Annotated in this window: 48 protein-coding genes, 2 rRNA genes and 1 riboswitch (2 of these 51 running past the window's edge); of the genes, 32 read left to right on the top strand and 18 right to left on the bottom strand. The window is 55.0% G+C overall.

What is annotated here, in order from left to right; translation table 11 throughout:
- The 6 genes from CRO19_RS07515 to aceK all read left to right on the top strand — a co-directional run.
- Positions 1 to 874, top strand: a 23S ribosomal RNA gene (locus CRO19_RS07515); it begins 2,032 nt to the left of the window's first position.
- A gap of 102 nt (positions 875 to 976) precedes the next feature.
- Positions 977 to 1,092 (top strand): 5S ribosomal RNA (rrf, locus tag CRO19_RS07510).
- 297 nt (positions 1,093 to 1,389) lie between these two features.
- Complete coding sequence (gene metA, locus CRO19_RS07505) at positions 1,390 to 2,319, top strand: homoserine O-acetyltransferase MetA (RefSeq protein WP_097095292.1); 930 nt, start codon at positions 1,390 to 1,392, stop codon at positions 2,317 to 2,319.
- A gap of 263 nt (positions 2,320 to 2,582) precedes the next feature.
- The gene (aceB, locus tag CRO19_RS07500) at positions 2,583 to 4,181 is read left to right on the top strand and encodes a malate synthase A (protein ID WP_097095291.1); all 1,599 of its coding nucleotides are present in this window, start codon (positions 2,583 to 2,585) and stop codon (positions 4,179 to 4,181) included.
- A 16-nt stretch (positions 4,182 to 4,197) separates the two neighbouring features.
- A complete protein-coding gene (gene aceA, locus CRO19_RS07495; protein ID WP_097095290.1) occupies positions 4,198 to 5,499 on the top strand; it encodes an isocitrate lyase in 1,302 nt (433 codons plus the stop codon).
- Between the two features lie 65 nt (positions 5,500 to 5,564).
- Positions 5,565 to 7,298: a bifunctional isocitrate dehydrogenase kinase/phosphatase gene (gene aceK / locus CRO19_RS07490; RefSeq protein WP_097095289.1), complete on the top strand. Its 1,734-nt coding sequence runs from the start codon at positions 5,565 to 5,567 to the stop codon at positions 7,296 to 7,298.
- Here the strand turns inward: aceK and iclR are convergent.
- Positions 7,295 to 8,128 carry a glyoxylate bypass operon transcriptional repressor IclR gene (iclR, locus tag CRO19_RS07485; protein WP_097095288.1) on the bottom strand — a complete coding sequence of 278 codons (834 nt, stop codon included), beginning with the start codon at positions 8,126 to 8,128 and terminating at the stop codon, positions 7,295 to 7,297. The genes aceK and iclR overlap by 4 nt on opposite strands.
- Between iclR and CRO19_RS07480 the strand changes: the two genes are divergently transcribed.
- Both CRO19_RS07480 and metH read left to right on the top strand, forming a co-directional pair.
- Complete coding sequence (locus CRO19_RS07480; RefSeq protein WP_097095287.1) at positions 8,127 to 8,330, top strand: hypothetical protein; 204 nt, start codon at positions 8,127 to 8,129, stop codon at positions 8,328 to 8,330. The genes iclR and CRO19_RS07480 overlap by 2 nt on opposite strands.
- A 14-nt stretch (positions 8,331 to 8,344) precedes the next feature.
- Positions 8,345 to 12,010, top strand: a complete 3,666-nt coding sequence (metH, locus tag CRO19_RS07475) for a methionine synthase (protein WP_370659813.1) — start codon at positions 8,345 to 8,347, stop codon at positions 12,008 to 12,010.
- 127 nt (positions 12,011 to 12,137) lie between these two features.
- Here metH and CRO19_RS07470 read toward each other — a convergent pair whose 3' ends face one another.
- The 5 genes from CRO19_RS07470 to CRO19_RS07450 form a co-directional block, all read right to left on the bottom strand.
- Positions 12,138 to 14,228: a YjbH domain-containing protein gene (locus CRO19_RS07470; protein ID WP_097095285.1), complete on the bottom strand. Its 2,091-nt coding sequence runs from the start codon at positions 14,226 to 14,228 to the stop codon at positions 12,138 to 12,140.
- On the bottom strand, positions 14,228 to 14,965 hold the full coding sequence (locus tag CRO19_RS07465) for a capsule biosynthesis GfcC D2 domain-containing protein (protein WP_097095284.1): 738 nt from the start codon (positions 14,963 to 14,965) through the stop codon (positions 14,228 to 14,230). Before CRO19_RS07465 ends, CRO19_RS07470 begins: the two co-directional genes overlap by 1 nt.
- Positions 14,962 to 15,609 (bottom strand): YjbF family lipoprotein, encoded by a 648-nt coding sequence (locus CRO19_RS07460; protein WP_097095283.1) that lies wholly within the window; start codon positions 15,607 to 15,609, stop codon positions 14,962 to 14,964. The genes CRO19_RS07465 and CRO19_RS07460 overlap by 4 nt, the downstream gene beginning before the upstream one ends.
- 73 nt (positions 15,610 to 15,682) lie before the next feature.
- Positions 15,683 to 15,931 carry an exopolysaccharide production protein YjbE gene (gene yjbE, locus CRO19_RS07455; protein WP_097095282.1) on the bottom strand — a complete coding sequence of 83 codons (249 nt, stop codon included), beginning with the start codon at positions 15,929 to 15,931 and terminating at the stop codon, positions 15,683 to 15,685.
- A gap of 584 nt (positions 15,932 to 16,515) precedes the next feature.
- On the bottom strand, positions 16,516 to 17,646 hold the full coding sequence (locus CRO19_RS07450) for an ABC transporter substrate-binding protein (RefSeq protein WP_097095281.1): 1,131 nt from the start codon (positions 17,644 to 17,646) through the stop codon (positions 16,516 to 16,518).
- Between the two features lie 205 nt (positions 17,647 to 17,851).
- Between CRO19_RS07450 and CRO19_RS07445 the strand changes: the two genes are divergently transcribed.
- On the top strand, positions 17,852 to 19,999 hold the full coding sequence (locus CRO19_RS07445) for a TonB-dependent receptor family protein (protein ID WP_097095280.1): 2,148 nt from the start codon (positions 17,852 to 17,854) through the stop codon (positions 19,997 to 19,999).
- Between the two features lie 70 nt (positions 20,000 to 20,069).
- Here the strand turns inward: CRO19_RS07445 and pgi are convergent, their stop codons facing one another.
- A complete protein-coding gene (gene pgi / locus CRO19_RS07440) occupies positions 20,070 to 21,716 on the bottom strand; it encodes a glucose-6-phosphate isomerase (protein ID WP_097095279.1) in 1,647 nt (548 codons plus the stop codon).
- Between the two features lie 89 nt (positions 21,717 to 21,805).
- Here pgi and CRO19_RS25815 point away from each other — a divergent pair, with 89 nt between their 5' ends.
- The 4 genes from CRO19_RS25815 to panS all read left to right on the top strand — a co-directional run bounded on the left by CRO19_RS25815 (position 21,806) and on the right by panS (position 25,932).
- A complete protein-coding gene (locus CRO19_RS25815; protein WP_141400223.1) occupies positions 21,806 to 22,030 on the top strand; it encodes a hypothetical protein in 225 nt (74 codons plus the stop codon).
- Positions 22,031 to 22,215: 185 nt separating this feature from the next.
- A riboswitch (Lysine riboswitch) is annotated at positions 22,216 to 22,410 on the top strand.
- A 111-nt stretch (positions 22,411 to 22,521) separates the two neighbouring features.
- Positions 22,522 to 23,877: a lysine-sensitive aspartokinase 3 gene (gene lysC, locus CRO19_RS07435; RefSeq protein WP_097095278.1), complete on the top strand. Its 1,356-nt coding sequence runs from the start codon at positions 22,522 to 22,524 to the stop codon at positions 23,875 to 23,877.
- A 264-nt stretch (positions 23,878 to 24,141) separates the two neighbouring features.
- Positions 24,142 to 24,834 (top strand): aquaporin Z, encoded by a 693-nt coding sequence (aqpZ, locus tag CRO19_RS07430; protein ID WP_097095277.1) that lies wholly within the window; start codon positions 24,142 to 24,144, stop codon positions 24,832 to 24,834.
- 174 nt (positions 24,835 to 25,008) lie between these two features.
- Complete coding sequence (panS, locus tag CRO19_RS07425; protein ID WP_097095276.1) at positions 25,009 to 25,932, top strand: ketopantoate/pantoate/pantothenate transporter PanS; 924 nt, start codon at positions 25,009 to 25,011, stop codon at positions 25,930 to 25,932.
- A 45-nt stretch (positions 25,933 to 25,977) separates the two neighbouring features.
- On the opposite strand, the gene CRO19_RS07420 is transcribed toward panS, so the two are convergent.
- From CRO19_RS07420 to CRO19_RS07410, 3 genes are all read right to left on the bottom strand, one after another.
- Positions 25,978 to 26,412 (bottom strand): hypothetical protein, encoded by a 435-nt coding sequence (locus CRO19_RS07420; protein ID WP_097095275.1) that lies wholly within the window; start codon positions 26,410 to 26,412, stop codon positions 25,978 to 25,980.
- An 8-nt stretch (positions 26,413 to 26,420) separates the two neighbouring features.
- A complete protein-coding gene (locus tag CRO19_RS07415; protein WP_097095274.1) occupies positions 26,421 to 26,993 on the bottom strand; it encodes a hypothetical protein in 573 nt (190 codons plus the stop codon).
- Between the two features lie 311 nt (positions 26,994 to 27,304).
- A complete protein-coding gene (locus CRO19_RS07410) occupies positions 27,305 to 27,898 on the bottom strand; it encodes a YhgN family NAAT transporter (RefSeq protein WP_097095273.1) in 594 nt (197 codons plus the stop codon).
- Between the two features lie 221 nt (positions 27,899 to 28,119).
- On the opposite strand from CRO19_RS07410, the gene asd reads away from it, so the two are divergent.
- The 6 genes from asd to glgP all read left to right on the top strand — a co-directional run bounded on the left by asd (position 28,120) and on the right by glgP (position 39,020).
- A complete protein-coding gene (asd, locus tag CRO19_RS07405) occupies positions 28,120 to 29,229 on the top strand; it encodes an aspartate-semialdehyde dehydrogenase (protein WP_097095272.1) in 1,110 nt (369 codons plus the stop codon).
- Positions 29,230 to 29,585: 356 nt separating this feature from the next.
- The gene (gene glgB, locus CRO19_RS07400; protein ID WP_097095271.1) at positions 29,586 to 31,772 is read left to right on the top strand and encodes a 1,4-alpha-glucan branching enzyme; all 2,187 of its coding nucleotides are present in this window, start codon (positions 29,586 to 29,588) and stop codon (positions 31,770 to 31,772) included.
- On the top strand, positions 31,772 to 33,751 hold the full coding sequence (glgX, locus tag CRO19_RS07395; RefSeq protein ID WP_097095270.1) for a glycogen debranching protein GlgX: 1,980 nt from the start codon (positions 31,772 to 31,774) through the stop codon (positions 33,749 to 33,751). Before glgB ends, glgX begins: the two co-directional genes overlap by 1 nt.
- 10 nt (positions 33,752 to 33,761) lie before the next feature.
- A complete protein-coding gene (gene glgC / locus CRO19_RS07390) occupies positions 33,762 to 35,054 on the top strand; it encodes a glucose-1-phosphate adenylyltransferase (RefSeq protein ID WP_097095269.1) in 1,293 nt (430 codons plus the stop codon).
- 63 nt (positions 35,055 to 35,117) lie between these two features.
- Positions 35,118 to 36,551 (top strand): glycogen synthase GlgA, encoded by a 1,434-nt coding sequence (gene glgA / locus CRO19_RS07385; protein ID WP_097095268.1) that lies wholly within the window; start codon positions 35,118 to 35,120, stop codon positions 36,549 to 36,551.
- Between the two features lie 21 nt (positions 36,552 to 36,572).
- Entirely contained in the window at positions 36,573 to 39,020 is a 2,448-nt protein-coding gene (gene glgP / locus CRO19_RS07380) for a glycogen phosphorylase (protein WP_097095267.1), read from the top strand.
- A gap of 157 nt (positions 39,021 to 39,177) precedes the next feature.
- Here the strand turns inward: glgP and CRO19_RS07375 are convergent, their stop codons facing one another.
- On the bottom strand, positions 39,178 to 39,735 hold the full coding sequence (locus tag CRO19_RS07375; protein WP_097095266.1) for a DcrB family lipoprotein: 558 nt from the start codon (positions 39,733 to 39,735) through the stop codon (positions 39,178 to 39,180).
- Positions 39,736 to 39,851: 116 nt separating this feature from the next.
- Positions 39,852 to 40,517, bottom strand: coding sequence for a 7-cyano-7-deazaguanine/7-aminomethyl-7-deazaguanine transporter (locus tag CRO19_RS07370; protein WP_097095265.1), 666 nt, complete (start codon positions 40,515 to 40,517; stop codon positions 39,852 to 39,854).
- A gap of 306 nt (positions 40,518 to 40,823) precedes the next feature.
- Between CRO19_RS07370 and tusA the strand changes: the two genes are divergently transcribed.
- Entirely contained in the window at positions 40,824 to 41,069 is a 246-nt protein-coding gene (tusA, locus tag CRO19_RS07360; protein WP_007891299.1) for a sulfurtransferase TusA, read from the top strand.
- On the opposite strand, the gene CRO19_RS07355 is transcribed toward tusA, so the two are convergent.
- Both CRO19_RS07355 and CRO19_RS07350 read right to left on the bottom strand, forming a co-directional pair.
- Positions 41,066 to 43,342, bottom strand: a complete 2,277-nt coding sequence (locus tag CRO19_RS07355) for a zinc/cadmium/mercury/lead-transporting ATPase (RefSeq protein ID WP_097095264.1) — start codon at positions 43,340 to 43,342, stop codon at positions 41,066 to 41,068. The genes tusA and CRO19_RS07355 overlap by 4 nt on opposite strands.
- A gap of 93 nt (positions 43,343 to 43,435) precedes the next feature.
- Positions 43,436 to 44,065 carry a lysoplasmalogenase gene (locus CRO19_RS07350; RefSeq protein ID WP_097095263.1) on the bottom strand — a complete coding sequence of 210 codons (630 nt, stop codon included), beginning with the start codon at positions 44,063 to 44,065 and terminating at the stop codon, positions 43,436 to 43,438.
- A 164-nt stretch (positions 44,066 to 44,229) separates the two neighbouring features.
- On the opposite strand from CRO19_RS07350, the gene CRO19_RS07345 reads away from it, so the two are divergent.
- Complete coding sequence (locus tag CRO19_RS07345; RefSeq protein WP_097095262.1) at positions 44,230 to 44,586, top strand: DUF2500 domain-containing protein; 357 nt, start codon at positions 44,230 to 44,232, stop codon at positions 44,584 to 44,586.
- A gap of 39 nt (positions 44,587 to 44,625) precedes the next feature.
- Here the strand turns inward: CRO19_RS07345 and CRO19_RS07340 are convergent, their stop codons facing one another.
- Positions 44,626 to 44,895, bottom strand: coding sequence for a DUF1145 family protein (locus CRO19_RS07340; protein WP_097095261.1), 270 nt, complete (start codon positions 44,893 to 44,895; stop codon positions 44,626 to 44,628).
- Positions 44,885 to 45,481 carry a 16S rRNA (guanine(966)-N(2))-methyltransferase gene (rsmD, locus tag CRO19_RS07335; RefSeq protein WP_097095260.1) on the bottom strand — a complete coding sequence of 199 codons (597 nt, stop codon included), beginning with the start codon at positions 45,479 to 45,481 and terminating at the stop codon, positions 44,885 to 44,887. Before rsmD ends, CRO19_RS07340 begins: the two co-directional genes overlap by 11 nt.
- Before the next feature lie 230 nt (positions 45,482 to 45,711).
- Between rsmD and ftsY the strand changes: the two genes are divergently transcribed.
- The 4 genes from ftsY (at position 45,712) to rpoH (ending at position 49,874) form a co-directional block, all read left to right on the top strand.
- On the top strand, positions 45,712 to 47,130 hold the full coding sequence (gene ftsY, locus CRO19_RS07330) for a signal recognition particle-docking protein FtsY (RefSeq protein WP_097095259.1): 1,419 nt from the start codon (positions 45,712 to 45,714) through the stop codon (positions 47,128 to 47,130).
- A 5-nt stretch (positions 47,131 to 47,135) separates the two neighbouring features.
- Entirely contained in the window at positions 47,136 to 47,804 is a 669-nt protein-coding gene (ftsE, locus tag CRO19_RS07325; RefSeq protein ID WP_097095258.1) for a cell division ATP-binding protein FtsE, read from the top strand.
- Complete coding sequence (gene ftsX, locus CRO19_RS07320; protein ID WP_097095257.1) at positions 47,794 to 48,777, top strand: permease-like cell division protein FtsX; 984 nt, start codon at positions 47,794 to 47,796, stop codon at positions 48,775 to 48,777. The genes ftsE and ftsX overlap by 11 nt, the downstream gene beginning before the upstream one ends.
- Positions 48,778 to 49,016: 239 nt before the next feature.
- Positions 49,017 to 49,874, top strand: a complete 858-nt coding sequence (rpoH, locus tag CRO19_RS07315; RefSeq protein WP_064737937.1) for an RNA polymerase sigma factor RpoH — start codon at positions 49,017 to 49,019, stop codon at positions 49,872 to 49,874.
- A gap of 173 nt (positions 49,875 to 50,047) precedes the next feature.
- Here rpoH and panM read toward each other — a convergent pair whose 3' ends face one another.
- Together panM and CRO19_RS26080 are read right to left on the bottom strand one after the other, a co-directional pair.
- Entirely contained in the window at positions 50,048 to 50,434 is a 387-nt protein-coding gene (gene panM, locus CRO19_RS07310) for an aspartate 1-decarboxylase autocleavage activator PanM (protein WP_097095256.1), read from the bottom strand.
- Between the two features lie 61 nt (positions 50,435 to 50,495).
- Positions 50,496 to 50,645, bottom strand: a complete 150-nt coding sequence (locus tag CRO19_RS26080; protein ID WP_176519137.1) for a hypothetical protein — start codon at positions 50,643 to 50,645, stop codon at positions 50,496 to 50,498.
- A gap of 192 nt (positions 50,646 to 50,837) precedes the next feature.
- On the opposite strand from CRO19_RS26080, the gene CRO19_RS07305 reads away from it, so the two are divergent.
- From CRO19_RS07305 to ugpA, 7 genes are all read left to right on the top strand, one after another.
- A complete protein-coding gene (locus CRO19_RS07305) occupies positions 50,838 to 51,965 on the top strand; it encodes a branched-chain amino acid ABC transporter substrate-binding protein (RefSeq protein ID WP_061718403.1) in 1,128 nt (375 codons plus the stop codon).
- 66 nt (positions 51,966 to 52,031) lie between these two features.
- On the top strand, positions 52,032 to 52,958 hold the full coding sequence (gene livH / locus CRO19_RS07300; protein ID WP_097095255.1) for a high-affinity branched-chain amino acid ABC transporter permease LivH: 927 nt from the start codon (positions 52,032 to 52,034) through the stop codon (positions 52,956 to 52,958).
- Positions 52,955 to 54,226 carry a high-affinity branched-chain amino acid ABC transporter permease LivM gene (locus CRO19_RS07295; RefSeq protein WP_097095254.1) on the top strand — a complete coding sequence of 424 codons (1,272 nt, stop codon included), beginning with the start codon at positions 52,955 to 52,957 and terminating at the stop codon, positions 54,224 to 54,226. Before livH ends, CRO19_RS07295 begins: the two co-directional genes overlap by 4 nt.
- Complete coding sequence (livG, locus tag CRO19_RS07290; RefSeq protein WP_097095253.1) at positions 54,223 to 54,990, top strand: high-affinity branched-chain amino acid ABC transporter ATP-binding protein LivG; 768 nt, start codon at positions 54,223 to 54,225, stop codon at positions 54,988 to 54,990. The genes CRO19_RS07295 and livG overlap by 4 nt, the downstream gene beginning before the upstream one ends.
- A 1-nt stretch (position 54,991) precedes the next feature.
- Entirely contained in the window at positions 54,992 to 55,705 is a 714-nt protein-coding gene (gene livF, locus CRO19_RS07285; protein WP_097095252.1) for a high-affinity branched-chain amino acid ABC transporter ATP-binding protein LivF, read from the top strand.
- 201 nt (positions 55,706 to 55,906) lie between these two features.
- Positions 55,907 to 57,223 (top strand): sn-glycerol-3-phosphate ABC transporter substrate-binding protein UgpB, encoded by a 1,317-nt coding sequence (ugpB, locus tag CRO19_RS07280; protein WP_097095251.1) that lies wholly within the window; start codon positions 55,907 to 55,909, stop codon positions 57,221 to 57,223.
- Between the two features lie 64 nt (positions 57,224 to 57,287).
- On the top strand, positions 57,288 to 57,671 hold the start of the coding sequence (ugpA, locus tag CRO19_RS07275) for a sn-glycerol-3-phosphate ABC transporter permease UgpA (protein ID WP_049851264.1). 504 nt of this gene lie beyond the right edge of the window; only the first 384 of its 888 coding nucleotides appear in the window; its start codon is at positions 57,288 to 57,290; its stop codon lies off the right edge, out of view.

The raw sequence follows: 57,671 nt of genomic DNA, 5'->3' as shown, positions 1-57,671 counted from the left end.
AGATGCAGTGTACCCGCGGCAAGACGGAAAGACCCCGTGAACCTTTACTATAGCTTGACACTGAACATTGAGCCTTGATGTGTAGGATAGGTGGGAGGCTTTGAAGCGTGGACGCCAGTCTGCGTGGAGCCAACCTTGAAATACCACCCTTTAATGTTTGATGTTCTAACGTAGGCCCGTAATCCGGGCTGCGGACAGTGTCTGGTGGGTAGTTTGACTGGGGCGGTCTCCTCCCAAAGAGTAACGGAGGAGCACGAAGGTTGGCTAATCCTGGTCGGACATCAGGAGGTTAGTGCAATGGCATAAGCCAGCTTGACTGCGAGAGTGACGGCTCGAGCAGGTGCGAAAGCAGGTCATAGTGATCCGGTGGTTCTGAATGGAAGGGCCATCGCTCAACGGATAAAAGGTACTCCGGGGATAACAGGCTGATACCGCCCAAGAGTTCATATCGACGGCGGTGTTTGGCACCTCGATGTCGGCTCATCACATCCTGGGGCTGAAGTAGGTCCCAAGGGTACGGCTGTTCGCCGTTTAAAGTGGTACGCGAGCTGGGTTTAGAACGTCGTGAGACAGTTCGGTCCCTATCTGCCGTGGGCGCTGGAGAATTGAGGGGGGTTGCTCCTAGTACGAGAGGACCGGAGTGAACGCACCACTGGTGTTCGGGTTGTCATGCCAATGGCACTGCCCGGTAGCTAAGTGCGGAAAAGATAAGTGCTGAAAGCATCTAAGCACGAAACTTGCCCCGAGATGAGTTCTCCCTGACTCCTTGAGAGTCCTGAAGGGACGTTGAAGACTACGACGTTGATAGGCCGGGTGTGTAAGCGCAGCGATGCGTTGAGCTAACCGGTACTAATGACCCGTGAGGCTTAACCTTACAACGCCAGAGGCGTTTTGGTGAGAGAGACCAGAGATTTTCAGCTTGTTTATGGATTGGTTTGCGGTGCCTGACAGGGCTTCGTGAACGAAACAGAATTTGCCTGGCGGCTTTAGCGCGGTGGTCCCACCTGACCCCATGCCGAACTCAGAAGTGAAACGCCGTAGCGCCGATGGTAGTGTGGGGTCTCCCCATGCGAGAGTAGGGAACTGCCAGGCATCAAATAAGTGAAGAAGCCCTGAACTAACGTTCAGGGCTTTTTTACGTCTTAAGAAATGTAGCGCTGTGCTTTTATTTTATGCAATAAAGTGCCTATATCAGTTATCAACCGCTTCAACATCATCAATAACCTCTGACAAATTCGTCGATCTCCCACGCCTGATTTCAAACTCCACCTAAAGCTGAAACATTTTCATAAACCGCATGAAGACTCGACATTTACGACATATCAGGCTAATGTCGGGCATCTGGATGTCTAAACGTTTATACGGTTGTAAGTAAGAGGTGAGCAGGCTATGCCAATCAGGATTCCCGACGAATTACCGGCAGTGAATTTTTTGCGTGATGAAAACGTCTTTGTCATGACGTCGTCGCGCGCCAGTGTTCAGGAGATCCGTCCGCTAAAAGTGCTGATCCTCAACCTAATGCCTAAGAAGATCGAAACGGAAAATCAGTTCCTGCGCCTGCTCTCAAACTCGCCGCTGCAGATTGACGTACAGCTGCTGCGCATTGATAGCCGTGAGTCGCGCAACACGCCAACCGAGCATCTGAACAACTTTTACTGCAACTTTGAAGATATTCAAAACGATAACTTTGATGGACTGATTGTCACCGGTGCGCCGCTGGGATTGGTTGATTTTAATGATGTGGCCTACTGGCCGCAGATTCAGCGCGTGCTGCACTGGGCCAACGAGCACGTCACATCAACACTGTTTGTCTGTTGGGCGGTACAGGCGGCGCTGAACATTTTGTATGGCATTCCTAAGCAGACGCGGCAAAACAAATTGTCAGGCGTCTACGAGCACCAAATCCTGCATCCACACGCGCTGCTAACCCGTGGCTTTGACGATAACTTCCTCGCGCCACATTCACGCTATGCCGATTTCCCTAGCCAGCTAATTCGTGATTACACCGATCTCGAACTGTTTGCCGAGTCGGAGGCAACGGGCGCGTATTTGATGGCGAGTAAAGATAAGCGTTTAGCCTTTGTCACCGGCCATCCTGAGTACGACGCTTTGACGCTATCAGGCGAATATCATCGCGATTACGATGCGGGTCTGCAGCCGGAGGTGCCGTTTAACTACTTCCCACAGAACAATCCAGAATTGCCGCCGCGAGCGACCTGGCGTAGCCATGGCAATCTGCTGTTCTCGAATTGGCTCAACTACTACGTTTATCAGATTACACCGTTCGATCTGCGACATATGAATCCAACACTCGAATAAGTCTCTCCCTCGTTTGATCCTGCCGTGACAGCCGCAAACTGTTGCGGCTTTTTTTTGCTTTCATTCTTTAGTGGAAATCATTGCCTTTAATTCGAGAGATTAAATTACATAAATATCATATTGATGTATGTAATTTGTAATAATAATGGAAATAGTTTTTGAAAATAAAATTAAAACCATTATGCTCTGATCTTGCAGGTTAAAAAACACCCTACATCCGGATCCGATCGCCAGACGATGGATCAACTCAGGAGGCAGCCCGCATGACAGACTCGGTTATCAGCAATACGCTAACCTTTAGCCAGCCCTTTACCCACGCGGAAAAGCAGCTGCTTACCCCGGAAGCGATCGACTTCATTCATTCACTGGTGGTGCGTTTTGCACCGGAACGCGAACGACTGCTGAAAGCACGCCGGCAACGTCAGCAGCGCTATGATCAAGGTGAGTTACCTGGATTCGATGCGGAAACCGCTTCCATTCGTGAAAATGAGTGGCAAGTTCGTCCCATTCCCCAGCTGCTGCAGGATCGCCGCGTAGAGATCACCGGTCCGCCGGATCGCAAAATGGTGATCAACGCGCTCAATGCGAACGTCAAAGTCTTCATGGCTGACTTTGAAGATTCACTGGCACCGACGTGGCAAAAGTTAGTGGAAGGACAGCTCACGCTGCGCGATGCGGTTAATGGCTCGCTGAGTTTCACCAGCGAGGCCGGTAAGATCTATCAACTGCGTGCCAACCCGGCACTGCTGATGTGCCGCGTGCGTGGCCTGCATCTGGATGAAAAGCATGTAGAGTGGCGCGATCGGGCCATTCCGGGTGGATTGTTCGACTTTGCGCTCTACTTTTTCCACAACGTTGAAGCGTTGCTGGAGAAGGGCCACGCACCGTGGTTTTATTTGCCGAAAACCGAGCATGCGGCTGAAGTAGCATGGTGGCGTGAGATCTTCCGCTTTAGTGAAGATCGCTTTGATCTACCGCGCGGAACGATCAAAGCCACGGTGTTGATCGAAACGTTGCCTGCGGTATTCCAGATGGATGAGATCCTATGGGAACTGCGCGATCACGCGGTCGGCCTGAACTGCGGTCGCTGGGATTATATCTTCAGCTACATCAAAACATTGGGCCAACATCCCGATCGTATCCTGCCGGATCGTCAGCAAATCAGCATGGACCAGCCGTTCCTTGATGCCTATTCCCGCCTGCTGATCAAAACCTGCCATCGCCGCGGCGCGCTGGCAATGGGCGGCATGTCGGCGCTGATTCCGAGCAAAGATGCAGAGCGCAATTTATGGGTGACGCAAAAAGTACAGGAGGATAAAACGCGCGAAGCGGGCAACGGCCACGATGGTACATGGGTCGCCCATCCCGGCCTGGCTGATATCGCGATGGAGGCGTTTGATCGGCGGTTGGGCCACCAACCTAATCAACTGCATATCACGCGTGCACAAGATGCGCCGATCACCGCCGAACGTCTGCTGGCGCCGTGTCGCGGTAAACGTACGGAAGCGGGCATGCGCGCTAACATCCGCGTGGCGCTGCAATATCTTGAAGCCTGGATCAGCGGCAACGGCTGCGTACCGATTGATGGCTTGATGGAAGATGCCGCCACTGCAGAAATTGCGCGCACCTCTATCTGGCAATGGATTCATCACAGACAAATTCTCAACGATGGCCAGCCAGTAACAGTCGCGCTGTTCGAACGGCTGCTGGATGAAGAGTTAGCCGCGCTGCAGCACACCCTTGGCACCGAACGTTTTAGCAACGGACGTTTCGATGATGCTGCTGCGTTGATGGCAAAAATCACTACCGATGATGAACTGGTTTCTTTCCTCACTCTGCCGGGCTATCGCCTGCTGCCCTGAACCTGGAGATATGGCTATGAATCGTACGCAACAGATCAAACAACTGGAATCGAGCTGGAACGAGGCGCGCTGGGAAGGGATCACACGACCATACAGTGCGGAAGATGTCATCAACCTGCGCGGTTCGGTCAATCCGGCCTGCACGCTGGCAGAGCGCGGCGCGACCAAACTGTGGTCGCTGCTCAACGGCGAATCCAGCAAAGGTTATATCAACAGCCTCGGCGCGTTGACCGGTGGCCAGGCGGTGCAGCAGGCGAAAGCCGGTATTGAGGCGATTTACCTCTCCGGCTGGCAGGTGGCAGCCGATGCCAACCTTGCTGGACAGATGTATCCCGATCAGTCGCTGTATCCGGTGAATTCGGTGCCCAATGTGGTGGAGCGCATCAATCAAAGTTTCCAGCGTGCCGATCAGATTCAGTGGGCCAGCGGCGTGTCGCCAGAAGATAGCGATTTTATTGATTACTTCCTGCCGATTGTGGCCGATGCAGAAGCGGGATTTGGCGGCGTACTCAACGCGTTCGAGTTGATGAAATCGATGATTCAGGCCGGTGCAGGTGCGGTACATTTTGAAGATCAGCTGGCGGCGGTGAAGAAGTGCGGGCACATGGGCGGTAAAGTGCTAGTGCCGACGCAGGAAGCCATCCAAAAGCTGGTGGCGGCGCGTCTGGCGGCGGATGTAATGAACGTGCCGACAGTATTGATCGCGCGCACCGATGCCGATGCGGCCGATCTGATTACCTCCGACTGCGACCCGCGCGATGCGGCGTTCATCACCGGCGAGCGCACCGCCGAAGGCTTTTTCCGCACGCACGCCGGCATTGAACAGGCGATCAGTCGCGGGCTCTCCTATGCGCCGTATGCCGATGTGCTGTGGTGCGAAACCTCAACGCCCGATCTTGAGCTGGCACAGCGCTTTGCCGATGCGATTCACGCGCAGTATCCCGGCAAGCTGCTGGCCTATAACTGCTCGCCGTCGTTTAACTGGAAGAAAAATCTCGACGATCGCACCATCGCGCGTTTCCAGCAGGCATTGAGCGACATGGGCTATCGCTTCCAGTTCATCACGCTGGCTGGCATTCACAGCATGTGGTTCAACATGTTCGACCTCGCCCACGCCTATGCGCAGGGCGAAGGTATGCGGCATTACGTGGAAAAAGTGCAGCAGCCGGAGTTTGCGGCACGCGATAAAGGCTATACCTTCTCGTCACATCAGCAGGAAGTCGGCACCGGCTATTTCGATCGCATCACCAATGTGATTCAGGGCGGGCAATCCTCGGTAACCGCACTAACCGGTTCCACTGAAGCCTCGCAGTTCTAAACCCACACCGATACTGCCATTGTAGGGTCGCCATTAATGGCGACCGTTTTCCTGGAGCGTTGCCGATGACACCGAGAGAATCGCTGATCGCCCACACCATCCTGCAAGGTTTTGATGCGCAGTATGGTCGCTTTCTGGATATCACAGCCGGCGCACAGCAGCGCTTCGAGCAGGCCGACTGGCTCGCGGTGCAGCAGGCAATGAAAGCGCGTATCCATCTCTACGATCACCACGTTGGCCTGGTTACCCATCAGCTGCGCATTCTCAATGACACCTCTGAATGGGATGAAGCCTTTTGGCTGCGCGTTAAAAGCCATTACGAAACCCTGTTGCCTGGCTATCCGCGCCATGAAATTGCCGAAAGCTTTTTTAACTCGGTCTATTGTCGATTGCAGGGACACAGACACCTTTCGCCCGAGCGGCTATTTATCTTCCCGTCGCAGCCTTACGCGCCGGCTCCGGTTGCGCAGCGCCCGCTGTCGCGCCTCTATCGCCCGCAGCAAAATTGGCAGGAAACGCTGCGTCAGGTGTTAAATGACATGCCGCTGCGCCTGACGTGGCAGGATCAGACGCGTGATATCGGCTGGATTGTCCGTCATCTGCATGAACAGTTTGGCGCCGCGCAGTTGGCAACGGCAACGCTGGATGTCGCCTGCGAGCTGTTTTACCGCAACAAAACCGCGTGGATTGTGGCGCGGCTGCAGCTGAGTGATGGCATGGTGCCCTGCTTGCTGCCGATCCAGCGTGATGATGCTGGACGCTTGTGGATCGATACCTGTCTCACGGATAGCGATGATGCCAGCATCGTGTTTGGCTTCGCGCGCGCTTACTTCATGGTGTACGCGCCGGTGCCGGCAGCGCTGGTGGCGTGGCTACAACCGATTCTGCCAGGCAAAACCGTCGCTGAGCGCTACATGGCGATTGGCTGTCAGAAGCACGGGAAAACCGAATGTTATCGTGAATATCTGCACTATCTGGCACACAGCCAGGAGGATTTCACCATCGCGCCCGGCATTCGCGGCATGGTGATGATGGTGTTCACGCTTCCCGGTTTTGATCGGGTGTTCAAAGTGATCAAAGACCGCTTCGCGCCACAAAAAGAGGTTACCGATGCGCAGGTGCGCGACTGCTACCGCATGGTTAAAGAGCACGATCGCGTCGGACGCATGGCGGATACGCAGGAGTTCGAACACTTTGCGTTACCGCGCGCGCGTATTCCCGCCGAGCTGATGGCGGAGTTTGAACGCGATATTCCTGAAAAGCTGGAAGTGCGCGACGACGTGGTAATCATCCGCCATTTATGGCTGGAACGGCGCATGGAGCCGCTCAATTTGTGGCTGGCGCAGGCCACGCCGGAGCAGCGGCAGCACGCGATTGGCGAGTACGGCGATGCGATTCGCCAGCTGGCGGCGGCGAATATTTTCCCCGGCGACATGCTGTTCAAAAACTTTGGTATGACGCGCCATGGTCGCGTGGTGTTTTACGACTACGACGAAATCCGTCCGATGAGCGAACTGGTATTCCGCGATGTGCCGCAGGCACGTTATGAAGAGGATGAGCTACAGGCCGAGCCCTGGTATAGCGTTGGGCCGGATGATGTGTTCCCGGAAACCTTCCGCTATGCGCTGTGCAGCGAACCGGCGACCGGTAAATTGCTGCTGGCGCTGCATCCCCAGCTGTTTGATCCCAACTGGTGGCGTGCGCTGCAAGTGCGCATCCGCGCAGGGCATATTGAAGAGGTGATTGCCTGGCGCGCCAGCCAGCGTTTCAGCGCGCGCTATGCTTCGGTGGCCGCTTAGCGGCCAGAATAGGTTTGCGTCACCTGTTTGGCGGCGCGAATCACCAGCGCACCCAGTTCGGTAATGCGGTCGTCGGTCATACGCGCAATCGGGCCGGAAATGGAAATCGCGGCGAACGGTTCGCCGTGCTCGTCATAAATCGGCGCGGCGACACAGCGCAGACCCAGCGCGTGCTCCTCATCATCATGCGAAAAGCCCATTTTGCGAATCAGCGCCAGATTTTCTTTCAGGCTGTGCGGCGACATCAGCGTCTTCGGCGTGTAGTGATGCAATCCTTTTTGGTGCAGCAGCGACGTGACTTGCTCATCACTCAGATGCGCCAAAAAGGCTTTACCGGCACCGGATGCATGCATCGGCAGCTTGCCGCCGATCGGCGCCGACATACGCATTAGCTGCGTGCACTGCACCTGATCGATAATCACCGCCTGATAATCACTAAGATCCAGCACCGCCAGATTCACCGTCTCGCCGGCATCTTCCATCAGCTTGCGTAATACTGGATGCACAATCGCCAGCAGATTGCGGCTCTGCAGAAAGCTGCTGCCGACCACAAAGGCATGTGAAGCGATGGTCCATAACCCTAAGTCGCCTACCTGATGGACAAAACCCTGTTGCTGCATGGTGGTGAGCAGGCGATGCGTGGTCGAATTCGGTAAGCCAGCCTGCTGGGCCAGCTCCGTGAGCGCTACGCTGCCGTGGGATTCGGCAATCAGCTCCAGCAGGCGCAGGCCGCGCGTCAGTGACTGAACCTGCCCGCCTACAGGCGCGCTGGTGGTGGTGGTTGTAGCACGAGGTTTCTTGCCGCGTTTCACGGGCGCAGGGGTTGCCATGACTTCTCCACAATCGCATCAATTATGGAAACCATTTTCGTTTTTAATGGTACGAATGCAAACGTTCGCTTTCTGGTCGGATCTGTTAGGCATCCTGGCTGAAAATGTCTCATCTGACCTGACTTTTGCTCACCTTAAAGATATGCCAGTATGTCTGGCTGGCATTGTTGCCAACGCAATGACGTGGACGGGGCAAGAGTGAGCAATAAAACAGACATGCTGCAGCAGCAGCTGGCGCAACGCATCATGATTCTGGACGGTGGCATGGGCACCATGATCCAGAGTTATAAACTGAGCGAGCAGGATTTTCGTGGCAGCCGCTTTGCCGACTGGCCATCCGATTTGAAGGGCAACAACGATCTGTTGGTGCTCACCAAACCGCAGGTGATCCGCGAAATTCATGATGCGTACCTCGCTGCGGGCGCGGATATTCTGGAAACCAACACCTTTAACTCCACCACCATTGCGATGGCGGACTATGCGATGGAAGCGCTGTCGGCGGAGATCAACTTCGAAGCCGCTAAACTGGCGCGAGCCTGCGCGGATGCATGGACGGCGAAAACGCCGCATCGCCCGCGCTACGTGGCGGGCGTATTGGGCCCGACCAACCGCACCTGTTCTATCTCGCCGGATGTTAACGATCCCGCCTATCGTAACGTCACCTTTAATCAGCTGGTGGATGCCTATCGTGAATCGACTCATGCGCTGATTGCCGGCGGTTCCGATCTCATCATGATCGAAACGGTGTTCGATACGCTGAATGCCAAAGCGGCCATCTATGCGGTGCAGGCCGAAATGGAAGCGATGGGCGTGACGCTGCCGCTGATGATCTCCGGCACAATCACCGATGCCTCCGGTCGTACGCTCTCCGGCCAAACTACCGAAGGTTTCTATAACTCGCTGCGCCACGCCGAGCCGCTGTCATTTGGCCTTAACTGTGCACTCGGCCCGGACGAACTGCGTCAATATGTCGCAGAGTTGTCGCGCATAGCCGAAGGTTACGTCACCGCGCACCCGAATGCCGGTTTGCCCAATGCCTTTGGTGAATACGATCTTGATGCCGCCATCATGGCTGAGCAGATTGGTGAGTGGGCACGCGCCGGATTCCTCAACATTATCGGCGGCTGCTGTGGCACCACGCCGGAGCATATCGCGGCGATGGCGGCAGCAGTAGAAGGCGTTGCGCCGCGCCGGCTGCCGGAGATTCCGGTGGCTTGCCGCTTAGCCGGGCTGGAACCGCTCAACATTCACGCCGATTCACTGTTCGTCAACGTTGGCGAACGTACCAACGTCACCGGCTCGGCTAAGTTCAAGCGGCTGATCAAAGAAGAGAAATATAACGAAGCACTGGATGTGGCGCGCCAGCAGGTGGAGAACGGTGCGCAAATCATTGATATCAACATGGATGAAGGCATGCTGGATGCGGAAGCGGCCATGGTGCGCTTCCTCAACCTGATCGCCGGTGAGCCGGATATCGCGCGCGTGCCGATCATGATCGACTCCTCAAAATGGGAGGTGATCGAGAAAGGCCTGCAGTGCATTCAGGGCAAAGGCATCGTTAACTCCATCTCGATGAAAGAGGGCGTTGAACCTTTCATTGAGCACGCACGCAAAGTGCGTCGCTACGGCGCGGCGATGGTGGTGATGGCGTTTGATGAAATCGGCCAGGCGGATACGCGCGCGCGCAAAATCGAAATCTGTCGCCGCGCCTACAAGATCCTCACCGAAGAGGTCGGTTTCCCGCCAGAAGACATCATTTTCGATCCGAATATTTTTGCCGTTGCCACCGGTATTGAAGAGCACAACAACTACGCGATGGACTTTATTGGCGCCTGTGAAGACATTAAGCGCGAGCTGCCACACGCGATGATCTCCGGCGGCGTCTCCAACGTATCGTTCTCGTTCCGCGGTAACGAACCGGTGCGTGAAGCGATCCACGCGGTGTTCCTCTATTACGCCATCCGCAACGGCATGGACATGGGCATCGTCAACGCCGGGCAGCTGGCGATTTATGACGATCTGCCAGCCGAACTACGCGATGCGGTGGAAGACGTGATCCTCAACCGCCGAGATGAGGGTACCGAGCGCCTGCTGGAGCTGGCGGAGAAGTATCGCGGCAATAAAGGCGACGGTGAGCAGGAGAAACAGCAGGCCGAATGGCGCAGCTGGGACGTGGTAAAACGTCTGGAATACTCGCTGGTGAAAGGCATCACCGAGTTTATCGAGCTGGATACCGAGGAGGCGCGTCAGGCATCCGAACGCCCGATTCAGGTGATTGAAGGACCGCTGATGTCCGGCATGAACGTGGTCGGCGACCTATTCGGCGAGGGTAAAATGTTTCTGCCGCAGGTGGTGAAATCGGCGCGCGTAATGAAGCAAGCAGTGGCCTATCTCGAACCCTATATTCAGGCCAGCAAAGAGGCCGGACGCAGCAACGGCAAGATCGTACTGGCGACGGTGAAGGGCGACGTGCACGACATCGGCAAAAACATCGTCGGCGTCGTACTGCAGTGTAATAACTACGAAATTATCGACCTTGGCGTAATGGTGCCGAGTGACAAAATCCTCAAAACCGCGCTTGCTGAGAACGCCGATATTATCGGGCTTTCCGGCCTGATTACGCCGTCGCTGGATGAAATGGTCAACGTGGCGAAAGAGATGGAGCGCCAGGGATTCACCATCCCGCTACTGATTGGCGGCGCGACCACCTCGAAGGCGCATACCGCGGTGAAGATTGAGCAGAATTACAGCGGTCCAACGGTGTATGTGCAAAACGCCTCGCGCACCGTGGGCGTGGTGTCATCGCTGCTCTCCGACACGCTGAAAGAGGATTTTGTGGCGCGCACGCGCAAAGAGTACGACACGGTGCGCATTCAGCACGGACGTAAAAAGCCGCGCACGCCGCCGGTGAGTCTGCAAACCGCGCGCGATAATGATTATTCCATCGATTGGGAGAGCTACACGCCGCCGGTGCCGCATCGCCTCGGTGTGAGCACGGTGCAAGCCAGCATCGAAACGCTGCGTAATTACATCGACTGGACGCCGTTCTTTATGACCTGGTCGCTGGCAGGGAAATATCCGCGCATTCTGGAAGATGAGGTGGTGGGTGAAGAGGCCAAACGGCTGTTTGCCGATGCGAATGCCATGCTCGATATGCTGAGCGCCAGCGGCACGCTCAATCCACGCGGCGTGGTCGGCATCTTCCCGGCTAACCGCGTCGGCGATGATATTGAGATCTATCGCAATGAGAACCGTGATGAGGTGCTGTGCGTGAGCCACCATCTGCGTCAGCAGACGGAGAAAACCGACTTTGCTAACTATTGTCTGGCCGACTTCGTGGCGCCGAAATCCAGCGGTAAAGCCGATTATCTCGGTGCGTTTGCCGTTACCGCAGGCATAGAAGAGGATGCGCTGGCCGAGGCGTATGACAAGCAGCACGATGATTACAACAAAATCATGGTGAAAGCGGTGTCGGATCGTCTGGCGGAAGCCTTTGCCGAGTATCTGCACGAGCGGGTGCGTAAGGTGATTTGGGGCTTTGCCGCCCATGAGAATCTCAGCAACGAAGAGCTGATTCGCGAGAATTATCAGGGCATTCGTCCCGCGCCGGGTTATCCCGCTTGTCCGGAACATACCGAAAAAGCGCCCATTTGGCAGCTGCTGGAGGTGGAAGCCAATACCGGCATGAAACTCACCGAATCCTTCGCCATGTGGCCCGGTGCGGCGGTTTCCGGCTGGTACTTCAGCCATCCTGACAGTAAATATTTCGCCGTGGCGCAGATTCAACGCGACCAGGTGGAAGATTACGCGGCGCGTAAAGGGATGAGCGTGAGCGAGGTTGAGCGCTGGCTGGCGCCGAATCTGGGTTATGACGCGGATTAATTCATTTAGGAGATCGCCATCAATGGCGGCCCTTCGTAGGGTCGCCATTAATGGCGACCGTGAACGGGGCGCGTAATAAAAAAAGGTCGGCATAAATGCCGACCCTACAATTAATGAAAATAATCAATCAGTTAAACCGCGCATCGCGATCTGACGTCAGATCGTACAGCTGGTACTTACGGCCCAGCATCTGGCCGCCATCGCGCGTCAGCGGTACCCAATTCACCTGTGCACGGCCACGGGTTGGCGTCACGGTAAACAGATCCATCGGCACCGAAATGTAGAAGCCTTTGGTAAAGTCGCCTTCACCATACGCTTCTGCCGACACGTTGGTTTTGGTGGCGTAGAAGCCAACCATCACGCCGCTGTCGAAGCGCTTCGACACATCCAGCGTCACACCTTTATCTTTTGCCAGATATTGCCCGACGCTGGCTTTCACCAAGACATCCTGCATAAACCATGGACGCCAGTAGGTGGTGAAGTGTCCGGTTGGCGCTTTGTAATCGGTGAACTGCATCATGTTGTCCCAATCACGCTGCTTCACGTAGTTGGCATCAACCCCGAATGCCCAGTTGCTATCAATCGGACGATACAACACTTCGCCACCGACGCCGCCGTACATGGTTTCCAGATAACCGCCGTAAACCTGGCCATAGAAACCATTGCCGAGCGAATGCATGTAGTTGGCTTGCAGATCGTTGACGTAAACGTTGTTCTCAACGTAATCGCGAATATGGGTGCGCACGCGCGGCAGCGTGGAATCCGCAGGCGCGCCGTTGTAGTTAAATTTGTTGTAGTTATTCGCGACGTTGCCGAACAGGCTGCCGCCCACCAGCAGGTGATCGGTGAGCCAGTAATCGGCGTTGGCCATCACGCCAACCTGATACATATAGAAGCTTTCCGGTCCGCCCACCGACTGATTCAGCACCGGCGACAAACTGTAGTTCAGGCGCTCTTTGCGGATAAAGAAGCCTTGCTCAGTGGTGCCGGGATCGACCGGATTATCACGCGTCTGCTGCAGCGGCTGCTCGTGTCCCAGCGGATAACCGGCCAGCTCGTTGTGCAGGCTGGCGACGTTGGTGCGCGTGCTGACCTGCGGCATATTGAAGCGCGACTCGGTGACATCGATGGTATCGATACCGGCTGGCAGGTTATTCATGATGATGCGATTGGCGCGATCGACGCCTTCGCGCGTGTCGCGATATTTGGTTTGTTCGCCGGAAACGTACAGCGTGCTGCCTTTGGTCTGAATATGCGGGCCGTTCAGCCCAGCGTTGTACTTCAGATCCGTCAGCTGATTCGCCACCACCGTTGGTTGCAGCAGGTCGCCCTGCGGCTGCGGGTTGTAGGCCGGTTTCTCGCTATCAATGTGCGACTGATGCAGATCGTTGAAGTTGGTGCGCAGGGTAAAGCCGAACATAAAGGTGTTGCCGCGCTCGTAGCTGGCGTTGATGTCGGCCCAATCGGTGATGCGATAAATCGCGCCGACGTTAACCTTGCTGCGCTGATCCAGACGGCCAGCAAAATCATCCTGATAGTTGTTGCCTTCGTATTCCACTTTGAGGCGCAGCGGCTGCCACGGCGTCTGATACTCCACGCCGCCGAACAGCGCCGACGGGCCATGGAACATCTGCGAACCATTAATCGAACCCGCTTCGCCACCGCCGGTGCGGCTACAGAAACTGTCGCTGTAGGAACAGAACGGATTTTTGATGGTGCCGCTGTTGCCGAGATAGCCCCAGCCCAGGCCTAAGGTGAAATCAAACGGGCCCCACGCTTTGCTGGCGACCAGATATTCGCTGTCGAATAAACCGGTGCCGCCTAAATCGCGCGAGCCAACCGCCACTTCGGGCAGCCAGTAGCTCTCCTGCCACAGCCGGAGCTTCACATCGAAGGCTTTGTCTTTATAGCTTTGGTTACCGCTGAAACCCTCTACCGCACTGTAGCGGCGCGTCCGCACGTCGGTATAACGCACGGTGGTTTCCAGCCACGGGAACAGCTGCAGTGAGGCCGAATAGTAACGATATTGATCGTTATCGCGGAAGTTAACGCTAAATTCACCCTCTTTCGCCATACGCGCCGTTGGCGTTTGCATCAGGCCCACGCCGCCGAAATCCGATTGCGAAGGACCGACCGGTTCAGGCCAGGTTTCCGCATGCACCTGGCAGGCAGCGGCAACGGAAGCAGCCAACAGGCTGAGAAGTAATTGTTTTTTCATCAGTCTGGTATCCGGTGAGTCAGAACGGAAAGCATGCGCGTATTCAAATCGCTTTGGCCCCAGGGCAGGCTCCATGAGGTGAAACCGAGCCAGATAATAGTGCCGGGCTCCACTTCAACGTGGCGATGATTCCAGTAAGCGATAGGCACTTGCTGCGTGCTGCCGGACGGCGCAATCACCGTGGCAAAACTGCGCTCCGCGCCGGACAGGCGTTCGTGACCGTCAAGATAATCACGCACCTCACGGCCGGGCTGCCAGCTCTCTTTACCGGGATTGCTCAGCGCACCGAGCACCAGCACCTGCGTGGGCTGCGCCAGCGTGTACAGGTCATAGCTGCCCTGCAGCGTGCGGTTAGCCTGCGGACGCAGGCGCACTTCATCGGGATCGAGCGAAGTGAACTGGCGGCCAGTGACTTTTACGTCATTGAGCTGGCGGATGACTGCGCCAATAGTGGCGGCCAGCGACTCACCGCTGTCGGCTTGCCAGGCGCGCAGATCGGCCAGCAGCTGTTGCTGCTGTTGTTGAGCCACGGCGGTTGCGCCGCGTTCGGCAATCACCGTACCCGGCCACCAACTGCGCAGTGCAGGATTTGTCAGTAATTGAGAGAGGTCTTGCGCATCATCGATTTGCAGTGCGTTTTTACCCTGCACATCGTGCACGGTGACGTGAGCCGCGGCCAGCGCATGGCCAGCCGTTAGCAGCATCAACGCTGCCAGCATTGGAGTTATTTTTTTCATGATTTCGCCGGCTTCAGAATAGTGGTTTCAACAGGGAAGGCGTCGGCGGCCAGCATCTGATTGGCCTGCAGCACTGTGCCGTCGCGGTTATCGATCCAGAAGGTGTTCTGCCACTCCGCGCCCACGCTTTCCATGCGCACGGTTTCATGCCAGACGCGGCAGGGCACGCGCTCACCGGCTATGTCCAGAACGGTATCGTCACCGCGCTGGAAGGTGGAGGTGGCCGTTGCGGCACGGACTTTTTCCTGTTCGCGCCACTGCACCACGCGCGTCCAGCCAGCACCGTTTTGCAGGTGCAGCGCATCGGCAAGCGGATCCTGCGCCAGATTACTGACATCCGTAAGGTTGCTCGGTAATCCCAGGGTTTTCACCAAACGACCGTGCTGCATCACCAGCATGGCTTTATCCTGAGTCACCCATTTCTGCTGACCGTTTTCGTTGTAACCCAGCACCACGAAGATACGTGGGCCATCATTAATGCGGGCATAAAGGCTGGCGTAGGGCAGGTTATTGACCTGTTCGTCAGTGACCGTGACATCATCCGGCCCCTTTACGGCCAGCATTACGGTTTGTTCGAGGCCTTTTTGCGTTTGCGTGCAGGCCTGCAATAACAGGCAAAGTAGTAGCAAAGAGAGTCGGCGCACTGTGTATCCCTGTCTAAATAAGCCAAACAAAAAATAACCACACGACTGTGTGGTTATGTTTAAAGGTGCTACATCAACGAGTGGTGCTCGTTGTGGTGGTTGTTGTTGTACCGGTATTTGCGCCGTCACCGCCGCCAGAAGCAGCAATGCCGAGGCCCACTAACGCACCGAGCGCGCCGATACCCACAGCGGTAGACGCACCGGCAGAGATTGCTCCCGCCTGCGCGCCCGCTGCAGCACCAGCTTCTTCCGGTGCGGCAATCGCAGAGGAAGAGACGGCAACGTAAAGTAAGGCTGCACCGGCAACCATCAGTTTTTTCATAACAACGTTTCCTGCATTTATATAAATGAATGAATGTAGGATGTACCCAGATTTCGGGCGCGTTCAGTATAGGGCAACAAATTACCAGAGTTCAGTCTGAGTAAAAGAGGGTAACAAACAGTGATGTTTCTGGTGATAAATACGGCGAATTGGCGTTAGATGCTTTTTTTAAATGCACTTTTTTGCAGGCGTGGAATAATTAATGGGTTGTGCGAAGTGAGGCAGGATTTTTCACTTTTGCATTAACTATTGGTACGGAATAGGAATAATCAGATTTTCCTGAAGCAGGATAAATAAAAATCATAAATCAATCATACGGATAGATTTAAATTCTCGGTAAATAGATCCATTTTTTAGTGAGCGCCATTCGGAATTATCTTGAAAAGATCCGATTATCCTTAGGTCACTTTAAGAATAATCTAACTGTGACGTGATGGGTAAATAACGGCGTTGTCAGCGGTATTAGGGAGTTAAACGTCATAGTGAAGGGAATATTGCCGGGGTCATGGCTTTGCTGCGGTGAAATTCATCCCAACAAGCAGGGATGAATTAATCTATCTGTGGATCTGATGTGGCAGGAAATATCAAGGCGTCGCCGTTAGCCAAAATAACCCGGAATAAGGCATTTTAAGGAAGTCGTGATGAACCGTCTCCAGATCTGCCTGAGGGTTGAGGTCGGTGAATAGCTGCGGATGCAGGAATTTCGCCATGGCTTCTACTGCCAGGATATTGAGCGGACTGTCATAGAACTGATGATAAATTACCATCACATCGCGCTGTTTCACCGCCTTCAGCACGTTGAGACCGTTGCGATTCAGCAAATGATCAAGGCGTTGCTGAGCGAGCTTAAGGTCAGCGGTATAACCGAGCGGCACGCCGATACTCTGTTTATAGTTATCGCTCCAGTCTGCGCCGGTCATCAGGTATTTGCCCGGTTGGCTGGTAATCAGCTGCTCAAGGCCGATGGTGCCATTTTTGCCCGAGAACAGATCGCTGCCCACATTCTTCCCGCCCGCCGTTTCAATAAATTCGCCAAAGCTGCCTTTGCCATAGGTGAAACAACACTCGTCGCCGGTCATGCCCGCATGACGCTCAATAAACACCAGCGGACGCTGTTGGGCGGTGAGGGATGCTGTGCGATCGCGGATCAGGCTCAGACGCTGTTGGTAAAACTGACTCCAGGCTTCCGCATGCTGTTCATCGCCCAGCACTTTGCCCAGCAGGCGAATGCTCGGCACGCTGTTGCTTAATGGGCGCAGGCGAAAATCGATGAACACCACCGGAACGCCAATCTTCTCCAGCTGATCCAATACACGACTCTGCTTCAGCTTCTCCAGCACCCCGAAATCAAAAATGATCAGATCAGGACGCATCTGCACCGTGCGTTCAACGCTGAAATCACTCAGGTAAGCATTCTCCAGCATCGGCAGCTTGCTCAGCTGCGGAAAGCGTTGCAGGTAGAGCGCATAGAGATCCGGCGCTTTGGTTTTAAGCGTGTTATCCCAGGCAATCAAATTTTTGAAGGGATCGTCAGGATGCACGATTTGCAGCGCCTGTAGCGCCCGGGCATCAGCCAATATCACGCGCTGCGCCGGATGCGCTAGCGTCACCTGGCGGCCGGCAATGTCTGTGACAGTAATGGGATCGGCCGCGACGCATGCTGCAGCAGTAAGCAGCAGGCTCGCCAGCAGCGCGCGAATGAGGGGGAATCGCATGGTCAATCAACCTGTAAAAGTGGAACGGAAACTGGGCTGTTAACCCTTTCATATCAAGGTTACAGCCATAAAAAGCGTGCCGCATAAACAAAAGAGCGTTTACGCATCAACTTGCCTTACTTTATAATTGATAATGGTTATTATTCATATTCTTGTTTCTTTTTTAAAACAAAAACAGTTGTCTTATTGGGGATTGATTTAATAAATGTTAAAGGGTTATCACTATTCGCTGCTTGCGAGCGCCATCGCCTTCGCATTACCCACCCATGCTGCAGAAACATCAACTTCTACAACCGCCGATCGTACCGACAACTTAACCGTGGTGGGCAACTGGCTCGACAATGCTGATCCAGACAGCGTGGTGCTTGACCATCCCGGCGCGCGAACCATTGTTTCCAGTCAGCAGGTGAAAGAGAAAGGGGCTGAAACGGTTTCCGAAGCTCTGCGCGGCATTCCCGGCGTGCAGGTCCAGGAAAACAACGGTACGGGCGGCAGTGACGTGTCGCTGAACGTCGGCGTACGTGGTTTGACCTCACGCCTCTCTCCGCGCTCCACCATTATGATGGATGGCGTGCCTCTGGCCGTTGCACCGTACGGCCAACCGCAGCTGTCGATGGCGCCTCTGTCGATGGGCAATATTCAGTCGATTGACGTGATTCGCGGTGGCACCGCGGTACGCTACGGGCCGCAAAACGTGGGCGGGGTGATTAACTTCGTCTCCAAAGAGATCCCGAAAACCTTCGGCGGCGGCGTCAGCACGCAGACCGAAGGCGCAGAACATGGCGGATTGAAAACGCTTACCAGTGCTTCCATCGGCGGTACCGCCGATAACGGTTTCGGCGCGGAGTTGCTCTACTCCGGACTGCACGGCCAGGGCTATCGCGCCAACAATGACAATACCGATATCGATGATTTCATGCTGAAGACTCGCTATGACTTCACGGATAAAGATCAGCTAACTGCCAACTTCCACTACTACAACGCGTCAGCGGGGATGCCGGGTGGTTTAACGGCAGCGCAGTACAAGGCCAATCCGTTCCAGTCGGTGCGTCGCTACGATCAATTTGAAGGCCGCCGTCAGGATATGTCATTCAAATATCGCCATCAGGAAGAGGATAGCCAGCTTGAAGTGCTGACTTACTTCACCAAAAGTTTCCGTACCAGTGATATTCAAAGCGGCATTGGCACCGGTGTGAATCTGGGTAAAAGTCGTCTGGCTGCCGCACCGCGCCATTATACGACCTGGGCGATAGAGCCGAGTTATTCCCGGATGTTCCGCATCTGGGATATGGCGCATGAAGTCACGGTAGGTTACCGCTATCTAAATGAAACCTCTGATGAAAAGGGCTATCGCTCAGGGTGGTACGATCCGGACACCACCTTTTCTGCGCCGGATGCTAAAGAAAATTATTACCAGCATTCGTCAGGCGGTTCTGAAGCTCATGCGGTATATATCGATGACGCGGTAAACGTCGGCAACTGGACAATCACGCCGGGTGTGCGTTACGAAAATATCAAAACTCACGTCTCAGATGGTTTTGCCAATATTGACCGCAACAAGTCATACAGCGAACCTCTGCCGTCGCTGAATGTGATGTATCACCTGAGTGATTCATGGAAACTGTTCGCCAACGCCAATACCTCCTTTGGTAGCCTGCAATACTTCCAGCTGACGCGCGGTGGCAGTGGCGGCCAGCCTGCACCCGGTCTTGAGCCGGAAAAAGCCTATACCTATGAAGTGGGAACGCGTTACGACGATACCGTGGTGAAAGCTGAGCTGACGGCGTTCTACATCGATTTCAACAACCAGCTGCAGTACATCAACAATACCATTGGCTGGACCACGCTGGGTGCCACGCGGCATGAAGGGATTGAGCTGGCGCTGAACTACGATTTGAGCGAGTGGGCACCCGCGCTGGAAGGGATGAGCCTCTACACCACCTACACGTACACCAAAGCCACGGCGCAGAAAGGGGAGTTTGCCGGTAAAGATCTGCCGTTTTACTCGCGCCAGGTATTTACCGTGGGTTCCCGTTATCAGACCGGAAATTGGGTATGGAACTTAGACGGTTTCGCCCAGTCTGGCCAGCGTTCGCCGGGTTCTGCGGACGCCGGCAATGGATACATTACCGAAGAGACGCCTGATGGTCAGTATGGTGATATTCCGGGCTGGATGGTGTGGAACGCGCGCGGCGAGTATGACTTCGGCCCAGCGTGGTCAAATCTGACGCTGGGGGCCGGGGTGAAAAACCTGTTTGACCAGCGCTACTTCACCCGATCCACCGATAACAACTACGGCAAGTATGTGGGTGAACCGCGTACATACTTCGTGCAGGCGTCGGTAAAGTTCTAATTCAGCACATAAAAAAGCCGTCATCCTGCGATGACGGCTTGTTACTGGCGATGGGGTTGCCCCGATGAACTTAACGCCAGGATTTGTAACGGTTGATCAGGCCATTGGTCGAGCTGTCGTGGCTACTGATTTTCGCGTCATTCTCCAGCTCTGGCAGAATGCGGTTTGCCAGCTGTTTACCCAACTCAACGCCCCATTGGTCAAAGGTGAAGATGTTGAGAATCGCGCCCTGGGTGAAGATCTTGTGCTCGTACAGCGCGATCAGCGCTCCGAGGCTAAACGGCGTAATTTCACGCAGCAGGATGGAGTTGGTTGGACGGTTGCCCTGGAACACCTTGAACGGCACGATGTGCGCCACGGATTCGGCCGATTTACCGGCATCGGTGTACTCTTTCTCTACCACATCACGCGACTTACCAAACGCCAGCGCTTCGGTCTGCGCGAAGAAGTTCGATAGCAGTTTTGGATGATGATCGGCCAACACGTTGTGGCTCAGCGCCGGGGCAATGAAGTCGCACGGAATCAGTTTGGTGCCCTGATGAATCAGCTGGTAAAACGCATGCTGACCGTTAGTGCCCGGCTCGCCCCAGATGATTGGACCCGTCTGGTAATCCACTGGATTGCCTTCACGATCGACGTATTTACCGTTGGACTCCATGTTGCCCTGCTGGAAGTAGGCAGCAAAGCGGTGCATGTATTGGTCGTACGGCAGAATGGCTTCGGTTTCTGCACCGAAGAAGTTGTTGTACCAGATACCAATCAGCGCCAGCAGCACCGGCAGGTTCTGCTCGGCAGGCGTGTTGGCGAAGTGTTTGTCCATGGCATGCGCGCCGCTCAGCAGCTGCTCGAAGTTCTCGAAGCCAATAGACAGAATGATCGACAGACCGATGGCTGACCACAGTGAATAGCGGCCACCTACCCAATCCCAGAACTCGAACATGTTGTCGGTATCAATACCGAACTCACCGACCGCTTTGCCATTGGTCGACAGCGCGGCAAAGTGCTTCGCCACGTGCTGTTGGTCGCCTGCGGTTTTCAGGAACCAGTCACGCGCGCTGTGGGCGTTGGTCATGGTTTCCTGGGTGGTGAAGGTTTTGGAGGCGACGAGGAACAGCGTGGTTTCCGGGCTGAGATCTTTCAACGTTTCGGCGATGTGTGTGCCATCGACGTTGGAAACAAAGTGCATGTTGAGGTGATTTTTGTACGGACGCAGCGCTTCGGTCACCATGAAGGGGCCGAGGTCGGAACCACCGATACCAATGTTAACCACGTCGGTGATCGCTTTACCGGTATAGCCTTTCCATTCGCCGCTGATGATGCGCTCCGAGAAGCCTTTCATCTTCGCCAGCACCGCGTTGACTTCCGGCATCACGTCTTTGCCATCGACCACAATCGGCGTGTTGCTGCGGTTACGCAGCGCTACGTGCAGTACCGCGCGCTCTTCGGTGCGGTTGATCTTCTCGCCAGAGAACATCGATTTAATGGCGCCTGCCAGATCGGTCTCTTTAGCCAGCGCCTGTAATTTTTCGAGGGTTTCCTCGGTGATGCGGTTTTTTGAGAAATCCACCAGCATCTGGTCATCGAAAGTGGCAGAGAATTTCGCAAAACGATCGGCATCTTGCGCAAACAGGTCGGCAATTTGCACCGATTTCATCTGTTCAAAATGCTGCTGCAGCGCTTTCCAGGCTGCGGTTTGTGTCGGATTGATATTTTTCATGGCAACACTCTAGTTGAAATAAGAACCGTCATTCCATCCGGGGCATCCTGCTGGCCCGGCATCCTTAGCATTCTTGCACGGGGTTGAGTATGACCACAGTTACCACCGAAGGGAAAAAATTTGTGACCGTGGCCGCAGTGTTTCAGGTAAATCCGGCGGCGATTGTCAGCGGAACGCCAGGAAATTTCCCTGTGCCGCATCAGCAAAAAGCCGCGTTTGTTGCATTCGGACTCTACTTTAGGTCGGTGTCGGTCATCACGTTTGTTCAACGATGCGTTTACCGAAGTGTAAAGGTGAGCAAATCTTCAACCTGAAATAAACCTAGCCAAAATAATGCGAGTTTCAGGAAGGCGGCAAGTGTATTCATCTCAAGAGCTTACTGAAGTAAATGACTGAGATGAAGAGACGCAGCCAACGCACCTGAAACTTGACGTATGAAGGGTATGGACAGCAGAACAATTAATCAGTACTTTATGCGCGCTACTTACACCTCCGGGTGTAAGCCAGAAGAGGCGCGTCGCCCAGGCAGTGTGTTTGAGGATCCGTATCCGCAGATAACACATCAGGGGGTGTGACGCCGAGGTGGGGCAACACGCGGGGTGTTGCACTGTCGGCTGCAGGGGCTGAATCCTCTGGGTTGTCACCAGAATCGTCCACAGTCGGACGCTTCGCAAGGTGAAGCGCTTCTGGGTGACTTGTCTTCTGATCTTGTCTGCCCAATTCTGCTCTTCTCTTGTGCCTAGGCTGCTACTATGTCTTCCGCCCCAAAAACGGAAGAAAGATAACCTGACACGGGGTTCGTTACATGTCTCAACATCTGATCGTGGCTAAATTTGGCGGCACCAGCGTTGCCGATTTTGATGCTATGAACCGCAGCGCGGATGTCGTGCTGTCAAATGCCAATACTCGCTTAGTGGTGCTCTCTGCTTCCGCTGGCGTCACCAACCTGCTGGTTTCTCTTGCTGAAGGCCAGGAACAAGCGCAGCGCGCGTACCTGCTGGATGAAATCCGCCGTATTCAGTACGCCATCATCGATCGCCTGCAGTCACCGGATGTGATTCGCGACGAAATCGATCGCATGCTGGAAAATATCACCATGCTATCTGAGGCCACGTCGCTGGCGACTTCGCACGCGCTGACCGATGAGCTGGTCAGCCACGGTGAGCTGATGTCGACGCTGCTGTTCGTGGAGATCCTGCGCGAGCGTCAGGTAAACAGCGAATGGTTCGACGTGCGTAAAGTGATGCGCACCAGCGACCGTTTTGGCCGCGCGGAACCGGAAGTGGCTACGGTGAAAGAGCTGGCGGCGGCGCAGCTGCAGCCACGTATTGCTGAAGCGCTGGTGGTGACACAAGGCTTTATCGGCAGCGAAATTAAAGGCCGTACCACCACGCTGGGCCGTGGCGGTAGCGACTACACCGCCGCGCTGTTAGGCGAAGCGCTGCAGGCGGCGCGTATCGATATCTGGACTGACGTTGCGGGCATCTACACCACCGATCCTCGCGTGGTGCCAACGGCAAAACGTATCGAAGAAATTACCTTCGAAGAAGCCGCTGAAATGGCGATTTTTGGCGCCAAAGTGCTGCATCCTGCCACGCTGCTGCCAGCAGTGCGCAGCGATATCCCGGTGTTTGTCGGTTCGAGCAAAGATCCGGCCGCCGGCGGTACGCGCGTGTGCAACGAAACCAAAAATCCACCGCTGTTCCGGGCACTGGCGCTGCGTCGTAAGCAAACGCTGGTGACGCTGCATAGCCTGAATATGCTGCATGCCCACGGCTTCCTCGCCGAAGTGTTCAACATCCTGGCGCGCCACAGCATCTCTGTCGATCTGGTTACTACCTCCGAAGTGAGCGTGGCGCTAACGCTGGATAGCACCGGCTCCACCACCACCGGTGACAGCTTGCTGACGCAGGCGCTGCTGACTGAACTCTCTTCGCTGTGTCGTGTGGAAGTGGAAGAGAATCTGGCGCTGGTGGCGATCATCGGCAATAACCTATCGAAAGCCTGTGGCGTGGGCAAAGAGGTCTTCGGCGCTCTGGAGCCGTTTAATTTACGCATGATTTGCTACGGTGCCAGCAGCTACAACCTGTGCTTCCTGGTGCCAACGCCAGATGCAGAAGAGGTGGTACGCGCACTGCATAAGAATCTTTTTGGTTCCTAAGGCAAATTTTTAGCGGTAAAAATCAAGCCGGACATGGTCCGGCTTTTTTATTGGTAAATTTTTTTAAACAATAATTTAAGCCTAGCGGTAGCGTCGCTTTCGAGCCAGACATTTCTGAAAAATCCCGGATAAGCGCCTGAGACCCTTCTTGTTTTCACTGGAATTGCCTAAAAATCACACTAATCTCTCATTCAGCGGTTGTGCTTTAATCGCCTGAAACGATAATCCCGCCGCGAAAACATTAAATTATTTGAGGGAATAGATATGAAAAGGCTCGTGGCAGAAAGTCTCGGCACATTTGTGTTGGTTTTGGGTGGTTGTGGTAGCGCGGTGTTGGCTGCAGCGTTTCCAGAACTGGGCATTGGTTTTGCGGGTGTCGCACTGGCGTTTGGTTTAACGGTTTTGGTGATGGCGTTTGCCGTTGGCCATATCTCAGGTGGCCATTTTAACCCGGCGGTGACGATTGGTTTAACCGCTGGCGGACGTTTTCCAGCGGCTCAGGTAGTGCCTTATATTATTGCACAATTGGTCGGCGCGATTGCGGCGGCAGGCGTGTTGTATCTGATCGCCAGTGGTAAAGCGGGTTTCGATGCGGCTGCTAGCGGCTTCGCGTCCAACGGTTACGGTGAACACTCACCGGGTGGCTTTAGCCTGCAGGCGGGCATGATCAGCGAGTTGGTTCTGACGGCAGTGTTCCTGGTTGTGATCATGGGGGCGACCGATAAATATGCTCCGGCAGGTTTTGCGCCAATTGCTATCGGTCTGGCGTTAACGCTGATCCATCTGGTGAGCATCCCTGTCACCAACACCTCCGTCAATCCGGCGCGCAGTACCGGTGTTGCCATCTTCCAGGGGGGTTGGGCATTGGAGCAGCTGTGGATGTTCTGGGTGTTACCGATTATTGGTGCCGCGATTGGTGGTGTGATCTACCGCTTTTTGCTGGAAAAAGCAGAGTAATTTCGCCGTATTCCACGGATCGGCAGCAGCCGATCCGCATTTGTCCCCGCAGGCGTCTTCCCGCCTTACGTCATGATAATGAAATGTTATGATCCTGCCTCCGTCGCTGTGGTCGTTCCCTGCGCGACATTTCATCTGTGGCAATAATAAAATAATTCCTAAGGAAGTCTGGTTATGCTCGGCAAACTTACTCGCCTGTTCCCGCTCTGGGCCGTGCTGCTCTCGGTTGCGGCTTATTATTCACCTTCCACCTTTCTTGGCATTGGTCCGTGGGTCACCTATCTACTGATGCTGATTATGTTCGGCATGGGCGTAACGCTCAATATTGATGATTTCAAACGCGTGCTGGTACGCCCGGCGCCGGTGATTGCCGGGACTTTCCTGCACTACCTGGTGATGCCGCTGGCCGCGTGGGGACTGGCGAAACTGTTCCAGATGCCACCCGATCTGGCGGCAGGCATGATTCTGGTCGGTAGCGTGGCGAGCGGCACCGCATCTAACGTGATGATCTATCTGGCCAAGGGGGATGTGGCACTGTCGGTGACCATCTCGTCGGTGTCGGCGCTGGTTGGCGTATTCGCTACGCCGCTGCTGACGCGCCTCTATGTCGATACGCACATTCAGGTGGATGTCGTCGGCATGCTGCTTAGCATTGTGAAAATCGTGGTGATCCCTATCAGCCTTGGCTTGATTATCCACCACTCGATGAATAGCGTGGTGCGCCGCGTAGAGCCTTATCTGCCGGCATTTTCCATGGTGTGTATTCTGCTTATTATCAGTGCGGTAGTGGCAGGCAGCCAAAGCTTTATCGGTTCGGTCGGCTTAATGGTGATTGCGGCGGTGATTCTGCACAACGCGATTGGTCTGCTAGGCGGTTACTGGGGCGGCAAACTGTTCGGCTTCGATGAATCGACCTGCCGCACGCTGGCGCTGGAAGTGGGTATGCAAAACTCCGGTCTGGCGGCGACGCTGGGCAAACTCTACTTCTCACCGCTGGCAGCACTGCCGGGCGCGCTGTTCTCGGTGTGGCACAACCTTTCCGGTTCGCTGCTGGCCGGTTACTGGTCAGGTAAGCCGGTAGATAAGAAAAAGCCGTGATTAAATTTTATGGGGTGCCATAGCCGCACCCCTGTGCTTTACCATTTAATCAGCCATTCTTTTTCGGATTGTGATAAATAAAGCAAAAGATAAGGCGCTGGATATGATGTAAATTAACATGATATCCATGCTTTCAATGCTTACTAATTTAGATTGGGTGACTAGCTCAGCAGATTTTTTCCATGCAATCAGCCATCCTGTAATTAATAAAGTGAATGTGTTTGTTATCTGAAACGCAATCTGAAATATACATTCTTTATAAGTGCTGAATTTAACTACTCTATTGAATAAACGAAATGCTGCGCTTTGATAAAACAAACAGAATAATGCAGCATAGAGTGGTGCAGTGAAGATAACGCTAATGTCAGATGTTATGCCATCGAATCCGATAAGGTAAAAATCCAGAATTTGATGACAAGAATAGAAACCATAAAGCAAAGCAAGTGCAGCAAATACTAATGGTAAGCAGAAAGCTCTCATCTTTACCTCTATGAAGTAATATCACGCATCACGGCGGAAAGTTGATGAATGGGGTCTAGTAATTTCAGCTGACCACTATTTGAATCATATCTAGCTGCAGCCATCGGATCATCCTTTCCGCCGTTAGCCATAACAAATTGCGCATCCGAACGGCCATAAAGTTTGATGTCAGGGATGGGGTCTTGACCAAAAGCCAGAATTCTTTGCGTTGGGATGGGGTGATCGCTGGTCAAAAAAGTAGAAACGCTTTTAATATTCAAACCCGGGTAGACGAGAGGCGTTGTTCTAAATTCCGAACCTGCATAATCCAAAGCAAAGCGGGTTTCGTTGTCTTTAGAGTTTTGTTGCTCAAGCTCTGAACCTGCGAAAATTTTCAAATGATCCCATAATGAAGCATTTGCAGGTGTGATTCTTTCTCCGTCAAGAAAAAGGTCTTGCTTGCGGTAGAGTTGGTAAACAACTTTATATATCTGAACCAGTTCAGAACCAATTCCATGCCAGTTTGGCACGTCACGATTATAAATCCTTTCAATGATGATAAATATTCCTGTCGCTTTGTAAGAATCGATATTATTTAACATGGCATCCTCCTGGTGTTCAGAAAATATACCCATTTTTTTGAAAGAAGTGTGATGCCTTGATGAGAGAGTACAACTTTAAGTAACTACTTATAGTTACATCCTACAATTCTTAAGCCAATATTCGAAATTAAACGCTGATATTCATATCGTAATGCTTGTCAGTTAAGAGCCTCCCAATAACCCAGCGCACACATTGTAGCGGCGCAATTCATTGCGCGATAAATCGCGCCGCTACAGAATGTGCAGTGATTCAATGCGGCGCCTAACTGAGCGGCATGATGATATTCATATCGTGCTTCTCCTGAAGATAATTACAACTTCAGGTAAGTACGAATCCCATCAAGAAACATCTGCGTTGCCAGCATAATCAATATTAATCCCATCAGGCGTTCCAGCGCGTTAACCCCTTTATCGCCGAGCAGGCGTAAAAATAGCCCCGACATCAGCAAAATCACCACCGTCACGCCCCATGCAATCAGCAGCGCGCCGACCAGATGCGTCATCTGATTGGGATACTGATGCGATAACAACATCAGTGTCGCCAGCAGCGACGGGCCGGCCACCAGCGGAATCGCCAACGGCACCAGGAACGGCTCTTCACCGGCAGGCAAGCCGCTGGTGCTGCTTTCGCCGGAAGGGAAAATCATGCGGATGGCGATCAGGAACAGGATGATGCCGCCGGAAATCGACACGGTTTCGGTGCGCAGATTGAGAAACGCCAGAATGCGCTCACCGGCGAACAGAAACAGCAGCATCAGAATCAGCGCGATCAGCATTTCGCGCATCAGCACCACCCGGCGGCGCTTGGGTTCGAGGTGCTTTAATACCGACATAAAGATCGGCAGGTTGCCCAGCGGGTCCATAATCAACAGCAGCAATATGGTCGCGGATATCATTTCAGTCATGTCAGGTAAACCATCCTATCGATTTGGCCGGGGGCCATTATTAGTTGTACTGCTGAAAAAGTTAGCGCAATCGAATTAATTCACTTGCCAGAAGTGCTGCATTTTGTAGAGTTGACGGTCATAGGTAAACCTGATTATTACGCAGACGGGCGCGATCGTTCGGCCGGTCTTTTCCTCGCACCACATAGGGCCTCTCCAGAAGCGCCCGAGACGGACAGAAAATGAAGAATGTAGGTTTTATTGGTTGGCGTGGCATGGTCGGCTCAGTGCTGATGTCACGCATGAGCGAAGAACGCGATTTTGACGTCATCAATCCGGTCTTCTTCTCCACGTCACAGCTTGGTCAGGCGGCACCGGCGTTCGGCACTAAGTCGACCGGTGCGCTGCAGGATGCTTTCGATATCGAGGCGCTGAAGGCGCTGGATATCATTATCACCTGCCAGGGCGGCGATTACACCAGTGAAGTCTACCCGAAGCTGCGTGAAAGCGGCTGGCAGGGCTACTGGATTGATGCGGCTTCCACGCTGCGCATGAAGGATGACGCCATCATCATTCTCGATCCGGTGAACCACAATGTGATTCGTCAAGGCCTTGATAACGGCATTAAAACCTTCGTCGGCGGCAACTGCACCGTGAGTCTGATGCTGATGTCACTCGGCGGACTGTTTGCCAACGATCTGGTGGAGTGGGCATCGGTTGCGACTTATCAGGCGGCGTCCGGTGGCGGTGCGCGTCATATGCGTGAACTGCTGACCCAAATGGGCATGCTGCATGATCACGTGGCGAAATCACTGCAGGATCCGGCTTCCGCGATTCTGGATATCGAGCGTAGCGTTACTGATTTCACGCGTTCTGGTACCTTGCCAACCGACAACTTTGGCGTACCGCTGGCGGGCAGCCTGATTCCATGGATCGACAAACAGCTGGACAACGGCCAGAGTCGCGAAGAGTGGAAAGGCCAGGCGGAAACCAACAAAATCCTGCGCACCAGCAGTATGATTCCGGTTGATGGCCTGTGCGTGCGCGTTGGTGCGCTGCGCTGCCACAGCCAGGCATTTACCCTGAAGCTGAAAAAAGACCTGCCGCTGAGTGAAATAGAACAGCTGCTGGCTTCGCATAACGAGTGGGTCAAAGTGGTGCCAAACGATCGCGAAATCACCATGCGCGAACTGACGCCTGCCGCCGTTACCGGCACGTTGACCACGCCGGTTGGCCGCCTGCGTAAACTGAATATGGGGCCTGAATACCTTTCTGCCTTCACCGTGGGCGATCAGTTACTGTGGGGCGCGGCTGAACCGCTGCGTCGCATGCTGCGTCTGCTGATTGACTAAGCGCAGCGGCAAACCAGACAGGCCGGGGTTTCCCGGCTTTTTTTTGACCTTCAGGCTGCAAAAATTCATGCAAATTGCGCCAGACAAGTGATCCGCTTCCCCTTTTTGCTCGCCCGACAACAATTTTTCGCATTCCTCCCTGGCTTCTGCCAGCCCCAAGCTATGATTTAACAGAGATGTGCCGGTTGTTAACTGTTTTCGTTTTTTGAACTGAATGGTTTGTTGTACACGGTGATGATCTTTCCCACGGACGGTTGTGTCCTCGCAGTGTACCTATGGCTCAATGAAAAGCAGCGCACCCCAGTCGATAATTCTGCCGACTCGGGTCGCCTGCGCAAAATCATAGGAAGAAAGTCATGTCAGAGCTTCCCGATCGCCAGGCGATCAATGCCCTTTTTGCCGGGAATTACGCCGATCCCTTCTCGTTACTGGGGATGCACCAAACTACCGAAGGCCTTGAAGTGCGTGCGCTGCTGCCTGATGCCTCCGATGTGTGGGTGATTGAAACCAACACCGGACGTAAGTGCGCCCAACTTAAATGTCTCGACTCACGTGGCTTCTTCTGTGGCGTGATCCCGCGCCGTAAAAATCTGTTTGGCTACCAGCTGGCGGTGAATTGGCACGGTCAGCAAAACCTGATTGATGATGCTTATCGCTTTGGTCCGCTGCTGCAGGAGATGGATGCGTGGCTGCTTGGCGAAGGTACGCACCTGCGCCCTTACGAAACCCTGGGCGCGCACGGCACCACTATCGATGGCGTGCACGGTACGCGCTTCGCCGTCTGGGCACCTAACGCACGTCGGGTATCAGTCGTGGGTGAGTTCAACTTCTGGGACGGCCGCCGTCACCCGATGCGCTTCCGCCGGGAACTGGGCGTGTGGGAGCTGTTCGTCCCTGGCGCGGTAAACGGCCAGCTGTATAAGTTTGAGATTATTGATAATTCAGGCCAGCTGCGTATCAAAGCCGACCCTTTTGCCTTCGAAGCACAGATGCGCCCACAAACGGCTTCGATGATCTGTGGCCTGCCGCCGAAAACCGAGATGCAACCGCAGCGCAAAGCGGCGAATGCCTTTGATCAGCCGATTTCGATTTATGAAGTCCATCTGGGCTCGTGGCGGCGTCATACCGACGATAACTTCTGGTTAAGTTACAAAGAGCTGGCTGAACAGCTGATTCCCTACGTCAAAGAGATGGGTTTCACTCATATTGAACTGATGCCGATTAACGAACATCCGTTCGACGGCAGCTGGGGCTATCAGCCGTTGGGAATGTACGCGCCAACGCGCCGCTTCGGTACGCGTGATGAGTTCCGCCACTTCATTGCCGCTGCACACGATGCAGGGATTAATGTCCTGCTCGATTGGGTGCCGGGCCACTTCCCGAGTGATGATTTTGGTTTAGCAAAATTCGATGGCACTGAACTCTACGAGCACAGCGATCCGCGCGAAGGCTTTCATCAGGACTGGAATACGCTGATCTACAACTTTGGGCGACGCGAAGTCAGCAACTATTTATCTGGCAACGCCTTGTACTGGATGGAACGCTTCGGCATTGACGGACTGCGCGTGGATGCGGTGGCCTCGATGATTTACCGCGACTACAGTCGCGCCGAAGGTGAGTGGGTACCGAACCAGTTTGGTGGACGGGAAAACCTCGAAGCGATCTCTTTCCTGCGCCACACCAATCGCACGCTAGGCCGCGCCGCACCAGGCAGCGTGACGGTAGCGGAAGAGTCCACCGATTATCCCGGCGTCACGCGTCCCTCGGAAGACGGCGGGCTTGGCTTCTGGTTCAAATGGAACCTTGGCTGGATGCACGACACCCTGGACTACATGAAGCTCGATCCGGTGCATCGCCGCTACCATCACCACCTGATGACCTTCGGCATGCTTTACAACTACACCGAAAACTTTGTGCTGCCGCTATCGCATGACGAAGTGGTGCACGGTAAACGCTCTATCCTCGATCGCATGCCGGGCGACGCCTGGCAAAAGTTCGCTAATCTGCGCGCTTATTACGGTTGGATGTGGGGTTTCCCCGGCAAGAAGCTGCAATTTATGGGCAACGAGTTTGCGCAAGGCCGTGAATGGAACCACGACACCAGCCTTGACTGGCACCTGCTGGAGGGGGAAGACAACTGGCACAACGGCGTACAGCGGCTGGTGCGCGACCTCAACCATACCTATCGTCACTATGCGCCGCTGCATCAGCTTGATTTTGATGGACAAGGGTTTGAGTGGCTGGTGGTAGACGATCACGAGAATTCGGTCTTTGCCTTTGCGCGTCGCGATCGCGACGGCAATGAGATCATCGTCATCAGTAACTTCACCCCCGTGGTGCGTCATCACTACCGTTTTGGCGTCAATCAGCGTGGCGGCTGGCGTGAAGTGATGAATACCGACCAGCACGATTATCACGGCAGCGACACGCGTAACCACGGCGTGGTGCATACCGATGAGATTGACAGCCACGGTCGACCGCAGTCGTTGAGCCTGACCGTGCCGCCGCTGGCAACCCTCTGGCTGGTGCGGGAGAGCGACTGATGCTGGAGCAGGGGCAGCCGAAACCGTTAGGTGCACATTACGATGGGCACGGCGTCAATTTCACGCTGTTTTCCCAGCACGCTGAGCGCGTCGAGCTGTGCCTGTTTGACGCACACGGCGCTGAGCGACGTTTTCCGCTGCCCGCGCGCAGCGGTGATATCTGGCACGGCTATTTTCCCGCGCTCAAGCCCGGCCAGCGTTATGGTTATCGGGTTCACGGTCCGTGGGCACCGCAGCAGGGACATCGCTTCAATCCTGCCAAGCTGCTGGTTGATCCCTGCGCCAAAGCGGTAGTAGGAGATGTGGCGGACGAGGCGTGTGTTTATGGCGGTGAACGTGAGCCGGATCCGCTGGATAACGCCGCCGTTGCCCCTAAATCATTAGTGATTGCCGAGGATTTTAATTGGGAGAGTGACCAGCCACCGCGCACGCCGTGGGGTAATACGGTGATTTATGAAGCGCACGTGCGTGGCTTGACGCAGCAGCATCCGGAAATTCCGGAAAGGCTGCGTGGGACTTATGCGGCGCTAGGTCATCCTGCTATGGTGAACTACCTGCGCCATCTTGGCGTTACCGCGCTGGAACTGCTGCCGATTGCCCAGTTCACCAGCGAGCCGCGCCTGCGCCGTTTGGGTTTGAGCAACTATTGGGGCTACAACCCCTTCGCTTTATGGGCGGTAGATGCGCGCTACGCGTCGGGTGAAAACGGCTTATCACCGCTGCAGGAGTTTCAGCAGGCGGTAAAAGCGCTGCATGCCGCGGGCATCGAAGTGATTCTGGATGTGGTGTTCAACCACACCGCCGAACTGGAAGAGATCGGACCGACGATTTCCCAGCGCGGCGTGGATAACGCCAGCTATTACTGGCTTGATGGCAACGGTGAGTATCAAAACTGGACCGGCTGCGGCAACACGCTGAATCTCAGCCATCCGCAGGTAATGGCATGGGTGCTGGAAGCGCTACGCTATTGGGTGCGCAACTGCCATATCGATGGTTTTCGTTTTGATCTCGCCAGCGTATTAGGCCGTACGCCGGAATTTCGTCAGGATGCACCGCTGTTCGCCGCCATCAAAGCGTGTCCGCTGCTCTCGCAGGTGAAGCTGATTGCCGAGCCGTGGGATATTGGCCCTGGCGGTTACCAGGTGGGTAATTTCCCACCAGACTTTGCCGAATGGAATGATCATTTTCGCGACGCGGCGCGTCGTTACTGGCTGCAAGGTGAGCTGAATAACGGAGATTTTGCCCGCCGTTTTGCCGCATCCAGCGACGTTTTCCAGCGTGAGGCGCGCCTGCCGCACGCCAGCATCAATCTTATTACCGCCCACGACGGCTTCACGCTGCGCGACGTGGTGAGCTTCAACAACAAACACAATCAGGCCAACGGCGAAGATAATCGCGACGGCAGCAGCAATAACTTCAGCCATAACCACGGCAAAGAGGGGCTGCAGGTCAGTTTCGATATTGTCGAGCGGCGGCGGCGCAGCGTGCATGGCTTGCTGACGACGCTGCTACTGGCACAGGGCACGCCGATGTTGCTGGCGGGCGATGAACGCGGTCACAGCCAGCATGGCAACAACAATGCCTATTGTCAGGACAATCCGCTGACCTGGCTCAACTGGCAACAGGATGATTTTGGACTGGTCGACTTCACTGCTGCATTAATCCATCTGCGCCAGCGCATTCCTGCGCTGACCGAGGATGGCTGGTGGCAGGAGGGCGATGGCAACGTGCAGTGGTTCAACGCCAGCGGCAAACCACTGGAAACAGAGCAGTGGGAACAGGGGACGCACAGAATGCAGATCCTGCTCTCCTGCCGCTGGTTAATAACAATAAACGCCACGGAATCGGTGAATGATATCGCCTTACCAGACGGAGAGTGGCGTGCCATTCCTCCTTTCGCCGGGGAAGATAACCCCATCCTGACAACTGTCTGGCACGGTCCCGCACACGGTGTGTGCGTGTTCCAAAAGCAATCATAAGGAGTCAGACATGGTGAAATTAGATAGAACAGATCATCTGATGCTGGCGCGCCAGCTCCCTACACAAACGGTTGCCTTGATCCTTGCTGGCGGGCGCGGTACGCGCCTGAAAGATCTCACCGCGAAACGCGCCAAACCTGCCGTGCACTTCGGTGGCAAGTTCCGCATCATCGACTTTGCGCTGTCCAACTGCATCAACTCGGGCATTCGGCGCATCGGCGTGATCACCCAATATCAGTCACATACTTTGGTGCAGCATATCCAACGTGGCTGGTCCCTGTTCAACGAAGAGATGAACGAATTTGTCGATCTGCTGCCCGCCCAGCAGCGTGCCGCTACCGAACACTGGTACCGCGGTACCGCCGATGCGGTGACGCAAAATCTCGACATCATTCGTCGCTATAACGCGCAATACATCGTGATTCTCGCCGGGGATCACATCTACAAGATGGACTACTCGCGCATGCTGCTCGATCACGTCGATCGCGGTGCCAAATGCACTATCGCGTGCTTACCGGTGCCGTTGGCCGAAGCCACGGCGTTTGGTGTGATGGCGGTTGATGCCGAAAACAACGTGATCGATTTTGTTGAAAAGCCGCCAAAACCGCCGTCAATGCCGGGGGATGACACCCGAGCGCTGGCGAGCATGGGCATTTACGTATTCAACGCCGATTACCTTTATCAGCTGCTAGAAGAAGACCTGCAGGTAGCCGATTCCAGTCACGACTTTGGTAAAGATCTGCTGCCAAAAATTGTCGCCAGCGGCGAAGCTTACGCGCACTCCTTTACGCTTTCTTGCGTGCAGATTGACGAAAAGGCCGAGCCGTACTGGCGCGACGTCGGCACGCTGGAAGCCTACTGGCGCGCCAACCTCGATTTAGCCTCGGTGACGCCTGAGCTGGATATGTACGACCATAGTTGGCCGATTCGCACCCATATGGAGCCGCTACCACCGGCGAAATTTGTGCAGGATCGTTCCGGCAGCCACGGCATGACGATGAACTCGCTGGTTTCGGGCGGCTGCATCATTTCTGGCTCGGTGGTGGTGAATTCCGTGCTGTTCCCACGCATTCGCGTGAACTCGTTTTGCAATATTGATTCCGCAGTGCTGCTGCCCGATGTGGTGGTTGGCCGATCGTGTCGTCTGCGCCGCTGCGTGATTGATCGCGCCTGCGAGCTGCCAGAAGGCATGGTCATTGGCGAAAACCCCGATGAAGACAGCCGTCGTTTTTACCGTTCAGAAGAGGGCATCGTACTGGTGACGCGCGCCATGCTGGCCAAATTAGCCAGAGCGGGTCAGTAGATGACGAAAGATTATAGAGAAAATTGCCGCGTGGAACGCGTGCGATAACAATAGGGGTTCAGGATGCAGGTTTTACATGTCTGTTCAGAGCTTTTCCCGCTGTTGAAAACCGGCGGACTGGCTGATGTCGTCGGTGCATTACCACAGGCGCAAATAGCCGATGGTACGGATGCGCGGGTGTTGATTCCCGCCTATCCGGATCTGCGTAAAGGGATTCCTGATACTGAAATCCTGGCGGAGCTGCAAACTTTTGCTGGACCGGTGCGCTTACTTTTTGGACAATTTAACGGCGTTGGCATTTATTTAATTGATGCGCCGGGACTGTATGAACGTCCCGGCAGCCCGTATCACGATACGTCGCAGTTTGCCTATGTGGATAACTACCTGCGCTTTGCCCTGCTGGGCTGGATGGGCGCAGAGATTGCCAGCGGATTAGATATGTACTGGCAGCCCGATATCGTGCATGCGCATGACTGGCATGCCGGCTTAACCTGCGCCTACATTGCTGCGCGCGGTCACCCGGCGAAAACGGTGTTCACCGTGCACAATCTGGCGTATCAGGGGCTGTTTTCCGCGCGTCATTTGGATGAAATTCAGATACCGCGCGCCTTCTTTGATATGCATGGCCTGGAGTTCTTTGGACAGATCTCCTACCTCAAGGCGGGACTGTTCTATGCCGATCATATTACGGCGGTCAGCCCGACTTATGCGCTGGAGATTACCCGACCCGAATTTGGTTACGGTATGGAAGCGTTACTCGAGCAGCGCCTGCGCGAGGGAAGACTGAGCGGGATTCTCAACGGTGTCGATCCTGGCATTTGGGATCCGGCGCATGATTTGCTGCTCACCGCGCGCTACGACAGCGAAACGCTGGAGAGCAAAGCCGAGAACAAACGCCAGCTGCAGATTGCCATGGGCCTGAAGGTGGATGACAAAGCGCCGGTGTTCTGCGTGATCAGCCGCCTGACGAAACAGAAAGGGCTGGATTTGGTGCTGGAAGCGCTGCCGGGCCTACTGGCGCAGGGCGGCCAGCTGGTGCTGCTCGGTCAGGGAGATGCCGAGTTACAGCAAGGTTTCCTCGCGGCGGCTGCGGAGCATCCGGGTCGCGTTGGCGTGCAGATTGGTTATCACGAAGCCTTCTCGCACCGCATTGTTGGCGGCGCGGATGTGATTATGGTGCCGAGCCGCTTTGAGCCGTGCGGCTTAACCCAGCTGTATGGATTGAAATACGGCACGCTGCCGCTGGTGCGTCGCACCGGTGGTCTGGCGGATACGGTGCAAGACAGCTCACTGGAGAATCTGGCGGACGGTGTCGCCAGCGGATTCACCTTTGAAGACAGTAATGCCTGGTCGCTGCTGCGGGCGATTCGGCGCGCATTTGTTCTGTGGTCTCGACCTGCACTCTGGCGTTACGTTCAGCGGCAGGCGATGGGGATGGATTTTAGTTGGCAGGTGGCAGCACAAGCCTACCGCGATCTTTATCAACGTTTGCTGTAATGAGAGATTGGGATACTTGATATGAATGCACCTTTCACCTATGCCTCACCCACGCTGACGGTTGACGCGCTGAAGCACTCAATCGCCTATAAGCTGATGTTTACTATTGGTAAAGATCCCTCGATCGCGAATAAGCATGAGTGGCTCAACGCCGCACTGCTGGCGGTGCGTGATCGCATGGTGGAACGCTGGCTGCGCTCCAGTCGCGCGCAGCTCTCACAGGATGTGCGGCAGGTATATTATCTGTCGATGGAGTTCCTGATGGGACGCACGCTCGGTAACGCGCTGCTGGCGATGGGCATCTACGACGATCTCAATCAGGCGCTGGACGAGATGGGGTTGGATCTCAGCGAACTGATGGAAGAGGAGAACGATCCCGGTCTCGGCAACGGCGGCCTTGGACGTTTGGCCGCCTGCTTCCTTGATTCGCTCGCCACGCTGGGTTTGCCGGGACGTGGCTACGGTATTCGTTACGATTACGGCATGTTCAAGCAGAATATCGTTGACGGGCAGCAGCGCGAATCACCGGATTACTGGCTGGAATATGGTAATCCGTGGGAATTCCAGCGCTTTAATACGCGCTACAAGGTGCGTTTCGGCGGCCGTTTGCAGCACGAAGGGGCGCGGGTGCGCTGGATCGAAACCGAAGAGATCGTCGCGATGGCTTACGATCAGATCATCCCCGGTTTTGACACCGATGCCACCAACACGCTGCGTTTGTGGGGCGCGCAGGCCAGCAACGAGATCAATCTCGGTAAGTTTAACCAGGGTGATTACTTCGCTGCGGTGGAAGATAAGAACCATTCGGAAAACGTCTCGCGCGTGCTCTATCCCGATGATTCAACCTATTCCGGCCGCGAGCTGCGTCTGCGCCAGGAGTATTTCCTCGTCTCTTCAACGGTGCAGGATATTCTCAATCGTCACTGGCAGATGCATGAAACCTGGGACAATCTGCCGGATAAAATTGCCATTCACCTTAATGATACTCATCCGGTGTTGGCGATCCCTGAATTGATGCGACTGCTGATCGACGAGCAAAAATTCAGTTGGGACGATGCGTTTGAAGTGACCTGTCAGGTGTTCTCCTACACCAACCACACCTTGATGACGGAAGCGCTGGAAACCTGGCCGGTGGATATGATCGGCAAAATTCTGCCGCGTCATCTCAGCATCATTTTTGAAATTAATGACTATTTCCTGAAAACCATCCAGGAATACTATCCGGATGATTGGGAGCTGATGGCGCGCATCTCGATCATTGACGAAAACGACGGTCGGCGCATTCGCATGGCGTGGCTGGCGGTGGTGGTAAGCCACAAGGTCAACGGCGTGTCGGAACTGCACTCCAATTTGATGGTGCAATCGCTGTTCGCTGATTTCGCGCGTCTATTCCCTGGCCGTTTCTGCAATAAAACCAATGGGGTGACGCCGCGTCGCTGGCTGGCGCTGGCCAACCCGCCGCTGTCCGATGTATTAGATGAAGCGATTGGTCGCAACTGGCGCACCGATCTCGGCCAGCTCAACGAGCTAACGGCACAAATTGACTACCCGGCGTTTATCGAGCAGATCGCCGACGCCAAATTCGCCAACAAAAAGCGCCTGGCGGATTGGGTGGCGAAAAATATGGATATTGTGCTGGACCCGCATGCGCTCTTCGATGTGCAGATCAAACGCATCCATGAATACAAACGTCAGCTACTGAACGTGCTGCACGTTATTACGCGCTATAACCGCATCAAGGCCGATCCCAACGCTGAATGGGTGCCGCGCGTGAATATCTTCGCCGGTAAAGCGGCGTCGGCGTATTACGTAGCGAAGCACATCATCCACTTGATCAACGATGTCGCCAACGTGATCAACAACGATCCGCAGGTGAAGAACAAGTTGAAGGTGGTGTTCATCCCGAACTATGGCGTGAGTCTGGCGCAGATCATTATCCCTGCGGCGGATCTCTCCGAGCAGATCTCCACTGCTGGCACCGAAGCATCGGGCACCAGTAACATGAAATTTGCGCTGAATGGCGCGTTAACCATCGGTACGCTGGATGGCGCTAATGTGGAGATGCTGGAGCATGTCGGCAAGGAGAATATCTTTATCTTCGGCAACACCACGCCGCAGGTCGAGAAGCTGCGCACCGACGGCTACAACCCGCGTAAGTATTACGAGGAAGATCCTGAGCTGCATCAGGCGCTGACGCAAATCGCCAGCGGCGTGTTCAGTCCGCAGGAACCGGGTCGCTATCGCAATCTGTTTGATGCGCTGGTGAACTTCGGCGACCACTATCAGCTGCTAGCGGATTATCGCAGCTATGTGGATACGCAGGACAAGGTAGACAAGCTCTATCGTCAGCCGGATAAGTGGCAACGCAGCGCGGCGCTGAATATCGCCAATATGGGCTACTTTTCGTCAGACCGAACCATTCAGGAGTATGCGGATGAGATCTGGCACATCTCGCCAGTGAGGTTGTAAGGCGGGAATTTCAAAATCCAGGTCGCCATAAATGGCGACCCTACCAAACCGCACTGAACAATGGTAGAGACGCCATGAATAGCGACCCTACCAAACTGTACTGAACAAATGTAGGGTCGCCATTCATGGCGACCGATAAACGTTCAGATTTTAAGAATTATTTTAAAGTGATGCTTTTGACAATCCCGTCAGCATCACTTTGTGCCTGCTGCTGGTTATCCGCTGGCAAGGTAATTTGCAGCGTCAGCAGTTTGCCGTCCACTTTTGCCAGAATCACCGAAGACCATGACGTCTGGTTATTGGCAGAAATCACCGTATCCAGCTGCTGAGCCGGCTGATCCTTCAGCGTCACCGCTTTATTCGACACCACTTGCAGCTGTGGATCGCGGCTGCGCTGCTGCTGTTCCAGGCGCTGCGCCAACGCATCTAGCGCTTCGTTAGTGGGATCGCCCGCAATCACGATAATCGCGCGCTGGCCGGTTTCGTCGGCATAGACGTGCATGTTGGTGGATTCAGAACCGAGTTTGCCGCTCTTATCAGACATGCCCGCCGGCAGTGAGAAGCTCAGCTTGCCGTCCATCAAATTGACCGTCTGAGCAGACTGGCTGGCGCTGGCACCGTTGCTGTTTGCTGCTGCATCATCTTTCTTCTGGTCACATGCCGCCAGGCCTATCACCAGCAGGCCAATACCCACATATTTCACTACGTTACGCATTCTTTTCCCTTTTACATGATTCCAGTCAGGCGTTATCAAAACGGAATCGGCGGGCAAAAGCAACCGCCGGAGTGTCAGGAAATTTTAGCGTGCCATGGCGTTACGTCTATGTGGAATCAGCCGAAATTCACCTGTCGCTGTGCGGAACGCTCGGCTAATCGCTTCAGCATGGCATTCAGCAGCACGCCGTAAGCCGGCAGGAAGAAGATCATGCAGATCAGCACTTTGAAGCTGTAATCCACCAGGGCGATCTCGACCCAATGCGTAGCCATAAACGGGTCTGGACTCTTGTAAAAGGCGATGAAAAAGAAGGCCAGCGTATCGCTGATATTGCCAAGGAACATCGCGGCCGCAGGGGCAATCCACCACTGGGGTAATTGGCGCAAACGGTTAAAAACGTGAACGTCGAGGATCTGGCCCAGCGCATAAGCCATAAAGCTGGCGCAGGCGATACGCGCGACAAACAGATTAACCTCTTCCAGCGATGCCCAACCCTGCCATTCGCCTTGATAAAAGACGCACGAGACGATGTAGGAGATCACCAGCGCTGGAATCATCACCGCCAGAATGATGCGACGAGCCAGCGGCGCGCCAAAGATGCGCACGGTGAGATCGGTTGCGAGGAAAATAAACGGAAAGCTAAACGCGCCCCAGGTGGTGTGGAAGCCGAAGATGGAAACCGGCAGCTGCACCAGGTAGTTACTGGAGGTGATCACCAGCAGATGGAAAAGCGATAGCCAAAACAGCGCATGCATGCGCTGACGTGCAGAAAAAGCAATCATGTAGGACCTTTTTAATAGTGGGGTGAGGGAACCCATTGCCCGTCATACTTCAAGCCGTAGCTGCGTTGGCTGCGTGCGTCCACCCCAGTCACTTACTTCAGTAAGCTCCTGGGGCTGCTCGCACTTGCCGCCTTGCTACAGCTCGAATTATTTAGGGCAAAATATGGTAGCAATTTAAAAATCGGCGGCATCTTAACGCGTTGCGTAATTTATGCAATGGTTAATTTTAACGCAATCGTTATCGCCTTGCGTTGGCTAATTCACACGCTAAAATGTGCGGCCATCTTCCACCATAGACAGAGAATCATGAGCGATCCCTTTTCTGCGCCTGACCATCAGCTTGATGCCCTTGGCCTGCGCTGTCCAGAGCCGGTAATGATGGTGCGTAAAACCGTGCGCAGCATGCAGGCCGGTGAAACCTTGCTGATCATCGCCGATGATCCCGCCACCACGCGCGATATTCCCGGTTTCTGCCGTTTTATGGAACATCAGCTGCTGGCACAGCAGACCGAAAGCCTGCCGTACCAGTTTCTCATCAAAAAAGGCGCTTAACGCTGACGCAGCAAGCGCAGCGCATTCGCGGTAACCAGCGCGGTGGCTCCGGAATCTGCCAGTACCGCCAGCCACAAACCGGTAAAGCCGAGCAGCGTGGTGACGAGGAAAATCGCCTTCAGGCCCAGCGCCAGCGCCACGTTCTGCCGAATGATGGCGCGCGTGCGCCGTGCCAGCACGATCGTGCGCGGCAGAATCGCCAGCTGATTTTGCGTTAATGCTACATCGGCGGCTTCCAGCGCGACGTCGGTGCCGCTGCCCATCGCGATACCGATCGTCGCTGCTTTCATCGCAGGCGCATCGTTGATGCCGTCGCCCACCATCGCCAGCGATTGTTGTGCGCCTAATTGCCGCACGGCTTCCACTTTATCGGCGGGCAAGAGACCGGCGCGATAATCAATCTGCAATTCGGCGGCAATGGCAGCGGCTGCTCGCGGGTTATCACCGGTCAACATCACGCTATTTACACCCAGTTTTTGCAGTTGAGAGAGTGCGCTTATCGCCTCTTCACGCAACTGATCCCGCAACGCCAATGCGCCGAGTACCTGCTGATCCTGCAACAGCAGCACCACGGTTTGACCCTGGGCTTCCAGCTCGGCAATCAGCTGCTGCTGAGTTGCGTTAAGCTGCCTGGCTTCACGTGGCGTGAGTAACTGATAGGTCACGCCATCAATGTCGGCACGAATACCGCTGCCCGCCAGGGTTTGCTGCTGAGAAGCGGAAGGGATCGCAAGCTGACGCCGCTCGGCTGCAGTGACAATGGCTCGCGCCAGTGGATGCGTGGAGCCCTGTTCAACGGCAGCGGCAATGCTGAGCAGGCTGTTTTCCGCTGTTCCACCGAACGACTGAATATGGGTGATCTGTGGCTTGCCCGCGGTCAGTGTGCCGGTTTTGTCGAACGCCATCATGCTAACGCGACTGAGCCGCTCCAGTGCCGCGCCGCCTTTTATCAGCGCGCCCTGACGGGCGGCAGCGGCCAATCCAGAGGTAATGGCCGCGGGTGTGGAGATCACCAGCGCACACGGGCAACCAATCAGCAGCAGCGTTAGCCCTTTATAAATCCACGGCAGCCATGCTCCAACGCCGAGCAGCGGTGGCAGCACCATCACCAGCAGCGCCAACAGCATAATCGCCGGCGTATAAATGCGGCTGAAGCGATCGATAAAGCGTTCAACCGGCGCACGATGGCTTTCGGCTTCTTCAATCAGCTGCAGGATGCGGTCGATAGCACTTTGCCCCGGCTGGGAAACCACTTTCAAGGTAACCAGACGATCGAGGCTGGTGGCACCGGCCATGATCTGTTCACCCGGCTCACGCGCCACCGGCAGCGATTCGCCGGTCAGCGCGCTTTCATCAAAACTGGCACTGGCATGCAATAACTCGCCGTCCGCCGGTAAACGGCCACCGGCCGCGACTTCAATTACATCACCAGGCTGCAGCACGTCTAAGCGGACATTTTCCCGTTGTGTGCCGACAATGCGCGTGGCGGTGTCAGGACGCAGCGCCATTAGCGCGGTCACGCCGCGACGCGCGCGCGCGGCGGCGTAGGCTTCCAGGCGTTCGCCCAGCTGGAACAGCAGCAGCACCATGGCGGCTTCAGCGTGGGCACCAATCACCAACGCACCGGCGGCGGCGATGGTCATCAGCATCTCAATACTAAATGGCGATCCGCTGCGCAGCAGTTGCCAGGCGTTGCGCGCGATGGGGGCCAAACCAATCAGCGTGGTAGCAATAAACAGGCGATCGCCCCAAAGCGGTGAAACCTGGCTCAGCAGCCAGCTGGCGAGCATCAGTACGCCAAGCAGCAGTAAACCGGCATTTTCCTGCCAGCGGCTTTCCGGTGGTGGGGGCGATTGAGGATCGCTGGAGGTCAGCGTGAAGCCAGCATGTTTTACGGCTTGTTCGATAGCGCTGCGGATATCGTTTTCGGCATCCACCACCAGTTTTTCGCTGGCGAAAATCACCCGCGCTTGCTGCACCTGCGGCACGCGTTGCACGGCAGATTCGATTTTTCGTGCGCAGCTGGGACAATCCATGCCGGCAATCTGCCAGCGAAATTGGTGTGAAGTGAGTGCGGGCCTGTCACTTTCGGCGTCGCTTTCGCCGCCGGACGAGCCGCTATCGCTGTCGCAGCAGCCACAATCACCTTCTGGCGTAACTGGCTGCGCGGCTGAGATTTTCAGGGCTGAGGGCGTTACGCTGCGAATCGAGCACAGCGGCTGCGGTTGGCGATGAGACTTTCCACAGCGGCAAGGATGGGCATGTTGATGCATATAACCTCCGGAATTAGGGGGCGGGATATCACCCGCACCCTAATGCTACACTCTGGAGTCAACTCCAGAGTCAAGCTGAAGGTGAGATTTTCTTCAATAAAGCCACAGGGAGCGCACAATCATAAAATGACCGGCGAAGTAACAGGCGGCGACGATGGCGCTATCGGCGCTGAAGCGGCGGCGATAGTGCGAGAAAAACCAGACAATGTTGGCTAACAGCAATAACGCGGCGCCGACAAGCAGCGAGAAACTGTAATCGGTTGGGCGGAAGAAGTAGTTCTCCGCTGCCATCCAGTTCATCACCAATGTCATGCCAATAAAGGTGCAGATTGGCCAGCGTAGATCTTCCAGCCTGGTCCAGAGAACGCCGATAACAATTACGCCAATCACCAGGAAGGTGAGGGGAATCGGCCAGAAGAAACTCATGGTCATGTGCGCGGCAAAGCTGATGGTGTACAGCAGATGCGACAGGAAAAATGCGCCCAATGCATAGAGCATCTGCTGACGCGGCAGCAGCATCAGCGCATCACCCACCAGCGTGGCAATAAGACCGGCCAGGATCAGATAATCGGTGGTGTTAAGCGTTGGCGCTTGCCACGCCCAGGCAACGAGCAACAGCAAGGTGACAGGTTTAAATAGCCAGCGCTGCCATTGCGGGCCGCGGTATGAAGCATCGACGTAGAGCCAGCCGGAAAAAAGTACGGCAAGGAAAGACCAAAGCATGTTTTCTCCCTTTTCTGAACGAAATGTCCGCCAGTTTGATGAATTTTCCCAAAATCACTTACTCAGTGTAAGTTACCGCCGCCAAATGTGACAATCAGCCGACTCTGGTTGTATGCTTTGTCGTCTTTACCCGTTCCGACTTAACGCAAAGCACGAGATAAATCATGAGCAAACCACCGCTAATCTTTTTCATCGTACTGGCCATTATTGCCGTTCTGGCGACGCGTCAGTTTATCAAGCAGCGCCGCGAAACCGCAGTGAACGATGCCTCTCCAGTGCGCTCTTTGAGCGTAGAAGTGAAAACTAAGCGCGAATTTCCCTCTCCTAATCGCCGTTCACGCCAGCGCGAAGTCATTGCCGGAGAAGAGATGAAGTATGAAGCCTGGTTTCATCCACTGAATGGCGCGAGCGATATCAAAGTGACGGTCAACGCCAGTGATTATCATCAGATGGATAAGGGCGTGAAAGGGGAGCTGAAAATGCAAGGGACACGCTTTGTCAGTTTTACGCCAGCGCCGTAAGGCCGCCATTCACGGCGACCTGGCCACCAAACGCACTCATTACATCTTCGGATAATGCTTTTTCTGCCACGCCAGCAGCTCAAACACGCCAAAGAAGAAGATCTTCGCCTGGGTTACGCCGCTCAGTTTGGGCGCGTCTTTTGCCTGAGTGGCGCGCAGCAGCACCAATTGCAGGCCGTGCATAATCACCATAAAGAACAGCGCCACATGCACAAAATAGCGCAGCGGCGTGGGGAAGGGCTGCACCAGATTGAGCAGCAAAAATGCCCATACGCAAATCATCAGCAAGCGACCCAAATTAAGCCACATTCTGCTTCTCCTGTTGGCGTTGATATAAGCGATAAGCCACTTGGCCGGCGATTTTCTCGCGGTACAAATCCCAATTGGCCGGTGCCACGGGCGTGCCGTTTTCCACTTCGCTTTCCACATAGATCAGCGCTTCATCGGCCAGCCAGCCATTTTGCTCCAGTAAGGTCAACGTTTCCTGTAACAGGCCTTTACGGAACGGCGGATCGACAAACACCACGTCAAACGGTTCGCCCGGCTGGCTCAGCCACTGCAACGTGTTGGTTTGCACCACTTTCGCCTGCGTGGCGCGCAGCGTTTGCAGGTTCTGCGAAAGCTGCTGCGCTACAGTACGTTCCAGCTCCAGCAGCGTGGCTGATGCGGCATAACGAGAGAGTGCTTCAAGGCCGAGTGCGCCGCTGCCGGCAAAGCAGTCGAGGCAACGCGCGTCCTGAATGTCTGGCGCTAGCCAGTTGAACAGGGTTTCACGCACGCGATCGGTGGTCGGGCGCAGGCCAGCGCTATCCGGTACCGGTAATTTACGGCCGCGCCACTGGCCGCCAATGATGCGGATCTGGCCAGCGCCGTTGCTGCGGGGGGATTTGCTCATTTTGCTCACAACTCGTCATAATTTGTTGCGTAGTTTAACGGGCGTAGCGGGCAGAAGAAACGTTAAAAAAGGGTGCTGTGGTGCGCTGGCTGGAAAGTGTTAGACTACTGAGTTGGTAGAGCGCGCGTAATTACCTGATTTTTACGCGGCTCCCCGCAAAAAAATGCATATTTTATCCCCTGGGAACAGCGTGCTACCGGGAATAAGCCATCGAGGAGTAGGGTCACACAATGGCAAAAGAGAAAAAACGCGGCTTTTTTTCCTGGCTAGGCTTTGGCAAAGAAGAAGAGACGCAACAGCCTGTTGAAGAGCAGCAGCAAACTGCCGAGGTGGCACCTGAGCCCGCCGTTGAAGAGAGTGCGTTAGATCGCGCCGAAGCGCAGGCTGAAGACACCGTCGCGGTTACCGAGCAGGTTGCGGAACATCAGCAGGTTGAACCAGAGGTTATTGCCGAGCCGGTAACCGCCATCGAAGAAGAAGTGCTGCCGGAAGAGATCGTCCAGCCGGTTGTCGCACCTATCGAAGAAGAGCCTCAGCTGGAAGAGCTGGCGCTTGATGCGCCAGACGTTGATGAAGAAGCCCCCTTAAGCGACGAAGAGCTGGAAGCGCTGGCGCTGGCAGAAACCTATGCAGAAGATGCTGAGCTGGCTGAGGAACCTCAGGATACCGTTAGCGATCTGCCGCTGGCTGCTGCGCCCATTATCACCCAGGAGCAGGAGCGTCCTACCAAAGAGGGCTTTTTCGCCCGTCTGAAGCGCAGCCTGGTTAAAACGCGTGAAAACCTCGGTTCCGGTTTTATCAGCCTGTTCCGCGGCAAAAAGATTGATGACGACCTGTTTGAGGAGCTGGAAGAGCAGCTGCTGATTGCGGACGTTGGCGTTGAAACGACGCGCCGCATCATCACCAATCTGACCCAGCAGGCCAACCGCAAGCAGCTGCGTGATGCTGAAGCGCTGTATGGGCTGCTGAAAGCCGAAATGGCCGGCATTCTGGAAAAAGTGGACCAGCCGCTGGAAGTGGGCGGCAAAACGCCATTCGTCATCCTGATGGTTGGCGTCAACGGCGTGGGTAAAACCACCACCATCGGTAAGCTGGCGCGCCAGTATCAGGCGCAGGGCAAATCCGTCATGCTGGCGGCAGGCGATACCTTCCGTGCTGCGGCCGTTGAACAGCTGCAGGTGTGGGGCCAGCGCAACAATATTCCGGTCGTCGCGCAGCATACCGGCGCGGATTCCGCCTCCGTGATTTTTGATGCCATTCAGGCCGCTAAGTCGCGCAATGTCGATGTCCTTATTGCCGATACCGCCGGTCGCTTGCAAAACAAATCGCACCTGATGGAAGAGCTGAAAAAAATTACCCGTGTGATGAAGAAGCTGGATGAAGAGGCGCCGCATGAGGTGATGTTGACGCTTGACGCCAGTACCGGGCAAAACGCTATCAGCCAGGCCAAACTGTTCCATGAAGCGGTGGGCCTGACCGGCATCGCCCTGACCAAACTGGACGGCACCGCCAAAGGCGGCGTGATCTTCTCGGTTGCCGATCAGTTCGGCATTCCGATTCGTTATATCGGTGTTGGGGAAGGCATCGAGGATTTACGGCCGTTTAAGGCCGCAGACTTTATTGAGGCACTGTTTGCCCGAGAGGAATGATTGGGATGATTCGCTTTGAAGAGGTCAGTAAAGCTTACCTGGGTGGACGTCAGGCGCTGCAGGGGGTGGATTTTCATCTGCGTCCTGGTGAAATGTCGTTCCTGACCGGCCACTCTGGCGCGGGGAAGAGTACCTTACTGAAGCTGATTTGTGGCATTGAGCGCCCGAGTGCGGGGCAGATCTGGTTTAGCGGCCATGATATTTCGCGTTTGCGTCACAGTGAAGTCCCTTTCCTGCGACGTCAGATTGGCATGATTTTCCAGGATCACCACTTACTGATGGATCGTTCGGTCTATGACAACGTGGCGATTCCGCTGATTATCTCCGGTGCCAGCGGCGAAGACATTCGTCGCCGCGTATCGGCCGCGCTGGATAAAGTGGGCCTGCTCGACAAAGCGAAAAGCTATCCGATTCAGCTCTCAGGCGGTGAACAACAGCGTGTGGGCATTGCCCGCGCGGTGGTGAACAAACCGGCGGTGCTGCTGGCGGACGAACCGACCGGTAACCTCGATAATGCGCTGTCGGAAGACATTCTGCGCCTGTTTGAAGAGTTCAACCGCGTTGGCGTCACGGTGCTGATGGCAACGCACGATGTGGGGTTGATTGCGCGCCGAAATTATCGCGTGATGACGCTCAATCAGGGACGTCTGCACGGAGGCCACGATGGTCAATAAACGCAACAAGCGCGCACCTGCGCCGAAAGCGAAGCAGCCTTCTAAAAGTAAAGCGCTGAAGGGTGGCTGGCAGGAGCAATGGCGCTACGCGCTGCGCGGCACGCTGTCCGATATGTGGCGTCAGCCGCTGGCGACGCTGCTAACGGTGATGGTGATTGCTATCTCACTGACGCTGCCGAGCGTGTGCTACATGGTGTGGAAAAACGTAAGCCAAGCCGCGACCCAGTGGTATCCCGCCCCGCAGCTGACGGTATATCTGGATAAAGCGCTGGATGACACCGCAGCAGAGAATGTCACCGCGCAGCTTAAGCAGCTGGATGGCGTGGATAATGTGAATTACCTGACGCGTGAAGAAGCGCTGAATGAGTTCCGCAACTGGTCGGGCTTTGGCGGCTCCATGGACATGCTGGAGCAGAATCCGCTGCCGGCGGTGGCCATCATCACGCCAAAACTCAACTTCCAGAATTCGGATACCATGGCGAATCTGCGCGATCGCGTAGCGAAAGTGCAGGGCGTTGATGAAGTGCGCATGGATGACAGCTGGTTCTCACGTCTGGCAGCGCTCACGGGGCTGGTTGGCCAGATCGCCTCAATGATTGGTCTGCTGATGGTGGTGGCGGTGTTCCTGGTGATCGGCAACAGCGTTCGTCTGAGCATCTTTGCGCGTCGCGATACGATCAACGTACAGAAGCTGATTGGCGCGACCGATGGGTTTATTCTGCGTCCGTTCCTGTATGGCGGTGCGCTATTAGGTTTCGGCGGTGCGGTGCTATCGCTGATTCTTTCGGAAGTGCTGGTGCTGCGCCTGCAATCGGTGGTGGCGCAAGTGGCAACGGTATTTGGTACCACCTTTGTGCTGGAAGGTTTTTCCTGGGATGAAGGACTGCTGTTACTGCTGATTGCCGGCATCATTGGCTGGATTGCGGCATGGCTGGCGACGGTACAACATTTACGCCGATTTACGCCACAGTAACCAAAAGCAACGTTTTTTGGTATACTCTTCCTCTGCTGCCGACGACCTGGGAGCAGAGGAATTCTCCTGTTTCCCCCGCCGTCATCTGTGTGTAAAATATTCACTGCTATTATTGAACTTGTGGATAACTTTGTCGTCCAAGTAGCACAGATTGCTTCTGGTTTTCTCGCGACGTTGACATAATGTAGCGTCTGCGCAAGGAAACGTGCAGCAAGTCCATTGAATTTGTGAGGGTTTGAATGACCAAAGAAATGCAAACTTTAGCGATTGCTCCTCTGGGTAACCTGGAATCTTACGTCCGGGCTGCCAACAACTGGCCGGTGCTGACGGCAGAAGAGGAAAAAGCATTGGCTGAGCGGCTGCATTACCAGGGCGATCTGGATGCGGCTAAAACGCTGATCCTGTCTCACCTGCGCTTTGTTGTTCATATTGCTCGTAACTACTCCGGTTACGGCTTGCCACAGGCGGACTTGATTCAGGAAGGTAACATCGGCCTGATGAAGGCGGTGCGTCGCTTCAATCCTGAAGTCGGTGTACGTCTGGTGTCGTTTGCCGTGCACTGGATTAAAGCAGAGATTCACGAATACGTGCTGCGTAACTGGCGTATCGTGAAAGTCGCGACCACCAAAGCTCAGCGTAAGCTGTTCTTTAACCTGCGTAAAAGCAAACAGCGTCTCGGTTGGTTCAACCAGGACGAAGTGGAAATGGTTGCGCGCGAGCTGGGCGTGAGCAGCAAAGATGTGCTGGAAATGGAATCGCGCATGGCCGCGCAGGATATGACCTTCGACATGTCGTCTGATGACGAAGCGGGCGAAGGCAAAGCGATGGCGCCAGTGCTGTATCTGCAGGATAAAACCTCTGACTTTGCCGATGGCATTGAAGAAGATAACTGGGATGCACACGCTGCGGACAAGCTGAGCGATGCAATGCTGAGCCTCGACGAACGCAGCCAGGATATCATCCGCGCCCGTTGGCTGGATGATGATAACAAGACCACGCTGCAGGAGCTGGCCGATAAATACGGTGTTTCTGCGGAACGCGTGCGTCAGCTGGAAAAGAACGCCATGAAGAAACTGCGTGTGGCGATTGAAGCCTGATAACTTTCAGGCGGAAAAACGGGGCGACTTTTTAAGTCGCCCTTTTTATTGCCTGAAACACCGTAATTTCATTAGGCAATGACCCGTAGCGGCGCGATTTATCGCGCTGTTTCATTGCCCATTCCCGACAATGCGCAATAAATTGCGCCGCTACCGATCGAGATTGGCTGGACTTATTTCACCCAACCATCAGCCTGCGCGCGAAAACCACATGCCTGCATAAAGGCTGCCCGCACGCCCCGATCGGCGTCGCCATCATCGGCAATCCACCAATCCGTCAGCGCACCATTCTGCGCAATTGTCTCTACCAGCAAATATTGACCTACGCCACGGCGGCGTGTCACTTCGCGTACGTTGAGATTAAAAATTTTTCCCTGCGTGCCGCTAATACTGAGTTGTAATGCGGCCAGCAGCCGATCGTTGAAACGCGCGGCATACAGCCGCTGTGTTTCGCTGAGTTGTGCTTCCAGTTGCACAATATCCATTTCTGGCCAGACTTTAGCTAAATCGATGCGATCCTGTGCGGTTAACGATGCTAAGCGCTGGATTGTCAGCTTCATACCTAATACCTGTACTAGTGCAAAGGCGATAGTGTAGCGAATTTAGACAGTCAGAGCGCTGTCACTTTTTTGCAATGAAAATAGGTCGAATGCCAGCCACTTTGCCAGGATTGTGGAGTAAGCCATCAATGATCGTTGAAAAAGCCAGCATAATGCGCTGGTATCCTGCTGAAAAATCGGCCATAACGACCAGACGATTCTGCTGCTCCACTCAGTCAATTCTGAATATGTCAGTTGATTTACAGAATAAAGTTCCTGTTTAATAACCTGAAAAATAAAGCCTTATTACCAATAAATGCCAGAAAAGCGCGCTAACCCATTATTGCAGAATGAGTTTTCCTCTTTGACTGGCAGAAAATAAACCAATCACAACACACACGACACAACTGATGGGGAAGTTCGCATGAAAATGAGTAAAGGACGCGCATTATTGGCGGGCTGCGTCGCCCTGGCGATGAGCCACGCGGCACTGGCGAAAGACATCAAAATTGCCATCGTCGGCGCATCAACCGGTCCGGTCGCGCAGTACGGTGACATGCAGTTTACCGGTGCAGCGCAAGCCATTAAGGACATCAACGCCAAAGGCGGCGTAAACGGTGACAAACTGGTTGGCGTGGAATATGACGACGCCTGTGACCCAAAACAAGCGGTTGCGGTTGCCAACAAAGTGGTTAACGACGGCATTAAATACGTTATCGGCCATCTGTGCTCTTCTTCTACTCAACCTGCTTCAGACATCTATAACGACGAAGGCGTGCTGATGATTACCCCAGCCGCTACCGCACCCGAGCTGACTGCGCGTGGCTATGCTGACGTGCTGCGCACCACCGGCCTGGATTCCGATCAGGGCCCAACGGCGGCAACCTACATTCTCGATCACATCAAACCAAAGCGTATCGCTGTGGTGCATGACAAGCAGCAGTATGGTCAGGGCCTGGCGGAATCCGTACAGAAAACCCTGAAAGCCAAAGGCGGCAACGTGGTGCTGTTCGAAGGTATCACCGCCGGGGATAAAGACTTCTCCACGCTGATTGCGCGCCTGAAGAAAGAGAACGTGGATTTCGTTTACTACGGCGGCTACTACCCAGAGCTGGGCCAGATTCTGCGTCAGGCAAAATCGGCTGGCCTGAATGCCGGCTTCATGGGCCCAGAAGGCGTGGGCAACGCTTCATTGTCAAACATCGCGGGTGATGCATCGGAAGGCCTGTTTGTTACCCTGCCGAAGCGCTATGACCAGCTGCCAGAGAACAAGGCAATTGTGGATGCGATTAAAGCCAACACCGCGTCTAACCGCAAAGATCCCACCGGTCCGTTTGTCTGGACCACCTACGCCGCAATTCAGTCGCTGGTGGCGGGGATTGAACGCAGCAAGAGCGATGAGCCTGATGCGATTGCCAAGAACCTGAAAGAGGGCGCCGCCGTTCCAACCGTGATGGGCAACCTGAATTGGGATGAGAAAGGCGATCTGAAGGGCTTCGAATTTGGTGTCTTCAAATGGCACAAAGACGGCTCTTCTACTGCAGTTAAGTAATCCCCCAAAATTCCCTCTCCCGCACGCGGGGGAGGGAATTATTCAGCTCCAGAGCAGGTCTTCACTATGTCCGAGCAGTTTCTCTATTTCATTCAGCAGATGTTCAACGGGGTTACCCTCGGGAGCACCTACGCGCTGATCGCCATTGGTTACACCATGGTTTACGGCATTATCGGCATGATCAACTTCGCCCATGGCGAGGTGTACATGATCGGTAGCTATGTCTCCTTTATCGTGATTGCCGCCCTGATGATGATGGGCATTGATACTTCGTGGCTGATGATTGCCGCCGGTTTCGTGATGGCGGTGATCATCTCCAGCGCCTACGGCTGGAGCATCGAGCGCGTGGCGTATAAGCCGGTGCGATCGTCGAAGCGCCTGATCGCGCTAATCTCCGCCATCGGTATGTCGATCTTCCTGCAGAACTACGTCAGCCTGACGCAGGGTTCGCGCGATCTCGCGCTGCCAAGCCTGATCACCGGCCAATGGACGCTGGGTGAGAGCAACGGCTTTGCCGCCACGCTCTCCACCATGCAGCTGGTGATTTGGATTGTCACCTTCCTGTCGATGCTGGCGCTGACGCTGTTCATCCGCTATTCGCGCATGGGACGCGCCTGTCGCGCCTGTGCAGAAGACCTGAAAATGGCCAGCCTGCTGGGCATCAACACCGACCGCGTTATTTCACTCACCTTTGTGATTGGTGCGGCGATGGCGGCGGTGGCGGGCGTGTTGCTCGGTCAATTCTACGGCTCCATCAACCCGTTCATTGGCTTTATGGCTGGGATGAAAGCCTTCACTGCCGCGGTATTAGGCGGCATCGGCAGCATTCCTGGCGCGATGATTGGTGGCCTGGTGCTGGGCATTGCCGAAGCGCTGACCTCGGCCTATCTGTCGACCGAATATAAAGACGTGGTCTCCTTCGCGCTGCTGATTGTGGTGCTGCTGGTGATGCCAACCGGGATTCTTGGCCGTCCGGAGGTAGAGAAGGTATGAAACGCCTCGGTTTGGTCAACGCCGTGATCTCCACGGTGATGTTGTTGGTGCTCGCCACCTTTTTCATGGGCGTACGCCTCGATTTGGATGGCACCAAACTGGTGGTCGCCAATGCGGGCGCGGTACGCTGGAACTGGATCTTCATTGGCTGTGCGGTAGTGTTTGTCTTCCAGCTGCTGCGTCCGCTGGCGCAGGGCAAATTCAAACGCAGCGGCAAAGGGTTTGTCCTGCCAGGTTTTGATGGCTCAACGCCGAAGCAGAAATTGCTGATGGCGCTGGTGATCGCGGCGGCGGTGATTTGGCCGTTTCTGGTGTCGCGCGGCAGTGTGGATATCGCCACGCTGACGCTGATCTACGTGATGCTCGGCCTCGGTCTGAACGTGGTGGTGGGATTATCAGGATTGCTGGTGCTGGGCTACGGCGGTTTCTACGCCATCGGCGCTTACACCTTTGCCTTGCTCAACCACTATTACGGCTTTGGTTTCTGGGAAAGCCTGCCGCTGGCCGGTTTGGTGGCGGGCGCCTTTGGTTTGCTGCTCGGCTTCCCGGTGCTGCGCCTTCGCGGGGACTATCTGGCGATTGTGACGCTCGGCTTCGGCGAAATCGTACGCATTCTGCTGCTGAATAACACGGCGATCACCGGCGGCCCGAACGGTATCGCGCAGATTCCCAAGCCCAGCCTGTTTGGTCTGGAGTTTGGCCGCCGGGTCAGCGAAGGCGGCTGGAGCACCTTCCATGAGTTCTTTGGCCTGAAATACGATCCCAGCGACCGTGTAATTTTCCTCTATCTGGTGGCGCTGCTGCTGGTGGTGCTGACGCTATTCGTTATCAACCGCTTGCTGCGCATGCCGCTGGGCCGCGCGTGGGAAGCGCTGCGTGAAGATGAGATCGCCTGCCGTTCGCTTGGTCTGAGCCCAACGCGCATCAAACTGACCGCCTTCACCATCAGCGCCGTGTTTGCGGGCTTTGCGGGTACGCTGTTCGCCGCACGTCAGGGTTTCGTCAGCCCGGAATCCTTCACCTTCGTCGAATCGGCTTTTGTGCTGGCGATTGTGGTGCTGGGCGGCATGGGCTCGCAGCTGGCGGTGATCCTCGCAGCCATTCTGCTGGTGGTTTCGCGCGAGCTGATGCGTGATTTGAACGAATACAGCATGCTGGTGCTCGGTGGTTTGATGGTGCTGATGATGATCTGGCGTCCACAAGGTCTGCTACCAATGAAGCGTCCGCATCTGAAGATGAAAAGCAGTAAACAAGGAGAGCAGGCATGAGTCAGCCTTTATTAGCCGTTGAAGGCCTGATGATGCGCTTCGGCGGCCTGTTAGCCGTCAACAATGTGGCGCTTGAGCTGCATCCACAGGAAATCGTTTCGTTGATTGGCCCGAACGGCGCCGGTAAAACCACGGTGTTCAACTGCCTGACCGGTTTCTATAAACCAACCGGCGGCACCATCAAACTGCGCGATCAGCAGCTGCAGGGTTTGCCGGGCCAGAAGATTGCGCGTATGGGCATTGTGCGCACCTTCCAGCACGTGCGCCTGTTCCGCGAAATGACGGTGATTGAAAACCTGCTGGTGGCACAGCATCAGCACCTCAAAAGCGGCGTGTTCTCCGGTTTATTCAAAACCCCGGCTTTCCGTCGCGGTGAGAGCGACGCGCTGGATCGCGCGGCCACCTGGCTGGATCGCATCGGCTTGCTGGATCTCGCCAACCGCCAGGCGGGCAACCTCGCTTATGGCCAGCAGCGTCGTCTGGAAATTGCGCGCTGCATGGTAACGCGTCCGGAAATTCTGATGCTGGATGAACCGGCTGCCGGGCTTAACCCGCGTGAAACCCATGAGTTGGATGAGCTGATCGCCGAGCTGCGCGGTGAGCACAAGGTTTCCGTACTGCTAATTGAACACGATATGAAGCTGGTGATGGGCATTTCTGACCGCATTTACGTAGTGAATCAGGGAACGCCGCTGGCCAACGGTACGCCGGAAGAAGTGCGTAACAATCCGGATGTGATCCGTGCTTATTTAGGTGAGGCGTAACATGGCAAACCCGATTTTAACCTTGCAGAATGTCAGCGCCCATTACGGCCCGATCCAGGCGCTGCACAACATTAATCTGCACATCAATCAGGGCGAGATCGTTACCCTGATCGGTGCCAACGGCGCGGGTAAAACCACGCTGCTCGGCACCTTGTGCGGTGAACCGCGCGCCACCAGCGGCAACATTACCTTTGATGGCAAAGAGATCACCGACTGGCAAACGGCGAAAATCATGCGTGAAGCGATCGCCATCGTGCCGGAAGGGCGTCGGGTGTTTTCGCGTATGACGGTAGAAGAGAACCTGGCGATGGGCGGCTTCTTCGCTACGCGGCAGCAGTATCAGGAACGTATCGATCGCGTCTATCAGCTGTTTTCACGCCTGGCAGAACGTAAAGCACAGCGCGCGGGCACCATGTCCGGCGGTGAGCAGCAGATGCTGGCCATTGGCCGTGCGCTGATGAGCCAGCCGCGTTTGCTGCTGCTGGATGAACCGTCGCTGGGACTCGCCCCGATTATCATTCAGCAGATCTTTGACACCATTGAGCAACTGCGCAAAGAGGGCATGACCATCTTCCTCGTCGAGCAGAACGCCAATCAGGCGCTGAAGCTGGCGGATCGCGGTTATGTGCTGGAGAATGGCCACGTGGTGCTTGAAGACAGCGGCGAAGCGCTGCTATCCAATGAAGCCGTGCGGAGTGCTTATTTAGGCGCATAACCCCCGGTCGGCATGAATGCCGACCCTACACGATTTTGTAGGGTCGCCATTTATGGCGACTTAAACTCCAATCAAACCTTATCCCGCTGTCACATCCCCGTCATAAACCTGTTATTAATCCGTCATTTCCCCGTGTCATGTTACGTCGCGAACAAAAAAATGCGCGAATTCGCGCGTAGCTAACAGCACAGGAAAAACCTTATGTCCGCTTTTACGCTTCGTCCCCGCCTGATGAGTGTCGTGCTCGGTCTGGCGCTCAGCGGTAATGCGCTGGCTGCAACTGAGATCCCTTTCTGGCACTCAATGGAAGGCGAGTTAGGCAAAGAAGTTGATTCTCTGGCACAACGTTTTAACCAGGCTCATCCAGAATATAAAATCGTCCCGACTTACAAAGGTAACTATGAGCAAAGCCTGGCAGCGGGCATCGCCGCGGTGCGCTCGGGTAAAGCGCCCGCACTGCTGCAGGTGTATGAAGTCGGTACCGCGACCATGATGGCATCGAAAGCGATTGTGCCGGTCAATGAAGTATTTAAAAACGCTGGCGTGCAGATGGATCCGCAGCAGTTCGTACCAGCCGTTGCGGGTTACTACAGCGACAGCAAAGGCCAGCTGATTTCTCAGCCGTTCAACAGCTCCACGCCGGTGCTCTATTACAACAAAGACGCGTTCAAAAAAGCTGGCCTGAATCCGGATCAGCCACCGAAAACCTGGCAGGAGCTGGCAAAAGATGCCGAAGCGCTGCGTAAAGCGGGCCTGACCTGTGGTTACGCCAGCGGCTGGCAGGGTTGGATTCAGATTGAAAACTTCAGCGCCTGGCATGCGCTGCCGGTGGCCAGTAAAAATAACGGCTTTGACGGCACCGATGCGGTATTGGAATTCAATAAGCCCGTGCAGGTGCGCCACATCGAAATGCTGGAAGCGATGAACAAGAAGGGCGATTTCACCTACTTCGGTCGTAAGGATGAATCCACCGCCAAGTTTTACAACGGCGATTGCGGCATCACCACCGCCTCTTCCGGTTCGCTGGCCGACATCAAACACTACGCCAAATTTAACTTCGGCGTGGGCATGATGCCGTACGATGAAACCGTACCGAACGCCCCGCAGAACGCCATCATTGGTGGCGCGAGCCTGTGGGTGATGAAAGGCAAAGATGCCAACACCTACAAAGGCGCGGCGGAGTTTATGAAGTTCCTCGCACAGCCGGAAATTGCCGCTGAATGGCACCAGAAAACCGGTTATCTGCCGATCACCACCGCCGCCTATGAGCTGACTAAACAGCAGGGCTTCTACGACAAGAACCCAGGCGCAGACATCGCCACGCGTCAGATGCTGAACAAAGATCCGCTCCCGTTCACCAAAGGCATGCGTCTGGGCAATATGCCACAGATTCGTACCATCGTGGATGAAGAGCTGGAAGGCGTGTGGACCGGCAAACAGACACCACAAGCCGCGCTGGATAACGCGGTGAAACGCGGTAACGAACTGCTGCGCCGTTTTGAGCAGCAAGTGAAGTAAACGCTGTCATCTCGGGGCCGACGTTTGACGTTCGCCCCGATTTCTCTCTTTGATTGAGCCTGCTATGTCCTCATCGCGCCCCGTATTTCGCTCCCGTTTTCTGCCCTATTTGCTGGTGCTACCGCAGCTGGTGATTACGGCCATTTTCTTCCTGTGGCCCGCCGGTGAAGCTCTGTGGTATTCGCTGCAAAGCATTGATCCTTTTGGCATCTCCAGCACCTTCGTGGGTTTGGCGAACTTTAAGCGTCTGTTCAATGACGAATACTATCTGGCATCGTTCTGGACCACCATTGAGTTCAGTGCGCTGGTGACGATTTGCGGCATGACTTTTTCCCTGCTGCTGGCGGCGCTGGTGGATTACGTCATTCGCCTGCGTAAGCTGTATCAAACGTTGCTGCTGCTGCCGTACGCGGTCGCGCCGGTGGTGGCGGCAGTGCTGTGGATGTTC

Source organism: Candidatus Pantoea floridensis (assembly GCF_900215435.1).
Lineage (GTDB): Bacteria > Pseudomonadota > Gammaproteobacteria > Enterobacterales > Enterobacteriaceae > Pantoea > Pantoea floridensis.
This window is presented reverse-complemented; position numbering and strand designations above follow the sequence as displayed.

What these genes read in the sequence shown, in the direction of transcription:
- iclR (WP_097095288.1), bottom strand. Translation starts at nt 8,128, where the DNA reads ATGGCAACCCCTGCGCCCGTGAAACGCGGCAAGAAACCTCGTGCTACA.
- rsmD (WP_097095260.1), bottom strand. Translation starts at nt 45,481, where the DNA reads ATGAGCAAATCCCCCCGCAGCAACGGCGCTGGCCAGATCCGCATCATT.
- CRO19_RS07370 (WP_097095265.1), bottom strand. Translation starts at nt 40,517, where the DNA reads ATGATTGCTTTTTCTGCACGTCAGCGCATGCATGCGCTGTTTTGGCTA.
- glgP (WP_097095267.1), top strand. Translation starts at nt 36,573, where the DNA reads ATGAATGCACCTTTCACCTATGCCTCACCCACGCTGACGGTTGACGCG.
- livH (WP_097095255.1), top strand. Translation starts at nt 52,032, where the DNA reads ATGTCCGAGCAGTTTCTCTATTTCATTCAGCAGATGTTCAACGGGGTT.
- CRO19_RS07415 (WP_097095274.1), bottom strand. Translation starts at nt 26,993, where the DNA reads ATGTTAAATAATATCGATTCTTACAAAGCGACAGGAATATTTATCATC.
- panM (WP_097095256.1), bottom strand. Translation starts at nt 50,434, where the DNA reads ATGAAGCTGACAATCCAGCGCTTAGCATCGTTAACCGCACAGGATCGC.
- rpoH (WP_064737937.1), top strand. Translation starts at nt 49,017, where the DNA reads ATGACCAAAGAAATGCAAACTTTAGCGATTGCTCCTCTGGGTAACCTG.
- aqpZ (WP_097095277.1), top strand. Translation starts at nt 24,142, where the DNA reads ATGAAAAGGCTCGTGGCAGAAAGTCTCGGCACATTTGTGTTGGTTTTG.
- CRO19_RS07465 (WP_097095284.1), bottom strand. Translation starts at nt 14,965, where the DNA reads ATGAAAAAAATAACTCCAATGCTGGCAGCGTTGATGCTGCTAACGGCT.
- ugpB (WP_097095251.1), top strand. Translation starts at nt 55,907, where the DNA reads ATGTCCGCTTTTACGCTTCGTCCCCGCCTGATGAGTGTCGTGCTCGGT.
- tusA (WP_007891299.1), top strand. Translation starts at nt 40,824, where the DNA reads ATGAGCGATCCCTTTTCTGCGCCTGACCATCAGCTTGATGCCCTTGGC.
- glgB (WP_097095271.1), top strand. Translation starts at nt 29,586, where the DNA reads ATGTCAGAGCTTCCCGATCGCCAGGCGATCAATGCCCTTTTTGCCGGG.
- CRO19_RS07445 (WP_097095280.1), top strand. Translation starts at nt 17,852, where the DNA reads ATGTTAAAGGGTTATCACTATTCGCTGCTTGCGAGCGCCATCGCCTTC.
- aceA (WP_097095290.1), top strand. Translation starts at nt 4,198, where the DNA reads ATGAATCGTACGCAACAGATCAAACAACTGGAATCGAGCTGGAACGAG.
- CRO19_RS07480 (WP_097095287.1), top strand. Translation starts at nt 8,127, where the DNA reads ATGACTTCTCCACAATCGCATCAATTATGGAAACCATTTTCGTTTTTA.
- CRO19_RS07410 (WP_097095273.1), bottom strand. Translation starts at nt 27,898, where the DNA reads ATGACTGAAATGATATCCGCGACCATATTGCTGCTGTTGATTATGGAC.
- CRO19_RS07295 (WP_097095254.1), top strand. Translation starts at nt 52,955, where the DNA reads ATGAAACGCCTCGGTTTGGTCAACGCCGTGATCTCCACGGTGATGTTG.
- ftsX (WP_097095257.1), top strand. Translation starts at nt 47,794, where the DNA reads ATGGTCAATAAACGCAACAAGCGCGCACCTGCGCCGAAAGCGAAGCAG.
- CRO19_RS07340 (WP_097095261.1), bottom strand. Translation starts at nt 44,895, where the DNA reads ATGTGGCTTAATTTGGGTCGCTTGCTGATGATTTGCGTATGGGCATTT.
- metA (WP_097095292.1), top strand. Translation starts at nt 1,390, where the DNA reads ATGCCAATCAGGATTCCCGACGAATTACCGGCAGTGAATTTTTTGCGT.
- livG (WP_097095253.1), top strand. Translation starts at nt 54,223, where the DNA reads ATGAGTCAGCCTTTATTAGCCGTTGAAGGCCTGATGATGCGCTTCGGC.
- CRO19_RS07470 (WP_097095285.1), bottom strand. Translation starts at nt 14,228, where the DNA reads ATGAAAAAACAATTACTTCTCAGCCTGTTGGCTGCTTCCGTTGCCGCT.
- asd (WP_097095272.1), top strand. Translation starts at nt 28,120, where the DNA reads ATGAAGAATGTAGGTTTTATTGGTTGGCGTGGCATGGTCGGCTCAGTG.
- CRO19_RS07305 (WP_061718403.1), top strand. Translation starts at nt 50,838, where the DNA reads ATGAAAATGAGTAAAGGACGCGCATTATTGGCGGGCTGCGTCGCCCTG.
- metH (WP_370659813.1), top strand. Translation starts at nt 8,345, where the DNA reads ATGCTGCAGCAGCAGCTGGCGCAACGCATCATGATTCTGGACGGTGGC.
- ftsE (WP_097095258.1), top strand. Translation starts at nt 47,136, where the DNA reads ATGATTCGCTTTGAAGAGGTCAGTAAAGCTTACCTGGGTGGACGTCAG.
- glgA (WP_097095268.1), top strand. Translation starts at nt 35,118, where the DNA reads ATGCAGGTTTTACATGTCTGTTCAGAGCTTTTCCCGCTGTTGAAAACC.
- livF (WP_097095252.1), top strand. Translation starts at nt 54,992, where the DNA reads ATGGCAAACCCGATTTTAACCTTGCAGAATGTCAGCGCCCATTACGGC.
- panS (WP_097095276.1), top strand. Translation starts at nt 25,009, where the DNA reads ATGCTCGGCAAACTTACTCGCCTGTTCCCGCTCTGGGCCGTGCTGCTC.
- aceK (WP_097095289.1), top strand. Translation starts at nt 5,565, where the DNA reads ATGACACCGAGAGAATCGCTGATCGCCCACACCATCCTGCAAGGTTTT.
- glgX (WP_097095270.1), top strand. Translation starts at nt 31,772, where the DNA reads ATGCTGGAGCAGGGGCAGCCGAAACCGTTAGGTGCACATTACGATGGG.
- lysC (WP_097095278.1), top strand. Translation starts at nt 22,522, where the DNA reads ATGTCTCAACATCTGATCGTGGCTAAATTTGGCGGCACCAGCGTTGCC.
- CRO19_RS07375 (WP_097095266.1), bottom strand. Translation starts at nt 39,735, where the DNA reads ATGCGTAACGTAGTGAAATATGTGGGTATTGGCCTGCTGGTGATAGGC.
- yjbE (WP_097095282.1), bottom strand. Translation starts at nt 15,931, where the DNA reads ATGAAAAAACTGATGGTTGCCGGTGCAGCCTTACTTTACGTTGCCGTC.
- ftsY (WP_097095259.1), top strand. Translation starts at nt 45,712, where the DNA reads ATGGCAAAAGAGAAAAAACGCGGCTTTTTTTCCTGGCTAGGCTTTGGC.
- pgi (WP_097095279.1), bottom strand. Translation starts at nt 21,716, where the DNA reads ATGAAAAATATCAATCCGACACAAACCGCAGCCTGGAAAGCGCTGCAG.
- CRO19_RS07355 (WP_097095264.1), bottom strand. Translation starts at nt 43,342, where the DNA reads ATGCATCAACATGCCCATCCTTGCCGCTGTGGAAAGTCTCATCGCCAA.
- glgC (WP_097095269.1), top strand. Translation starts at nt 33,762, where the DNA reads ATGGTGAAATTAGATAGAACAGATCATCTGATGCTGGCGCGCCAGCTC.
- aceB (WP_097095291.1), top strand. Translation starts at nt 2,583, where the DNA reads ATGACAGACTCGGTTATCAGCAATACGCTAACCTTTAGCCAGCCCTTT.
- CRO19_RS07345 (WP_097095262.1), top strand. Translation starts at nt 44,230, where the DNA reads ATGAGCAAACCACCGCTAATCTTTTTCATCGTACTGGCCATTATTGCC.
- CRO19_RS25815 (WP_141400223.1), top strand. Translation starts at nt 21,806, where the DNA reads ATGACCACAGTTACCACCGAAGGGAAAAAATTTGTGACCGTGGCCGCA.
- CRO19_RS07350 (WP_097095263.1), bottom strand. Translation starts at nt 44,065, where the DNA reads ATGCTTTGGTCTTTCCTTGCCGTACTTTTTTCCGGCTGGCTCTACGTC.
- CRO19_RS07450 (WP_097095281.1), bottom strand. Translation starts at nt 17,646, where the DNA reads ATGCGATTCCCCCTCATTCGCGCGCTGCTGGCGAGCCTGCTGCTTACT.
- CRO19_RS07420 (WP_097095275.1), bottom strand. Translation starts at nt 26,412, where the DNA reads ATGAGAGCTTTCTGCTTACCATTAGTATTTGCTGCACTTGCTTTGCTT.